Raw genomic sequence first — 57,671 nt, forward strand, 5'->3', positions numbered from 1 at the left:
CGTCCTGCATGCCTGGCGTATGCTCATCGTAAACTGCGTGGTCAGATAGTTGACGAGCTCACGCTTTATCGCTGGTTTTAAAGCTTTTTTTCGATGACGTCTTTCAGCGCACGGCATTCCAGACTCAGGTCGGCAAACATCTGCTTCAGACGGCGATTCTCGTCTTCTAGATCTTTGATTTTTTTGATATCAGCGGCTTCCATCCCGCCATATTTCGCCTTCCAATTGTAATAGCTGGCTTCGGGAATAGCAGCCTCGCGGCACACATCTTTGACGGTCCTACCCGCTTCGACGGACTTCAGTACGGCGATGATCTGGTGCTCGGTAAATCGGATCTTGCGCATAAGGATCTCCTCAGGTGACATCATCAGTATGTCGGAAGATCTCTAAAAATGAATGGGCCGTTTAAGCGGGATACTTACAACCTTGCGAAACGCAGCTCCTGCGTTCTAACGGCCGTGTACATAATAAAATAAGTGGCAGACTTAGTAATAACGCTGCCAGTATAGCCACCCAAATCATAGAGAAAATCGGGTAATTCTGTTGCTTTAAGAAATGGGAAATGGTGTTTTGTTGGTGGAGTTAAAGCCCCTGCGAGGTCTTGAGCTGGATTGTATTCTGTCCGACCTGCAATAATGGCATAGCGATATACTTCACTACAGCGTTGACGGACTTTACGCATTTTTTCCAATGCTCCGCGCCGTTCCATTTTTTTAAGTACATCTAATAACTCTAGAGGTTTAATTTCAGCTATAGGTCGCTTACCGATATAAGGGAATATATCTTTTTCAAACGTACTTAAAATTTCTTCTCGATAGCGCATTGACCATCTATCAGCTCTGGCCTTATGCCATTCACAAGCTATAGCTTCAAAAGTATTTGAGGTGGCAATTTTTAAAGCCTGCTTTTCTGCCTTTTTGGTTTCTCTTGGATCACCACCTTCAGCAATGACTCGTCTAGCCGCATCCCGCTTTTGACGGGCCAAGGCAAGCGATACATCTGGATAAACACCTATGGAGAGCAGCTTTTCACGGCCGAGTACTCGGTACTTCAGCCGCCAATAACGAGACCCATTAGTTTTGACCAATAGATAGATAGAGGCCACCTCCATCAGCTAGCTTATAGGGCTTATCCTGCGCTTTAGCCGTACGCACCTTAACATCCGTTAGGGGCATTATTTCTCCTTCTGGGGGTATCAATTATTTAGGGGGAAAAAGCACCCCCAAAAATACCCCAATATGGGGGTAGATTTCAGTAGACACTGATTGACATCAAGAGAGAATGAAAACAAGGTAACCATTGGTTTATATGATATTTTATTGACATGGGTTGACGTAAAAAGAGGACCTTTGGCGGAAGATCACAGGAGTCGAACCTGCCAGGGACCGCTGGCGGCCCCATCTGGATTTGAAGTCCAGCCGCCCCACCGGGAGCGATGATCTTCCATAGATAATCTTTATGTAAGCTAGCGATTATAACGCGTTTATTCAACAAGGTATTAGAAATCAGTCAGGCATTTTCAACATTGTTAAGTTGAGCAGAAATCTGCGTAACCCTTGGTAAAAGTGAGTTTTTCTCCGTATGGCAACCATACAAAAACCTACTGTTGGCAGCCTTTGCCCGTAAACCATGGCGACAGTCTGCCCAAATATTCCCCAAATATTCCCCAAATTCGCTGCAACCTTATGAACCAGAGATAATCGCACGGCAAATTGCCCCGTGGCAGCTAAAGCTCAATTCTGGATGAGCACCGTAATCATTGATATAAGTGATAACCGGCGAGGGGTAATTTTCTGCAACCAGTTCGCTGCTGGACATAGGTGCGACCATGATTGCAGGAAAATCCTCTTTTGCCGCCGCTCCGCTTCTGGCCGCCAAGCCGATTACCGTCAGATAATAGGGCGTCGGATTCTCGAGCCGATATCCCTGAGCAGTTTTGTGCAATATGACGCGCTGCTGCCAGATTTCATCGGGCTGCGGCACAATACTCAACGGGCGGTAAAACAGCTTTATTTTGGTTTGTAGCGCTACCTGTATCGCATCGGGAATATCGCTACGCGGCGGTATTTCTCGCAACGTGTAATAAAACAGCGATTCGCGATCCTGAGGCAATGTTTTCGCATCCAGTGTGGCATAAATGCGGACGATATTTTTTTCACCCGAATTCACCCTCTGTATTTCCGGTGAAACCGCCAACGGCGCAGAGGTGCTCTGCGGAGCTACATTTTCGATCCACGATTGAGCCAGATAAGGCAGAGTTTTATTCTCATTCCGAATACTCAGGTTAACGAATCCGACATCAGCCGTATAAATAACTCTTGTACGATCCAGTACGATAGCGGCATTCGCCTTGTAACCAACGACCATCAAACAGGTCAATAGCGCCATTAATTGTATTTTTTTCATAGCGAGCCCATCCTTGCTTCAAATCATACATAACAGGACGCTATATCATTCCTCATATCATCAGTAACTAATCCGCCGTTCAGCATACTAATTGCAGCTTATATCAGTTAATGCATGGTTATTGTCATTAGCCTCGAAATAACCTGATATAAATAAGTAGAAAGAGGCGAATAAGTTAACGAAAGCGAATTATTTTTGATGACCGGAACGGGCCTGTGACATGTCTAAAAAACAGAAATTAGGCAGAAAAAAATATTTAAAACAACAAATTACCTACATCAACTCATTCAGATGGCGATTTCATAATGCGGTGACCCCCCCAAACTCTTTAGCCCGCAGTTATCTACGGGCATAGCTTGATCAACTGACTAATCTTCTTTTATCAATACGCTGTAATCCTATAGATAACAACATGCTACCACCCAACGCGAAAGCGAAAACATAGAAAATATCCAGCGCCGGATAGGCGGTAAAATCAAAGTGGTGGGTGCGCACAAAGTGAATAATAAGCGCGTGGAAACCATAAATCGCAAGAGAATGACCCGAAAGCCAGGTTAACCAGGCTCGTGGCTGGGAAAGGCAGTTTTTAAACCAGATTAGCAGAGACACCGCCGCAATAAAGACCAGCGGACTACAGTACATGTAGAAGGTATCTGCAAAATTTCCATTGATAATACTTTGTTTTTTTGTCGAAATGACGATCAATCCTACGCTCACGATAAAAGCGAACGCTGCTGCCCAACTTATCGATTTTCCTTCCGTATTCAGCATACCAATCGCCCGGCCTAGCATTGCGTATAGCAGGTAATAGAAAGTATCTCCGGAGATATACAGGTTTACAGGCAGTAAATGGAAACCATCGAGAGAGAACTTACCGGTATAAGGATTGGCAACCACCGCCAGCAACAGTATGACTACGGCAACGTAACGGCCGGATACAGGCTTGACGTTAATCAGCGGAGAAACCAGATACACCACGATTATGGCGTAGAAAAACCACAGGTGATAAAACACCGGCTTTTGCAAAATATTCTTTAATGAAGCCCAGCCGCCTATCGGCGTCAGTGTGGATATATAAATTAGAGCAATAGCACTATAAAAAGTCAGGCATAGACCGATGCGTATAAAATGCTTCTTACCGGCACTTTTTTCACCCAAAAACAGATAACCCGAAATCATAAAGAACAAAGGGACGCCAACCCGAGACATGGAATTCAGTAAGTTAGATAAATCCCAGCTGAATTCACCGACCGCTGCTCCGCTGGTGAGATAGTAAGTGGTGGCGTGAATCATAACCACCATAATGCAAGCCACTGCCCGCAAATTATCAATCCATCCAATTTTATTGGTCATGCCTATTCTCTGTTGCTCATGCATTTGGGCCAAAAAAGTTAACGATAAGTTATATACTAAGGGCGCTAAAAGTAACTCAAAAAGAAATACTCGCCCAAGGTAATTAAGAATCTACCTGCATGTAAATCGTTGCCATTATTCATTATTGGCGGCAAAATAGCCGTCCTAACTCGTCTCGACAGCTTTTCTCGCTGAGGCAGTTCCACTTTTCTTATTAATTATTAATAACTTAATCTATGCAAACTACGTTAACACCCGCGAAACCTTTAGGCCGCCGGGCGCTGTTGTTTCCCCTGTGTTTAGTCCTATTTGAATTCGCAGCCTATATTGCCAACGATATGATTCAGCCCGGTATGCTGGCAGTCGTCGCTGATTTCAACGCCAGCATAGAATGGGTTCCCACATCCATGACCGCCTATTTAGCCGGCGGTATGTTCCTACAATGGCTGTTGGGGCCGCTTTCCGATCGCCGTGGCCGTCGTCCGGTAATGCTGGCAGGCGTGGCTTTCTTTGTCATTACCTGTCTGGCTATTCTTTTGGTCAATACCATAGAACAATTTATTGCTATGCGCTTCCTGCAAGGCATTGGCCTGTGCTTTATCGGCGCCGTAGGTTACGCCACCATTCAGGAATCATTCGAAGAAGCAGTATGTATTAAGATCACCGCGCTGATGGCAAACGTGGCTCTGATCGCTCCGCTACTTGGCCCTTTAGCCGGTGCAGCCTTGATTCACGTTGCGCCGTGGCAAAGTATGTTTGTGCTTTTTGCGGTTCTGGGGGCAATTTCGTTCATTGGCTTATGGCGAGCAATGCCAGAAACTGCGGTGTTGAAAGGTGAAAAGCTCTCGCTTTCGGCCATGTGGCATGATTATAAGCAAGTGCTGGCTAACCGTCGCTTTCTGTGCGGAGCATTGGCATTAGGCTTTGCTAGCCTGCCATTGTTGGCTTGGATTGCACAATCGCCGGTTATTTTGATCAGTGGCGAGCAGCTATCGACCTTTGACTATGGTTTATTGCAAGTGCCTATTTTCGGCGCATTAATCATTGGTAACCTGACGCTGGCGCGTTTGAGTGGTAAAACCAGCATTCCTAAACTGATTAAACTCGGCGCAGGCCCGATGATCGGTGGGTTGATATTGGCCGCTGTTTCAACGCTTTATTCATCTCACGCCTATTTGTGGATGACGGCGGGTCTCAGTTTGTATGCTTTTGGTATTGGTGTAGCAAATGCCGGTTTGGTGCGTTTGACCCTGTTTGCCAGCGATATCAGTAAAGGTACGGTTTCTGCCGCAATGGGGATGATCAGTATGTTTGTCTTCACTTTGGGCATAGAGTTGGCGAAAGTCGCCTATCTGTGGGGAAACAGCGGTATCTTCAATCTTTTCAATTTAATCAGCGGCCTGCTGTGGCTGTCGCTGGTAGCAATATTTATTCGTAAACAGCCTGAAGCTGTAGCTGCGGAATAATAAACCTGGCACTGATGATGTGAACAGATGGGTTCGGCTAATGCTGAACCCATTTTTAATGGTCATGGAATCTATAAAGCATCGGTAGGAATGTATTCATCACAAAATACATCACTATTGATGTGTAATCTGGTAGTTACATCAGCACCGATGCACTAACAAAACATACCTTGGTCGCGCAGAATATGGTCGTTGCCACGGCGGCGGGTAAAGCCGCTGCGATCGAAAAATTCCAGAATTTGAATCGCTAACTTACGGCCGACGCCAAGGCTGTCGCGGAAATCCGCTGCGCTGGCGCTACCTTTGCTGGCATCCAGAGTACGAATCAAATCGGCAAACTGATAGATTCTGCGATTCAGATAGTAGCGATCCGGCACAATCGCGGTGATATGGCCCAAACGCGCGGCTTTACGCAATAATCCACGCATCGACTCTTCATCCATTTCCAGCGCTACGGCCAGATCCCGCACCCACCAAGGGTCACTTTCAAAATAAACCCGCGCACGCAGCCACTGTTTTTCCTCTTCAGCTGTAAACGCCAAACTGTGTTCAGGTAAATGCAGCCAGCCGCGCGTATTCGCTAATTCGCCGTCGGCAACTAATTGATCGATAACCCGATTAACCAAAGCCTCATCAAGCGTCGGTAAAGCCATGCGGCGCAGGCGGGCGCGGCCCAAGCCCAACTGATCGCTGTGCTGCTGATGGTAACTGGCGAGCACTTGCAGCAGGTTTTGCCGGGCATTTTCAGCCATCGCAGAGGAAAGTACGCTATCGCCAGCCACTAACTGTTGGCTGTCTGCCAATAGTTTATCGAGTTGTCCATCGGATAATTGACGTGCCCAGGCAAACTGTTGAATCGATACCGGCCTTTTATCCAATTGAAGGTTAAGGACTTCCGCATCTGTCGTGGCCTGAGCTAGCGCAGTCAGCCACGCCAAAAACGCCGGCTGCCGCTTACCTCTTTTCGGGGAAGACAGAGCGATGACTCGAGCGCCACCCAGGGTGTGCTTTGCCGCAATGTCACGCAGGATAAAGCGATCGTTTTCTGCCAGATACAGCGGTGTATCCAGCAATAATTCGGCCAACATCGGGGTTTCTGCGCCATTCAGCATGGAAACTCGACCGGTAATATGGCTAGCACCTTGATGTAAATGCAGAGATTGCCAATGATGCATCGGTGTATCCGTTGTGACTTCCACCAGCACCCGATCCTGCGCTTCCGGCGGCTGTCGCTCCAATAGCCAATCGCCGCGAGAAATTTGCTGTTTGCTGGTATCGCCAGTGATATTCAGCGCAATCCTTTGGCCAGCCTGTGCATGAGTGGCTGGCTCATTCTGCGAATGAATACTTCGTACCCGAACCGGACAATCGCTGCCGGTTAACCACAGAGTATCGCCAACGGCTACTTGCCCCGCTAGCAGCGTTCCCGTCACTACTAATCCCGAACCTTTCAGGCTAAAAGCCCGATCGATTGCCAGACGGAACCGCCGTTGAATACGTTGAGCATCACTAGCCTGCTGGCTAAGCTGCGCCAGATGAGCGCGCAGTTCGTCAATACCGACTCCGCTGTTAGCAGCGGTGATAAACAGGGAAATCTGATCGGCAGCCCAGCCTTGCTGTGCCAGTTCGGTCAAAACCTGCTGGCGAACCTGCTCAATCTGTTGCTCATCGGCACGATCGGCTTTGGTTAACGCCACTGTCAGTTTTGGATGGCCACTGAGGCGTAAAATGGCCAAATGTTCATGTGTTTGCGCCATTACGCCATCGTCACAGGCCACTACCAGCAGAGCGTGATCGATACCGCCCATTCCTGCCAGCATATTGGACAGAAACTTCTCATGACCGGGAACATCAATAAAACCGAGACTACTGCCGTCGGGCTGTGGCCAATAGGCGTAGCCCAGATCGATAGTCATACCACGCTGTTTTTCTTCCGGCAAACGATCGGCATTTACGCCGGTTATAGCCTGTAATAGCGTGGTTTTACCGTGGTCAACGTGACCGGCGGTGGCAATAATCATCAAACAAGCTCCCTGAGCAAAGCATCTTCATCATTTAAACAACGTAAATCTAGCCACATGCGCCCATCCCGAAGATGACCGATCACCGGCTGATTCAGACGGCGCCAGCGGTTAGCCAGCGACAGCAGCGTACTACCCCGCCCGTCTTTAGGTGTGAAAGTTATCGCCCAACTGGGCAAACGATCGACCGGCAAGGAACCACTGCCAATCTGCGACCAGCATTCTTCGCTGGCAAGGTCAAAATCCGGATAATGCGCGCTAAGCTGCACTAATAGGCGCTCGGCGCTGTCACGCATCTCTTGCTGCGGACGAGTGAGTATGCGCAGCGATGGCAGTAAATCTGCCAACCGATCCGGTTGTTGATAAAGACGTAGTGTAGCTTCTAATGCTGATAGGGTCATTTTATCGACCCGCAGAGCGCGTTTGAGCGGGTGCTGCTGAAGTTTGGCGATCCAGTGCTTTTTGCCCAGAATAATCCCCGCCTGCGGCCCTCCCAACAATTTATCTCCGGAAAAAGTGATCAAATCGACGCCAGCGGCAATCAGTTGCTGCGGCATTGGCTCGGCAGGTAATCCGTATTGGGTCATATCGATTAGCGAACCGCTGCCCAAATCCGTTGCCGTCGGCACAGAAAATTCCTGCCCCAAGGCTGTTAGCTGAGATTCCGTTACCGCGGCGGTAAAGCCTTGAATACTATAATTACTGGTATGAACTTTCATCAGCAGACCGGTATTTTCGCCGATTGCCTGCCGATAATCCTTCAAATGAGTGCGGTTGGTTGCGCCAACCTCAACCAATTGGCAACCCGCCTGACGCATGACGTCAGGAATACGGAAAGCGCCGCCGATTTCCACCAGCTCACCACGTGAAACCACGACTTCTTTGCCCGCCGAGACCGCCGCCAGCATCAGCAGTACCGCCGCCGCATTATTGTTAACAATACAGGCGTCTTCTGCGCCGGTCAGTTCACAGAGCAAATCCGCTACCGCCCGATCCCGATGCCCGCGTCCAGCGTCACCGAGGTCATATTCCAGCGTCACCGCGCCGCGCATCGCCGCCGTCACTGCGTTAATAGCAGATTCAGCCAAAGGCGCGCGGCCAAGATTGGTATGCAATACCGTACCGGTCAGGTTGAATACGGGTTTCAGGGCGGGTTGGCGTTGGTTAATCCGTTGACGTAGTTCGGTAATCCAGCAGCTATGCCAGTGCGGCAGCGTCTGAGTCTGGCGGATAATCTCGCGGGCCTGCGTTTGCATTTTCCGCAGGATATCAGTGAGTAGCGTCGCGCCATATTCATCCAGCAAAGGAGCCATTTCTGGCTCCCGCAACAGACGGTCTATGGCAGGTAATTGGCTATAAAGTTGCTGAGGTTCTGCGCTCATAGTCACTCAAATCAGGGAGATAACGGAAAGTTATTCGCCGGGGAACAGGAACGGATTAACGCTACTGCGGGCGAAACCTTCTCCTTCCATTTTGGCATCCAGAATCAGCGAGGCCAAATCATCAGCCACCGCTTCAACCTGCGGATCTTTTTCCTGATACAGAATTTTTAGATAAGTGCCGCAATCACCACAACTTTCTGCTTTTACCGCTGCCAGTTCGCTATCCAGTGACCAATAATTCAGATCGCGGCTTTGCTCGCAGTTACTGCATTTTATCCGCACGACGTGCCATTCGCTTTCACACAGATTGCAGTGCAGGTAACGCAGGCCGTTCACCGTACCGATATGCACCACGCTGGAAACCGGAATACTGCCGCAGACCGGGCAGAACTGACGGTGTTCACCATATTCCGCATGAGCTTTACCGGGAATCTGGCTGGCCATTTGCGCCCAATACAGCGATAGCGCCGCCCAGATAAACGGGGATTTCTCACTGCCGATCTTGCCGAATTCGCGATTCAACAATGCGTCAGCGTAGAGCTCCAGCTCATGTACCGATGATTTTTCCAGATTATCCAGCACGACCTGAATATGCTCAGGCGCATCTGGACGCAGTTCGGCAATCAGCGCCGACAGCAACAAACGCCAGTGCTCAGTACGAGGAAATACGCTCGCATCCAACGGCGGCTTGCCGCTAGCGGCCGAGTGCTCCAGCTCCGCCCGCATATCCAACGTCAGCGGGTGATCGTGCAGCGCTTTTTGCTGCGCTTCGGTAATTCTGGCGGCAAAATCCAGATAATCAGACAACGGATTATCTAGCGCCAGTTGCCGTAAACGTTCGGTTCGGCGGGTATACAGGCTTTTTAAATTCGCGAAAAGTAACGGCGGGATTGTCCCCGCCGTTGATGCTCTTTCGCTTTGTTGACTAAGTTGGTCCTTAGGGACAATGCGAATACTCATTTCAGGGTTTCTCTTCCTGTTTTTTCTGACGGATTTCCCGATACCAGCGCGGATGGTGCTTTTTCGCCCATGCCGCAGGTACCCAGCCTTCCACCATCGCCGTTATCGTGCCTTTCACCCAAATGGCCGCATAAATGTGAACCATGATGACGATGATCAGCCCCACCGCTGCCAATGAGTGCACCAGTAACGCCAGGCGAATCAATGGAATCGGGAAATACTCGGCGAAGTAAGGCCGCCAGATAACCACACCACTGGCCACTAACAGCACCAGACTTATAATTGCTGCCCAGAATACGCATTTCTGACCAAAATTATAGCGTCCCGTGTCGCCCACTTCCTCATTCATGGCAATTTTGTGGATATTTTTCGCCCAGACCAGGTCTTCGCGGTTGATCAGGTTGTGTTTCCAGTAACGGAAAAACATGATCATAAACGCAGCGAACATAATCACCCCGGCAAAGGGATGAAGAATTCGCGCCAGCTGCGGCGTACCGAAGATGTTCATCAGCCAGTTAAAGGAAGGGAAGAAGAATCCCAGCCCACTAATGGCCGCCAGCATAAAGCAGAAGGCCACTATCCAATGGTTGATTCGCTCCGGTGCGCTGTAGCGCTGGATCGGCTTTTCTTTTTTCATTTCCGCGTCTCCCCGTCTTGCTGTTCGGAAGATGGCTGAGTAGATGACGATGAATCTGACGATGCAGGGACGGATTTATCCTCTTCATCCTCATCTTCTTCCACCCGGTTCGGGCCAACGCCAACATAGTGGAAAATACTGGCGGCAAAGGTGGCAGCAAAGCCCACCGCAGCCAATGGTTTCCAAATGCCTTTCCAGAAGGTAACCGTCGGGCTAATGGTCGGATTTTCAGGTAAACCGTGGTAAAGCTGCGGTTTATCCGCATGGTGCAACACGTACATAACGTGAGTACCGCCAACGCCAGCCGGATCGTATAAACCTGCGTTATCAAACCCACGGGTTTTCAATTCTGCCACGCGCCCAGCCGCCACTTCCTTCATCGACTCTTTAGTACCAAAGTGAATAGCGCCTGTCGGACAGGTTTTCACACAGGCCGGTTCCTGACCCACATTAACGCGGTCAACGCATAGGGTACATTTGTACACCCGATTGTCGTCCTTGTTCATGCGCGGTACATCGAAAGGACAGCCGGCAATGCAGTAACCACAACCAATACAATGCTCCGATTGGAAATCCACGATGCCATTGGCGTACTGAATAATAGCCCCTTCCGACGGACATGCCTTCAGGCAGCCCGGATCGGCACAGTGCATACAGCCATCCTTACGGATCAGCCATTCCAGCTTGCCGTTTTCCTCCACTTCGGAGAAACGCATTACCGTCCATGATTTAGCGGTTAAATCGGCGGGGTTATCGTACACCCCGACGTTATGACCGACTTCATCACGGATATCATTCCATTCCGAGCAGGCGACCTGACAGGCTTTACAACCGATACAGGTGGTGACGTCGATAAGCTTCGCCACTTCAGCCTGATAGTTACGATCCTGCGGCGGTGGCGTCAGGGAATGAGTACCGGAGCGCCGAATAATGTCTTGAGATTGCAGTGACATAGTTGTTCTCCGTTACACCTTTTCCACGTTAACCAGGAACGCCTTGAACTCTGGCGTTTGCGTATTGGCATCGCCAACGAACGGCGTCAGGGTATTAGCAATAAAGCCTTTTTTCGCTACCCCTTCATAACCCCAGTGAATAGGAATACCAATGGTATCCACTTCCTGTCCGTGAACCCTCAGCGTGCGAATACGTTTGGTCACTACCGCCTTAGCTTTGATATAGCCTCGGTTAGAGCTGACTTTCACCGTATCCCCGTGCTTAATGCCTTTCTTCTCGGCCAGTTTTTCACCGATTTCCACAAATTGCTCCGGCTGGGCAATAGCGTTCAATAACGCATGCTTAGTCCAGTAGTGGAAATGCTCGGTCAGACGATAAGTGGTGCCCACATAAGGGAATTGCTCATGGGAGCCCATACTTTCCAAATCGTCTTTAAATACGCGAGCGGCCGGATTGGAAATCACGTTCGGATGCAGCGGGTTGGTACCCAGTGGCGTTTCAAACGGCTCGTAGTGTTCCGGGAACGGCCCTTCCGCCATTTTGTCGATGGCGAACAGACGCCCCATCCCTTCCGGCTGCATGATAAACGGCCCGACATCACTGCCTGGCGCGGCGGCGCTGTAGTCAGCAACATCGACTCCAGTCCATTTCGCTCCGTCCCATTCCAGCAGCTGGCGTTTCGGATCCCAAGGTTTACCCTGTGGGTCAGCCGAGGCGCGGTTGTACAAAATACGGCGGTTCAACGGCCATGCCCATGCCCAACCCAGCGTATTACCGAGGCCAGACGGATCGGCGTTATCACGGCGTGCCATTTGGTTACCCGCTGGCGTCCAGCTACCGGCAAAGATCCAACAACCGCTGGCGGTAGTACCGTCATCGCGCAGATGAGCAAAGGTACTCAATTGCTCGCCTTTTTTCACCAGCACTTTGCCGTCGGCATCGGTAATATCTGCCAATGCGCGACCGTTGCTTTCCATCGCCACTTCTTCCGGCTCTGGATTGTCTGGCGTCAGGTAGTCCCAGGTCATATTGAGCACCTGTTCCGGCACCGCACCGCCTTCACGCTGATACATCTCGCGCAAGCGCATCAGAATACCCGCCAGAATACCACCGTCGTTCATGGCTTCGCCGGGGGCGTCTGCGCCTTTCCAGTGCCATTGCAACCAGCGGCCGGAGTTCACGATAGAGCCGTTTTCTTCAGCAAAACAGGTAGATGGCAGACGGAACACTTCGGTCTGAATTTTTGACGGATCGACGTCGTTAAACTCGCCGTGGTTCTGCCAGAAATTCGAGGTTTCCGTATTCAGTGGATCGATAGTGACCAGGAACTTCAGTTTGGACAGTGAAGCTATTACTTTGTTTTTATTCGGGAACGAAGCAACCGGGTTAAAACCTTGGCACAGATAGCCGTTGACCTTACCCTGCGACATCATCTCGAAGTACTGTAGTACGTCGTAGCCTTTATCCCATTTAGGTAGCCAATCGTAGCCCCAGCTATTTTCCTTCTGCGCTTTATCCCCGTAGAAACTTTTCATCATGCTGACGAAGAATTTCGGATAGTTACTCCAGTAGTTCACCTGACCCGGCAACAGGGTTTTCGGCGTATTGGCAGCAAGATAGGTTTCCAGATCCGGCTGTTTTTCGGACGGCAGGTTCATGTAACCCGGCAGGCTTTGCGACAACAGGCCAAGGTCAGTCAGACCTTGAATATTGGAGTGACCGCGCAAGGCGTTAACCCCGCCACCGGCCATGCCCATATTGCCGAGCAGCAGTTGGATCATTGCCATGGTACGGATGTTTTGCGCGCCGACGGAATGCTGAGTCCAGCCCAGTGCATACAGGAAGGACGCGGTTTTATCCGCAGCACTGGTTTCGGCAATGTATTCACAAACTTTGATAAAATCTTCCTGCGGCGTACCGCAGATATTGCTAACCACTTCCGGCGTGTAGCGGCTGATATGTTCTTTCAGCAGGTTCCAAACGCAGCGCGGATCTTGCAGGGTGACGTCCCGTTTGGCGTAGCCGTTTTCATCCAACTGATAGTTCCAGCTGGTTTTATCATATTTACGGTTATCGGCGTCGTAGCCGCTGAACAGGCCGTCTTCAAAGGCAAAGTCTTCCCGCACCAGCAGGCTGGCGTTGGTGTAAGCCTCGACGTATTCGCGGTTAATTTTTTCGTTGGTGATCAGATACAACAGTACGCCGGATAGGAACGCAATATCGGTACCGGAACGGATTGGCGTATAGAAATCAGCCACCGATGCAGTACGGGTAAAGCGCGGATCTATCACGATCAGCTTGGCATTGTTGTGGATCTTGGCTTCCATCGCCCAGCGGAATCCCACTGGATGCGCTTCAGCCGCGTTACCGCCCATGACGATAACTAAATTCGCGTTCTTAATGTCAACCCAGTGGTTGGTCATCGCACCGCGACCAAATGTTGGAGCAAGACTTGCTACCGTTGGTCCGTGTCAGACACGTGCTTGGTTGTCTACGGCAAGCATGCCGAGAGCGCGACTGAATTTTTGAGTCAGATAACCCGTTTCGTTACTGGATGCAGAGGCACACAGCATACCGGTGCTGAGCCAACGGTTAACGGTCACGCCCGCTTCGTTGGTCTTAATGAAATTCGCATCTCGGTCTTCTTTCATCAGTTTGGCGATACGAGTAAAAGCATCATCCCAACTGATTCGCTGCCATTTATCGGAGCCTGGCGCGCGGTATTCTGGATATTTAAGACGACTTTCGCTGTGGATAAAGTCAATCAGGCCAGCACCTTTCGGGCAAAGTGCACCACGGTTGACCGGGTGATCCGGATCGCCTTCAATGTGGAAAATACTCTCTTTGGCGTTTTTTGCACCGTCGCCGAGGCTATACATCAATAGCCCGCAACCAACGGAGCAATATGTGCAGGTATTACGGGTTTCGCGGGCTCGCAGCAATTTATACTGTCGCGTTTCCGCCAACGCCACCGCCGGCGCAAAGCCGAGTGCCGCCGCCGTGGTTCCTGCCATACCGCCAGCGCAGATCTTAAAGAACTGCCTTCTGCTGACCTGCATGGGTCTCTCCTCAATTCACGATTGTCACAGTGTTTTTAACAGGCGCTTTCCCCGATAAAGGCGTCAGCGCTAAAATCGTTATCTCACTACCGCTTTGCCGCGATAGAGAATAAGGTTCACAGCCTTATCCTTACCGTGGAATACTACCACACTGTCATTATGGGATATAACACTCAGGATCGCATCAGTGAGCCAGATCAAACCAGCACAAACAGCCAATTCGACCGATGTTTGCGGTGCCAGACAACTCAAGCTGTGGCAGCGGCAGGACTTAACCACCACTCAGCCCGACTGGCTGGCGGAAGAAGTGCCTATTGCTCTGGTATATAACGGGATTTCTCATGTCGTCATGATGGGAACGCCGAAAGATCTGGAGGCTTTTGCCCTCGGTTTTTCCTTATCAGAAGGGATTATCAGTAGCCCGCAGGATATTTACGCTATCGACGTTAATCCCACCTGCAACGGCATCGAGGTCGCAATTGAGCTATCCAGCCGCCGGTTTGCCGGTTTGAAAGAACGACGCCGAGCCATGGCGGGCCGCACTGGCTGCGGCGTGTGTGGCATCGAGCAACTGGCCGATATTTTCCGCCCAATAACGCCTTTGCCCTTCAGCCAACGTTTTGATTTAAACCATTTGGATAGAGCATTGGGGCAGCTTAAACAGGTACAAACCGTGGGCCAGCTCACCGGTTGCACCCATGCGGCGGCCTGGATTAACCCAGAAGGCGAATTATTAGGTGGCTGCGAAGATGTCGGTCGCCACGTCGCCTTGGATAAACTTTTAGGACTACGAGCCAAACAGCCGTGGCAGCAAGGCGCGGTATTGGTTTCCAGCCGCGCCAGCTATGAAATGGTGCAGAAATCCGCCATGTGCGGCATCGAGATTCTATTTGCCGTGTCTGCCGCCACCACGCTAGCCGTTGAGGTCGCCGAGCGTTGCAATCTCACGCTGGTCGGTTTTAGCAAACCCGGCAGAGCCACGGTATACACTCATCCGCAGCGGTTAATCTAAAGGCGGTGGCTTTTATTGGCTCAATACTGAGTTAAAGCTGCACATAGAGGATCGAACCACGCGGTGACCTTATTTCGCTTTAGTGCGGGGAAGAGGGGCAGCAGAGAAAGCCATCATTCTTGAGTGTGAAGCACAAAAAAAAAGTGCCCGTCGTATCGAAGAGTGATTGAATTAAAAAGAATATTAAAAGTTTCGTCACACATTCATTTTATCGAGAACACGCAGTAACCACACAAAAACTACGGCATTGATAATCATTTTCAATATCATTTATTTAACTATAATGATCCGAATGCTTACGTGGCGCTCACTTTTTTTGCGCCGCTCTACACTACGGAGACGATGAATATGAGTTACTCACTGCCATCACTGCCTTATGCTTACGACGCACTAGAACCACATTTCGATAAGCAGACGATGGAAATCCATCACACCAAACATCATCAGACTTATGTTAACAACGCGAACACCGTGCTAGAAGCTTACCCGGAGCTGGCTAGCCTGAGCGTGGAAGAAGTTATCAAAGACCTGAGCAAAGTTCCTGCTGACAAGCGCACCTTCATGCGTAACAACGCCGGTGGCCACGCTAACCACAGCCTGTTCTGGAAAGGTCTGGCGCTGAACACCACGCTGGAAGGCGACCTGAAAGCCGCTATTGAGCGCGATTTCGGTAGCGTAGACAAATTCAAAGAAGAATTCGAAAAAGCTGCGGCAACGCGTTTCGGTTCTGGCTGGGCGTGGCTGGTGTTGAAAGACGACGGCAAACTGGCCGTAGTGTCTACCGCTAACCAGGATAGCCCGCTGATGGGCGAAGCGGTTTCTGGCGCATCTGGCTTCCCGATTCTGGGTCTGGATGTGTGGGAACATGCTTACTACCTGAAATTCCAAAACCGTCGCCCAGACTACATCAAAGCATTCTGGAACGTGGTTAACTGGAACGAAGCGGCTAAACGTTTCGCTGAAGCGAAAAAATAAGCCCGATTAGCCAGAGTCAGCGCGGGTTTCCGCCCTTTCTCGCTAATGACCATGCCGGCAGCTGATTGCCGGCATTTTTTTGCCTATAGAATTCCCGCTGATGGCGCAGATACATCCTAAGCACATCGCTATTTCCACGAGTATCTCCCCCATCTCACCGCAGGGAATAGCACCAGAACGGCTATTAACAGCGCTTTTTATTGCTAAAGTTTAACCATGAGTTGCCGATAGATTGTACAAGAAGAACTATTGCCCACATCGCTATTGAGAAACAAAGCCTGAGTTAAACAGGCTAGTTACTGCTCAATAGTTAAACCAGCAATAATCATTCCCCAAATAACTAGACCCTTCCCTGAATTCACCAGCGCTGATTGATCTGTCTTAGGAATACCGCATAACGGAGAATAGTATGGCTGCAATGAGCAATTTATTTGGAAGCTTTGAGAACGTAAAAGTAGGGAAAAAACTGGGATTAAGTTTTTTCATTATGCTGCTGCTGGTTAGCATCATCGCAGGTACCGGGGCTTACCACTTTTCCGAGATCGAAGCGCGCGCCTATAAGGTTGACCTGAGCTATCAAATTAACGATGAAGTGAACCAGGCAAAGTACAATCGGGCGCTGTACGAACGATCTTACGATCCCGCGTTTATGACGGTTAACGCCAAACATATCAATAATATCCTTACACTGTTGGCGCAAAAAGAGAACATGAACTGGAGCGCTGAAAACCGCAAAAACATCGATCGAATTATCGAAGTGATTAAAGCCTATCAGCTGGAACAGAGAGAGTTTCTGGCTACGGTTGAACGAAAAGATAACGTCCGCAAAAGCTGGAACATTTCTGAAACCCAGAAATACCTGAATCAGCTTGAACAGAACTTCCTGAATGAAGGGGCAGATACCAACACCCGCATCCTACTGGCAGAAATGAACCAGAAACTGATGGCGGTACGCTATAACGCCCGTGGGCTGCTGCTGGATCGTAATCAAGAGGCAGAAGACTCGATGATTACCGCGATTGATGTGGCGCAAAACGCCGCCAACGCATTCCTGCCGGTACTGTCTACCGAACAACAGAAAATGATGGCACCGGTTATCGACAGTTTGAAAGCCTATAAAGCGAATATTCTGGCTTACTTACCGGCTTACGAACAGGAAATTGCCGCAGGAAAACAGTTAGAAACTAAAGCTATCGAGCTGAATTCTCTGGTTAAAAATCTGTTTGTTCAGGAGTTACAAGGCACTCACGATGAAATCGACAATGCGCAGACGCAGATGACCGTTGTCGCAATGGTGGCGCTTTTAGTTGGTTTGTTAATCGCCTGGCGTATTACCCGCCAGATTACCGTGCCGTTGCGTACCACGCTGGCGATGGCAGAACGTATTGCCACCGGCGATCTGACCGCGGCCACCACCTCATCTCGTTCCGATGAACTGGGTCTGTTAATGAACGCCGTGGCGCGCATGAATGAAAATCTGCGCAGCATGATTGATGATATTCGCATTGGCGTCAGTCAGGTTTCTCATGCCTCTGGCGAGATTGCTGCTGGTAATACCGATCTATCATCGCGTACCGAACAACAGGCCGCCGCGGTAGAAGAAACTGCCGCCAGTATGGAGCAGCTAAACGCCACCGTGAAACAGAACGCCGATAACGCACATCATGCCAATCAGTTAGCCACCGAAGCTTCTGATACCGCGCAGAAAGGCGGAAAACTGGTAAATGACGTAGTGCGAACCATGAGCGATATTTCCAGCAGCTCTAAGCGCATCTCTGAAATTACCTCGGTAATCAATAGCATCGCTTTCCAAACCAACATACTGGCACTGAATGCGGCGGTGGAAGCAGCGCGAGCAGGCGAACAAGGGCGCGGTTTTGCCGTGGTCGCTAGCGAAGTACGCAATCTGGCGCAGCGCAGCGCACAGGCGGCAAAAGAAATCGAAGGGCTGATCGCCGAGTCGGTTTCACAGGTCAATAACGGCACTTCTTTGGTGCAAAATGCCGGTCAAACCATGGAGAATATCGTTCGTTCGGTGACACATGTGCGCGATATTATGGCGGAAATTGCCTCTGCTTCCGATGAACAAAGCCGTGGAATTACGCAGGTCAGCCAGGCGATATCTGAAATGGATAGCACCACGCAGCAAAACGCCGCACTAGTAGAAGAATCCGCTGCCGCTGCCGATTCGCTGGCCGAGCAGGCGATTCTATTGGCGCAGGCCGTCGCCGTATTCCGTTTATCGGAAAACACGGAAGCCGACGATTCGGCTCAGGTTGCGACTAACACATCGCCAGCCGCATCTCGTCCGGCATCAGATAATGTAAAAACAAATCAGCAGGATAACTGGGAAACCTTCTAATCCTCGCACTACGGGAGCCGCTTCGCGTGGCTCCCATCCATTCACTCATACCGATTAACCCTAAGTTATCCATACAATTTTGCCATTGGTAGCCAGACTGATTGCAAGGTATTCTGAATCTTACCCCGCGTAAGCAGACAAGGAGAGCTTAATGGTTTATCCGCAGGTCTATATCGGTAATATCGAGCCTTACCCCGGCAGCAGCCCCAGCGCCATTGGTAAGCGCCAAACGGACGGCAGCCTGATGCTGAAGCCGTTAGGATTAGAAGGTGATGAGCAGGCTGAAACACGCTTTCACGGCGGCCCGGATCGCGCTCTGTGCCACTATCCCCGCGAACATTACGCTCATTGGCGCCAGCAATTTCCAGAACAGGCGGATAACTTCAATGCACCCGCTTTTGGCGAGAATATCTCTACGGAAGGCTTAACCGAACAGAATGTTTATATCGGTGATATTTTCCGGTGGGGAGAAGCGCTGATTCAGGTTACGCAACCGCGATCGCCTTGCTACAAACTCAATTTTCACTTCGCTATTGAGGATCTTTCGGTATTGATGCAGCAAACCGGTCTGTGCGGCTGGCTTTACCGCGTGATATCACCGGGAAAGGTGAGTGACGAACAGCCGATGGCGCTAGTTACCCGTTGCAGCGATATTTCGGTCGCAGAGGCGATTGCCATTGCTTTCCATATGCCGTTTGATGAAGAAGAATATCGCCGTTTACTTGGTGCCGCCGGGCTGTCTGCTAGCTGGAGCAAAACCATGGTGACGCGATTGATTCATGGCGAAATAGAGAATTTCAATCACCGCCTGTTGGGCCGGGCGAGAGCCTAAAGATTTGATCTGCGTGTTTCACAAAAAACATCTAGATATCTGACTAATACATTAGAAAAAACCGGGTTGATAGCATGGCCATCAACTCGGTTTCTATTACACCGCTGATAAAAATCAGAACGCTTTTTTCGCGTAACCGGTCACTTCTTTCAGCCCCATTTCACGGCCTAGCGCCGTCATTGGGTGCACCACGATCAAACCACGAGCCACTTTTTTCAGTGAACCCATATCGGCCTGTTCTTTTTTGGTGATGGCTCGGCTGAATGGCATTTTGGTCAATTCCTGCGCCTGAACGCTCAGGTTTTTTACCCGAACCTCTTTCAAACGCTGAATTTCAGCAGCCAGTTTTTCTTTTTCTTTCATATGCTGGGCGATCAAATCAACGTTACCCTGTTGAATGACTGCGGTATCTTTGTGGTTCAATGCATCCAGCATGTCGCTCAGACGTTTGATTTCTGCTTGTTCTTTCATAAAGTTGGCCCGTACATGCCACTGATGGGCACGAAAATTCGCTAAAGTTGGAAATAGGATATCACCTATAGTGTATCAGGATGCGCTTCTTTCGACAGCCCGCACCTGAGCAGATCACCAGCCAACGCCTGCGGGTAATCCACTGATCTCACAGGCTGCCGCTCCTACCACCGCCAAAGCCTGGGTATAACTATCGTTAAACGGATAGCAGCATGACAGGCGGAAAGCGTGACGATAGCGCCCGCTGGGTGAATATAGCGTGCCCGGAGTCAGGCAAATATGCTGTTGCAGCATTTGATGATACAACGCAACGGTGTCCACCGAGGGAGGCAATTCTACCCAAAAAACGAAGCCGCCGGCAGGTCGGGTCGCTTTCGTTCCCAGGGGAAAGTGTCGATTAATCAAGATACGCGCCTGCTCCACCTGAGTAGCGTAGCGGCGGCGCAATCCGCGTAAGTGATGATCATAACCGCCGGACTCCAAAAACAGCGCTAGCGTTTCCGATAACAACGCCGGTTCTGCCATCGAAGAAACGGCTTTTAGCTTGTGTAACGCTTCGGAAAAACGACCACCGTCAATCCAGCCGATACGAAAATCAGGTGCCAGCGTTTTTGTAAAACTAGAGCAAAATAGTATCCAACCATCCCGATCGAAAGCTTTCACCGCTGGCGACAAACTGCTGCCAAACTGAATTTCAGCGTATAAACCATCTTCAATAAGCGGCACCTGATGATCGTTCATCAGGCGGGCCAACCGTTTTTTGGCCGCCAAAGGCATTGTGTAACCAAGCGGATTTTGCACCGTCGGCATTGCAATAACCGCATTCAGCCGCCCTTCCTGAAGCAGCAATTCCAACACATCCAACGATAACCCTTGCAGCGGATCGGTCGGAATTTCAATGGTTCGCAAACCTAAACTGGCTAACAATGGCATCAGATAGAAATAGGTCGGCGATTCCAGTCCAACGCAGTCTCCCGGTTTAGTGGTGACACGCAACGCCAGCTGTAGTGCCTCCATACAACCGTGAGTAATGGTTATCTCTGCAGGATTTGTCACCATCCCCAAAGTTAGCCCTCGACGAGCAATTTGCTGGCGCAAACGCTGACTGCCAGGTGGTAATGCGTATTTGCTGATTAAATCCGGCTGGCGGCGTAGCAAAGAAGCCATCACACGCCCTAGCTTGGCGCTGGGATAAAAATCAGATGTTTGTGGGCAAGCCAATGAAATATTAGTAAAAGCCGGGTTGGACTGAGCGGCAAACACCGTTTCTATCAAATCCAGCACCTCGTCCACCGGTTTACTAGCCGAAACCGTTGGCACCAGCGCACTGGAAGGAGTGCAAACATAAAAACCGGACTGCGGACGTGCCTCGATCAGGCCACGATCTTCCAACGTACGATAGGCGGCCACCACGGTATTAATGCTGACCTGATGGCTCTGGGCGCAGCTTCGCACCGACGGCAAGCGGCTTCCCGCAGATAAACTGCCATTATCTATCGCTTTGGTTAACCCATCTGCAAGTTGTAAATAGCGGATTTTATTAGTAATAGTAGACATAGTGACAATTCTCCACTGTTTCGATGGGTACAGTTTAAAGTTTGCTTTACTGTACCCATCAGAATAGAGAACTTCTGGTTCTGCCGCCACCGTCCATTGCTGGTTATGCTAATTCCTTTGTTTTATTTCACTGAGGAATCCCCATGCTGGATAGCGCATTTATCAGTTATGTCACCGTTATGTCCATCACGCCCGGTCCGAATAATCTGCTGCTGGCTGCATCCGGCGTCAATTTCGGCCTGCGAAAAACCGTACCTATGATGTTAGGCGTGACCTTCGGCAGCGCCTTTCAATGCGCGCTGACCACAACGCTATTGGCATTGGTACTAAGCTGGGCCACGGTGATTCGCCTGCCTTTGGTGACAATCGGTTGTGCCTATTTACTTTGGCTATCGTGGAAGATTTATATGTCTGGCGCACCGGGAAGCCGGGAAAAACAGCAGCCAATGAGTTTTATTCAGGCCTCACTATTTCAGGCCATCAATCCCAAAGCCTGGCTGATGAGCATCAATGTCGCGATTCTATTTACCCCTAGTCCCGGAGAAATGCTCAGCCACACGCTGCTACTGGTGAGCGGGTTTGCCTTACTCAATTTGCCGTGCGTGGGCGTCTGGGCAGTCATGGGGGATAGGTTGCGTCATGCCCTCACGGTGAACTGGAAATTGCGGTTATTTAACGGGTTAATGGCAGGAATGATGGCAACTACCGCCCTGTGGCTATTAGTCGATGAATGGATGGCGGTCTACCAATAAAAACTCAGGAAGGCAGAATCGGCGACAGTTTAGACACTTTCTTTAAGCTGATACGGGAAATGAACTCGGTAATCGACAAGACCATCGTTGAACGCAAAACCTGCTGATAGCGTTGGTGTTGCATAGCAATAAGAGAAGGCTCGGCTTCTTCTGGTGTGAGAAATGTGGGAACGGGCGGTAACGCGGTTACACAGTGCAACTCCCCAAAGGGGCCGAGAATCTCATCGTCGGTGAAACGATATTCCGCGCCGTCGTGGTTCATTTCTTCACGCAGCGCCATTAAAAGTTCGGCATCTTCATATTCATGACGTGAAATCACGCCCAAGGCATAAACCAGCTTCAAACGCACAGATAATTCGCCCAAGGGACCGTCAACAATTAATAGCGGTTCCACGGCATACTTCACCGCATAGTCGTCCTTTCGGAAAACCTGCACCACTAAAATGTTTAAGGCTTCGGCCAGTAGATCAACGGCGGCGATAAGGAAACTTCGGACGGTTTTACCGGCGTTAAGCTGTTCCAGAACCCTATTTTCAAATGCCTGTGCTTTTTCAATCATCTGTTATCTACTACAGTGGTTGGTTAATGGCCATCCTGCGGACTTTCCCCCACGCATTTCACACGGTCGCAGCCCCGCGACAATGCAAAATCTACTGGGTTATACCCCACTCACTGAGATAAATACCCTGTTGTTAAGCCGATATTTAGAGCAGAAAGACGCGTCCCTCTGCTCTTATCATCATTAACAAGCATCCGTGGTTACTGACGCGGTATTTATCTCCCGACTCAGGCCGGGAGGGCAAATCCGTTGGCATATCCCGTCGTGAGCCGCTTTTGCCAGCTTAACGCGCCAGGTTTTCCTGCATGGCGTTATACACATTCACCGCCTGTTCGACAACCTCGCTATTCGCAGGCAGGCCAGAAACTTGCGCCAGTGCAGCTTTTGCGCCTATTTTATCCAGTAATTCGCTCCATTCCTGCGCCTGCGGGTCCTGCTCACTGCGATAGCTCATTGCGGCGGCAATACCTTTCACCAGATTATCGTGAGGCAGATGATATTCCAGCGTGCCCACTAACGGTTTAATCAGACGATCGCCCGCGCCCAGCTTACGTAACGGCTGACGGCCCACTCGTTCAACGTCATCATGCAGGTAAGGGTTTTCAAAGCGTGATAGGATTTTATTGATATAGGCGGCGTGTTTTTCAGGGTCGAAGCCATAGCGCTTGATCAGCACTGCGCCGCTCTCTTCCATTGCCCCTTTCACAACCTGACGAATTTCGGCGTCAAGAATGGCATCGCGAATGGTCTGTATGCCAGAAAGTTGCCCCAGATAAGCGGTAATGGCGTGGCCGGTATTCAAAGTGAACAGTTTGCGCTCCACAAACGCCATCAGGTTATCAGTCAGTTCCATACCGGCGATTTGCGGTGGTTGGCCTTTAAACTGGGTTTGATCGACAATCCACTCGCTGAAAGTTTCTACCGTCACCGCCAACGGATCGGTGCTGCCTTCTGCGGAAGGAGGCACGATTCGGTCTACGGCTGAATCGACAAAACCGACATGTTCTTCCACCCAGTTCTTTTCATCTTCCGGCAACGCGGCCCAAACATGCTGCTTGAACTGGCTGGTGCCGCGCACCATATTTTCACAAGCGATAATATTCAGCGGCTGATTATTACCGGCCTGATGGCGGGCAACCAACCCCTGCGCCACGATACCGGCAATTTTTGCCAAAACCTGCGGCCCAACGGCTGTGGTGACAATATCGGCCTCGGCAATCAGCCCCACAACTTCCGGGCTACCGCTATGTACCGCGCTGACGTTTTTCACGTCTTCAATGCGCGCCTGCTCACCGACAACCGTGACCTGATAGGATTTACGACGATTCAGTTCATCCAGCAAAGGCTGGTTCACGTCAGCAAAGGTCACCTGAGCTCCGGCATCGGCCAACAATTTGCCAATAAAACCGCGGCCAATGTTACCTGCGCCAAAATGTAATGCTTTCATAGTTTTTTACCTTGAATTTGCCGTTGGAAAACGGGGGCCATTGGAGAATTCCGGCCCCGATTCGGGCTGCGCAATTTGCTGCGCAGCCGGACAACACTCACCGCCCTCAGGCAGATTTCTTACCGGAGAGCAGGTCTAAAACTTCCTGCACACTTTCTGTTTTGCTCAGGCGCGCGATGACGGAATCATCATCCAGCGCATTGGTCAGGCTGGTGATAACCTGAATATGCTCGTTATTACGTGCGGCAATACCGATGACCAGACGCGCAATTTCATCTTCTTCATCGCCAAAACGTACGCCATTCGGGTATTGGCAGAACACTACGCCGGTACGTAATACGCGGTCTTTGGCTTCGATGGTGCCGTGCGGTACCGCGATAGATTCCCCTAAATAAGTGGAAGTCAGTTTTTCGCGTTCCAGCATGGCGTCAACGTATTCCGGCTCAACATAACCCCCCTTAACCAACTGCTCACCCGCGAAGCGAATGGCCTCTTCTTTGGTCGCCGCATGCAGATTCAGGAAGATGTTTGCTTTACCCAGCTTGAATAGTTGCTCTTCAGAAGCTTCAAAACTGTCATCCAGGGTTTCGATCACTTTCTGCACTAGCGGTGCGCTTTCCGCCTCTTTACTGGCTTCCAGCAGGCGAGTCGTCAGATTGGTATATAGCTGGCTATCGAGGAAGTTGGTCAACGAAATGTGCTGTGCCTGCGGGGCGTGACGCATTGCCCGCTCAGTCAGATCTCGGTGGGTAATAACCAGATCGACATCTTCCGGCAAGTTATTGATTGCACAGTTAGTCACGGAGATATGCTTCAATCCGGCATCCTGTACTTTTTTACGCAGAACCCCGGCACCCATCGCGCTCGAACCCATACCGGCGTCACAAGCCACAATAATTTTACGCACGGTAGTCAGATCGCCCGCGGCGGCAGCAGCGTTAGCCGCCTGAACGCCTTTGGACTGTTGCTTCATGTCCTGCATGCGGCGAGTCGCTTCTTCCAAATTGTCTTCATCATCTTTAACTTTGGTGTTTTTCAGCAAGATGGCTGAGACCACGAAAGAGACAGCGAAAGCAGCGGCAACCGCAGCAATGTTAGCGAAGTAAGCTCCTTTAGGCGTCATCGCCAATACGGCCAGAATAGAGCCTGGAGAAGCAGGAGAAACCAGACCGCCGTTCAGCAAAGTCAAAGTGAACACGCCGGTCATACCGCCCAAAATCACCGCCAACAACAGGCGCGGATTCATCAGTACATACGGGAAATAAATTTCGTGAATACCGCCGAAGAAATGGATGATGGCTGCGCCGCCAGCAGATTGCTTGGCATTGCCTTTACCAAAGAACATATAGGCCATCAGCACACCCAAACCTGGGCCTGGGTTGGCTTCAATCAGGAAGAAGATTGATTTGCCGGTTTCCGTCGCCTGCTGGATACCCAGCGGAGAGAAGATACCGTGGTTGATAGCGTTGTTTAGGAACAGGATTTTCGCCGGTTCGACGAAGATAGAAGCCAACGGCAGCAGGTTATTTTTAACCATAACATGCACGCCAGCAGCCAACATTTTGGACAGGATTTCGACCAGTGGGCCGATCGCCATAAAGGCCAGAATAGCCAGTAGCATCCCGATAATACCGGCAGAGAAGTTGTTAACCAACATCTCAAAGCCGCTTTTGATTTTACCGTCAACCCAACGGTCAAAGCGCTTAATAGCCCAACCGCCCAACGGACCCACGATCATCGAGCCGAGGAACATCGGCATATCCGCACCGACGATGACGCCCATGGTGGTTATAGCACCGACGACGCCACCGCGTTCGCCACCAACTAAGCGACCACCGGTATAACCGATTAATAACGGCAATAAATAGGTAATCATTGGGCCAACAAGCTTGGCTAAAGTTTCATTTGGCAGCCAGCCAGTCGGAATAAATAAAGCGGTAATAATACCCCAAGCGATAAATGCGCCAATATTTGGCATGACCATATTACTTAGGAATCGGCCAAAGTTTTGCACTTTAACCTTAATGTCTGGTGAAAGCATAAAAACACCCCTATTGGTACGCGCTAACAATAAGAGCGCGAGATAATTATTAAGGCGGCACTGCGAAATCCGCCGAATTGCTGTATGCAATTTAAACTCTAGCATGGGCTGTAATGAGGGCGTAATCCGCAAAATATTTGTGACGCAGATCACCACAAACACCCCAAAATAGCGTGCTAATTAGTGATATCAGTCACATTTATGCCAATCAGTTAAGTGAAATTAGTGCAACAATTAATCACCACATGGAATAAATGTGATTAAGATCACCTTTAGTCCTGTCTATTTTGTTTTGGAAATGTGATGTTTATCACAATAAATTTTTCATCAAAAAAGGAATTAGAGGCGATGTTCGAGGGGAGCCAGACTTATTAAGCCGCTTTACCAGGGAGGACGTATTTAAACGTGAATTAGTCAAATAGCCAGTTGAGTTAAATAATATTAATTAATCAATTGAAATTTATAAATAAAAATATAATTAAAGAATTTCTTAATTCAGCAATCTCGAGCCAACGGATCTAAAATTGATAATTAATGAGTAAGGCTGTCACTTTTACATTTGGTGAGCTTGAAATTTACCCAAGGCTAACCTAGGGTTTAATCATAAAGAACAACCGATTAAGCAGTAAGATTTCATTTTTATAAAAATAGATCTGGCCAGCTAATTTAAGGGTAAATGATGAAAAAATATTATCTTATCTGTGGCATCGGTATACCTATGATTCTTCTCAATTCTGCTCTGGCGGCGACCACAACGGGCAGCATTAATGCCACATTAACGTTGACTAACGGCTGTTTGGTTAACAACAGTGCAGCAACCAGCGGCCTGACATTAGGTGTCTTAAGCTTTGGTTCATTCACCACCACCGGATTTACCGGTGGCTCGGCAACTCTTTCGGGAGCTTCAGGTACGGGAAGCAGCGCCATCAGCGTGAAATGTTCCCCTGGTATCACCCCTGTGCTAACCATTACCGGCAGTAATGCAGCTCCGGCCAACATACACGGCACTGTGCCGTCTACCGGCCCGCGCTATCTAGTCGGTACAACCAACACGACTCAGGCGATTGCCTATGGTCTTTATACTTCGAATTCTTTTACCACACCGATTGTCAACGCCACTACAGTGACGCCAACCACCACCGGCGATGCCACCTACGGCAACCTGTATACCTTCTTCGGTAACATAACCGGCGTAACCGGCGGCACTGACATTTACCCGGATATTTACACCGATACTATCGGCGTACAGGTAACTTATTAACGTCTGGGAGAATGGAGAGGCTATGTGCCATAGAAAATGGGGTTTTGCATTTTTTATCTATCATAGCCCAGCAATATTAGTATTTTTGGTCTTTCCGGTATTGGCATTGCCGACACAATCTTTTCAGGTCGGGGCAATTATTTCCAATGGCTGCCTGATCAGCGGCACTAATACCGGCGTATTTGGGCAGATTAATTTCGGAACTTACCCCGGCACGTCCACCGCTCAGGTCAACGGTACTTATACGCAAAGCTCGACTATTACTCTCGCCTGCACGCCTGGTACCCTTCTCAATATGAGTATTAACGGTGGAGCTAATTACACTTCGACCCGTAATCTTAAAATCAGCGGACAATCCTATTTAGTGCCCTATTCACTTTATAACAGTACAACCAATGCGGCTATTCCGGTCAATAGCAACGTCGCCGTCACCTTTAGCAATGCGAATAATATTACTTTGCCAATTTATGGGCTGTTAACTCTGAATGGAAATAACTATTCAGGGCTTTATACGGACACCTTAACAGTGACTTTAACCTGGTAATAAATACAATGAAAAAAATAAACACTCTCGCTAACAAATGTTATAAGCCATTTATTTTATTAATTTTAACCGGGTTTTCCTTCAATATTTTCGCAACCAATAATGTGTTGATTTGGCCTATTGACCCGGTCATTCCCGCCGATCAAAAGTCCTCTAGCCTATGGGTTGAAAATAAAGGCGATCAGGCCACTATGATGCAGGTTCGTATTCTGGGCTGGCAGCAAACGGCGGGCAAAGAAGGTTATCTCAATCAACAAAACGTTATTGCCAGCCCGCCAATTATTCGTATTGAAGCCGGTAAAAAACAGTTAATTCGTTTAATTAAACAGGTGAATCCTACTGCAGGGCAAGAGCAGGCCTACCGCATTTTGATTGATGAAATTCCGACTCCAACGCTTTCTGCCAAAGCGCAGGAAGGTGCAGGCGTTAATTTTCAGATGCGTTACTCCATTCCACTCTTCGTCTACGGTGATGGATTGGATTACGGCAATGTGGCCGCAGACAAGAATACCCATCAACCACAGCTAAGCTGGCAATTGGTGGAGCTACAGGGAAAAAAAATGCTGGAAGTCACCAATAGCGGTGCAATTCACGCGCGTCTGAGCGATGTGAAACTTCAGCAAGGCGGCCAAAATCATCAGGTGGCAGAAGGACTATTAGGCTATGTTCTGGCGAATTCCAGCCAACGCTGGCCTGTCAGCGTGAGTTCCGCCAGCTCGCTGACCATGCAAGTCAATAATCAAAAAAACGTCAAACTCAGCATGAAGTAATTTAATAGGGACGATCAGACCGCATACTGATGAAAAACTACCGTAATTCTCCTTTTTGGGGGCTGGTTATCATTACGACAGGTTTTTCTGGTTTTTATACTGAAGCGCGGGCAGATGAGGTGATGTCCGAGCTGCCTCCACCGCCGAGCGCGCTATCGGCCGATGGGGCGATTCAGTACCAGCTGGAACTTGTTATTAATCAATATGCAACGGGGCAGGTCGTACCGGTTGAGTTTCAGCGTGGGCATTATTTGGTACAGGGAAAAGATCTAGAACAGGCAGGCATTATCGCCGAGCACCTGACGTTCCCAACGACTGATATCAGTACCAATCCGAATATTAAACTAAAATATGACAGCGAAAACCAACGCCTGCTGCTCGATGTCCCTACCCATTGGCTGCCTAATCAGGCGCTATCGAATAACATGGGAAACCCAAAATATCAGGCTGTTAGCAGCACCGGAGCGTTATTCAATTACGATATTTATGCCTCCCGCTACCAAGGTAATAGCCAGTTGGCGGCATGGAGTGAACAACGCCTGTTCGGTACTCAAGGCTACCTGTCTAATTCTGGGGTGATAAAGCAGACGCTGGCCGGTGAATCTATCGATAATAACGGCGGCTACCTCCGCTATGACACCCGGTTTTCCCACTTCGACGAAACCAATGCCGTTCGCTGGCAGGCAGGGGATTTGATCACAGATTCACTGGCCTGGAGCAACAGCATCCGCGTAGGTGGGCTCAGCGTTTCCCGCGATTTTTCTATTCGTCCCGATATCATTACCTTCCCATTGCCGCAGTTTTCCGGTCAGGCGGTCGTCCCCACATCCGTTGATTTATTTATCAACGGCAATATGACCAGCAGCAATAACGTTCGCCCCGGCCCTTTTACTCTGACCAACGTGCCTTTTATCAACGGTGCGGGAGAAGCGACGGTCATCACCAATGACGCGTTGGGGCGGCAGATTTCGGTCTCTTTGCCATTTTATGTCGCCAGTACCTTGCTCAAACCGGGTTTGTCCGATTACGCATTTTCTACCGGAGCCATACGTCGTGGTTATGGAGTGGATAGTTTTAATTATGGCTCTGCCGCCGTGAGTGGCTCTTATCGCTATGGCGTAACCAATTATCTTACTCTGGAGAGCCACGCCGAAGGTGCGGAATCACTCGCTTTGGGTGGCGTAGGCAGCGTGTTTAAACTTGGGAATCTCGGCGTAGTTAACGCGTCTTACAGCCAGAGCCAAATGCGTGGCCAGAATGGCGATCAGATAAGTTGGGGCTATCAATATAATACCGGCCTTTTCAATTTAGGAACTCAGCAGACATACCGCAGCGATACTTTCGGTAATTTGGCAATTTACGATAATCAGGACGCCAACAGTACCAACAGCGGCAGCAATAATAACGGTGCGATTTATTCCCTTAGCCGCCGCAGCGCACAATACTCCGCCAGTATTATGCTGAATGAATTCGGCAATCTGGGTGCCGCCTACATTGACGTCAGCGGAAGAAATGACGAGCGGACGCGATTGTTGAATCTCTCATGGAGCCGCACGCTTTTCTCCGGTAGCAATCTATATATTTCAGCCACGCGAGATATTGGTGCTAACGGTTGGTCCGGCGCAGTTTCGTTGGTCATTCCATTTGGCGCATTATCCAATACCAGTATTTCCAGCCAACGTAGTATTGACGGACAGGCTCGTCAGCAGGTGAGCTACAGCCGCGGAATGCCTAGCGATGGCGGCCTGAGCTGGGATCTGGCCTACGCTCATCAATCCGATCAGAAAAATTATCAGCAGGCCAGCTTGAACTGGCGCAACGCCAGCTTTGAATCCAGCATCGGCGCCTATGGAAATACCGGAGACTACACTCAATGGGCAGATTTGAGCGGCTCGTTAGTATTAATGGATAAATCGCTGTTTGCGACCAACCGTATCAGCGACGCTTTTGTATTGGTCAACACCAACAATTATCCCAATGTGAGAGTGCGATATGAAAACCAACTGATTGGCGTGACCGATAGCGGCGGCCATCTTTTGGTACCCAGAGTCACGTCTTATTATCCGGCTAAATACGAGATTGATACCACCGACCTCCCGGCGGGTATCCAAATTTCCAATACAGAAAAACGGTTTTCGGTGCAGCGAAACAGCGGCTATATGATTAATTTCGACATTAAAAAGTCAAACTCGCTCAGTTTCGTCGCCATTGACCAACAGGGGAAAAATCTGCCCGTTTCCAGTCGCGTGTTGAAAAATAATCAAACGCGCACTTATGTCGGCTGGGATGGCATTGTGTATCTGGAAGATCTCGAAGCTAGCAATAGTTTGAAAATCATCACCCCAGACGGTCGTCAGTGCCAAATCACTGTGCCTTTTGACGCTTCGGCGCCTCAGCCGGTCATACTCAAAAGCCCGATAGTCTGTCCACTTAATCCGGCTCAGGTGAATTAAATGAAAAAAATCATTGGTCTCGCGGTTCTTACTATCGGCTCACTGGTGGGCGGAATCCAAAGCGCTCAGGCGGCCTGTAGCACTGCGTCAACCAACGGTTCCTTCGGTAGCGCCACCTCTTTTGCCGTCAATACCACGGCTAGCAATACCTCGGGTTCCGTTACAGTAACCTGCGCGGCTCTGAGCATAGGCTTGCTCACTCAAGACTCCATCACCTTATCGCTGGTTAGCTCCACCGCCGTCAACGGCACCTATGCTGCCATGACCGCCGGTGGAACCGATACGATCCCGGTAACGGTCTGCGCGGCCGTTCCTACAGCGACAACCTGCGCTTCTCCGCTGCCGTTAAATGGCGCTAGCGTCACTTTTGCCGGTGCCAGCCTGATCAATCTCTCTTTGACTCAAAAACAATTCACTCTACCAATTTATATACAAACGGTGATCGGCTCAAACGTAGCGGCGGGAACTTATACAACCACGTTGGGAATCAAAACCAGCTACTCAATCTGCACCGCACTAGTCTGTCTGGGTACCGCAGGAAATACCAACGGGCAACCAATAGTACCGGTCACTGTGACCATCATCGTCACTAACGACTGCACGACGATCACCGCGCCGCCCGTCAGTTTTGGCACTCAACCCTTGCTCAGCAGCTTTGCCTCCGTCAGTAACCAGGCTATCAACGTAATCTGTACCAAGGGCAGCATTTATACTGTCAGTCTGGATAATGGGCAGCACGCGGTGAGCAATGTGCGCTATATGTCGAACGGAACCTCTTCTATCGCTTACGACATTTATCAGGGTGCAACCAGCAACCGTTGGGGCAGTCTGGCGGCTGGTCAAAGTTGGTCCAGCAGCACCTCCACCAGTATTAGCACCGATTTACTGACGCGCACTTTTGCCTATACGGCAACGATCTTACCAGGCCAAACCACACCGCCAGCCGGTACGTATACCGATACCATTATGGTTTCATTGTCTTTTTAGCTGCATATAAGGGAAGTCGAGAACTGGTGCAAAGAGTCGAGGAACGAGAAGAAGGGAAAGCGAAAAAGAACAAAGGGAAAGGCGTTATACCAAACGGAGTAAATTCTGTCAGGCCACCATCATTATGGCCTGACATTCACTAAACTGATTATTCTAGAGCAGCCTGAACGCTTTTCTTCGCGGCAGCCATCGCCGGATACTTAGCCACCAGATTGGTCATCATGGTGTTGTACTGCACGGCCTGAGCCTGAGTCGGGAACTGCACGCCACCGTTATTAAAGGTCACCTGTGCGCCCTGCTGTTGCAGGAAATCACCCACTTGCACCAAATCCTGCACGAAGGCAGCAACGGTCGGAATAGCGGGAATCAGTGTGGCAGATGGCTGAGTCACCAACTTGTCGTAAACCTGATTGTAAACCGCCTTCAGATCATCCGGCTGTTTCAACGCCGCATGGGCGCTATCGGCCTGATGCTTGGCAGTTTGAATTTGTTGAGTCAATAAATTGAGCGTGCCTGCCGCTTGCTGTAGCGCCGCACGTTTATTCACGTAATCCTGCGCCACGCGAATTTCATCAATCTGAGTGACGGCTGGAGTAAAGCCCGCTTCGATTGATTTATTTAACTGCTGCGTAAAGGTCACTAAAATCGCGTAATCACCAGCATAGTTACCGAATTTCTGCTTTTGATCTTCGCTCAGCGTTGGCAGTTTCATCCCGCTGCGCATGACGGTATTTTGCAGATAGTCGATGAAAGCCTTGCGTTGCTCAGGCTCTTTATCGCCACATGCAGTGAGCTGGAACACCATAAACAGCGCCAAAATTGACGTTAACCAACGAGAATACCTTGTCGTATTCAGTGCAAAAGCCATGTGGAATTACTCCTGTAATAAGCGTTTATTTTCACTAGTGTCCGTTCTTATTACCCATCCCTGAATCAATAAGAATAGCGCAAAGGGAGAGGTTTTCTCCCCCTTTGCTTTGACCGCAGGACCGTTACTGTAGCAGCGAGATATCCGCTACCTGCAAGAACAGCTCACGCAATTTACTTAACAATGTCAGACGGTTGATACGTACGGCATCGTCTTCGGCCATGACCATCACGTTATCGAAGAAGGCATCGACGTTTTCACGTAACGCAGCCAGTTCAACCAATGCTTCCTGATAACGCCCTTCGGCAAACAGCGGCTCCAGCTGATCGCGCAGCACCACCAGATGCGTTGCCAGCTGCAACTCTGCGGTTTCTTTCAGTACCGCAGCGTTCACGCGATCGTTCAGCGTATCGCTAGATTTCGCCAGAATATTCGATACGCGTTTATTGGCCGCAGCCAGCGCCGCTGCCGCTTCCAGAGTACGGAAATGGCTAACCGCTTTCACACGCGCATCAAAATCTGCCGGTTTGGTCGGACGACGAGCCAACACCGCCTGAATGGTATCAACGCTGTGGCCTTCTTCCTGATACCAGGCGCGGAAACGACCCAGCATGAATTCAACCACTTCATCCACAACCTTGCCGTTAGTCAGCTTGCTGCCATACAGGCGCACCGCTTCTTCGGTCAGGGTTTGCAGATCCAACGGCAAGTTCTTCTCAACGATAATACGCAGTACGCCCAGTGAAGCACGACGCAGCGCAAACGGATCTTTATCGCCTTTTGGATGCTGACCAATACCAAAGATACCTGCCAGCGTGTCCATCTTGTCGGCTATCGCCAGTGCACAAGCGACCGGGTTAGACGGCAGATCGTCACCGGCAAAGCGCGGTTGATACTGTTCGTTTAACGCAACGGCAACGTCTTCAGCTTCGCCATCGTGGCGGGCATAGTGCATTCCCATCACGCCTTGGGTATCAGTGAATTCGAATACCATGTTGGTCATCAAATCACACTTGGAAAGCAAGCCAGCGCGCGTAGCATGGTTAACATCCGCACCAATTTGTTCTGCTACCCAACCGGCCAGAGCCTGAATACGGTCGGTTTTATCACGCAGCGTCCCCAACTGCTGTTGGAACAGCACGGTTTCCAGACGCGGCAGATTATCTTCCAGACGCTGTTTACGGTCAGTCTTGAAGAAGAATTCGGCGTCAGCCAAACGCGGGCGAACCACCTTCTCATTACCGGAAATGATTTGCTGCGGATCTTTAGATTCGATATTGGCAACGAAGATGAAGTTAGGCAGCAATTTGCCCGCGGTGTCATACACCGGGAAATATTTCTGATCCCCTTTCATGGTGTAAACCAGCGCTTCCGCAGGAACAGCGAGGAATTTCTCTTCAAACTTCGCCGTCAGCACTACCGGCCATTCAACCAGCGAAGCCACTTCTTCCAGCAGGCTTTCACTCAGATCGGCAACGCCGCCAATCTTCTGCGCAGCCAGCTCGGCATCACGTTTGATAATGGATTTACGCAATTCATAGTCAGCGATAACTTTGCCGCGTTCCAGCAGGATCTGCGGATACTGATCGGCATTATCGATGGTGAATTCGGCTTCACCCATAAAGCGGTGGCCGCGAATCACGCGATCAGAATCAATGCCTAACACGGTGCCAGCAATCAGCTCATTCCCCAGCAACAGCGTCACGGTATGCACGGGACGAACGAATTGGGTTTCTTTATCACCCCAGCGCATCAATTTAGGAATCGGCAGTTTGCTCAGCGCGGTATTGACCATACCGGCCAGTAACAGCTGCGCCGACTGGCCTTTAACGTGGGCACGATACAGCAGCCATTCACCTTTATCCGTAGCCAGACGCTCGGCCTGATCCACGGTAATACCGCAACCGCGCGCCCAACCTTCGGCAGCCTTGGTTGGCTTGCCTTCGGCATCGAACGCCTGAGAAATGGCAGGGCCACGTTTTTCAACTTCACGATCGGCCTGAGCCGCGCTCAGATTGGCTACTTTAACCGCTAAACGGCGAGGAGCGGCAAACCAGCTGACGTCACCGTGAGATAAATTGGCGTTATCCAGCTCGGCGGTCAGGTTGGCAGCAAAAGATTCCGCCAGGGAACGAAGAGCCTTCGGCGGCAATTCTTCCGTGCCGATTTCCACCAGGAAAGTCTGTTGAGTCATGACAGCCTCTTAGTTCTGATTCTTTTTGCACATAGGGAAGCCAAGGGCTTCGCGGGAAGCGTAGTACGCCTCGGCGACAGCTTTGGTCAGCGTACGGATGCGCAGAATATAGCGTTGACGCTCGGTCACGGAGATCGCTTTACGTGCGTCCAGCAGGTTAAAAGTGTGGCCTGCTTTCAAAATGCGCTCGTAGGCCGGCAACGGCAGCGGATTTTCCAGCGCCAGCAATGACTGGGCTTCTTTCTCATACTGCTCGAAGCAGGAGAACAAGAAATCCACATCGGCGTATTCGAAGTTATAGGTTGATTGCTCAACTTCATTCTGATGATAAATATCGCCGTAGGTGGTTTTACCCAATGGGCCATCGCACCAGACCAGATCGTATACGCTGTCCACGCCCTGGATATACATCGCCAGACGTTCCAGACCGTAAGTGATTTCACCCGTAACTGGCTTGCACTCCAGCCCGCCCACTTGCTGGAAGTAGGTAAACTGGGTGACTTCCATACCATTCAGCCACACTTCCCAACCCAGCCCCCAGGCACCCAGCGTTGGGTTTTCCCAGTTATCTTCGACGAAGCGAATATCGTGAATGGTCGGATCCAGACCCAACTCTTTCAAAGAACCCAAATACAGTTCCTGAATGTTGTCTGGTGAAGGCTTAATGATCACCTGGAACTGGTAATAATGTTGCAGGCGGTTAGGGTTCTCACCGTAGCGACCATCGGTCGGACGGCGGGAAGGCTGTACATAAGCAGCAGCGATTGGCTCTGGGCCAAGCGCCCGCAGGCAGGTCATTGGGTGGGAGGTACCCGCGCCGACTTCCATGTCCAATGGTTGAACAATGGTGCAGCCTTGGCGCGCCCAATATTCCTGTAACGTCAGGATCAGGCCCTGAAAGGTCTTGGTATCAAACTTTTGCATGTTGGATTCGCACGCGATACAAGTGGATAAAATGGAATGAATCAGTATACCCGCTGACCGTAAGATATACAGCCAGAATCCGGCGAGATGTGTAAATCAGAGGGGGTTTGTTGATTAAATATCCAGTTAAAGGACGTGAAATAACGTAGTAAAGCGGAAATAACCGGCGAGAACCTTAGGTAAAATAATAGAATTCCGATGAACTAATGGAATCAATCTATGACTCGCCTGCGGAAATAGCACGGTCAGAACCGTATCCACTGATATAAACCGAGCGACAAGAAGTACCGGTAAGATACGGTCTGAAACTGTTAATCACGACAAGCTCTTTCACCGCCAGCCCCTTATTTTAATAACCAATCCAGCAGTGCCATGCCAACGGTGACCACGCGACTGAATCGGTATTCTGGTCACGGCGGCGCCCTATCGGAGCAGCAGGGATCGGTTCCCTAGAGCCATACTCGATAAAACAATGATCTGATTTTTGGTCATCGCACAGAGATGGGTAGGTATCACATGAAAATGCCCCTCCGCCTAAGGGATAAGCGGCAAGAGTATGAGAGCAACCGAGGAGCAACCCCAGCCCAAAGGTACACACTGACGACATCCTTAGAATATTTCGCTTAGATGACATAATATACACTCCTATATAATTACACATTGCAACAATAATGGTGTTTAATGCTGCAATTGATCAATTATTAACCAATGGTTATCTGCGTCAAGTTTCTGCCCAAATATAAAATGAGTAGGTTGCTTATCAGGCACCGAACGGCGATTATCCTCCTGCCGAGCATCTCATAGAGGAAACAGTAAGATGGCTTTAGAACGCTGTGGTTGGGTCACTGCCGATCCGTTATATCTTGCCTATCACGACAAGGAATGGGGAATTCCTCAGCGAAACAGTCAGGCGCTGTTTGAGATGATCTGTCTGGAAGGACAACAAGCCGGCTTATCTTGGATTACCGTCTTAAAAAAGCGTGAAAATTACCGAAAAGCTTTCCATAATTTCGATCCTCATTTGGTAGCCAAAATGGGGCCGAATCAGGTGGAAGCATTAGTGCAAGACAGTGGCATTATTCGCCATCGCGGAAAGATTCAGGCCATTATTACCAATGCTCAGGCATATCTGGCTATGGAGGCTAACGGCGAAGATTTCTCCGAATTTATTTGGAGTTTTGTCGATAATACGCCGAAAGTTAATCACTGGTGGAGCCTGGCAGAAGCCCCTGCAACCACACCCGTTTCAGATGCAATGTCCAAGGCGCTGAAAAAGAAAGGCTTTAAATTTATTGGCTCAACTATCTGTTATGCCTTTATGCAAGCCACAGGCTTGGTGAACGATCATATGTGCAACTGTTTCTGTCATCCGGATAACGCCAATAAATGATCCGTAAGGCGAATGCTGAAGATCATAATGCGTTGATCGAGTTATGGTTACCAAGCACCATCGCTGCTCACCCTTTCGTGCCAGAGAGCTACTGGCGCGAAAGCCTTGATTTGGTAAGCAATACCTATATTCCTCAGGCTAGCAATTGGCTATATGAAACACCGAATGGCACCGTTGGATTTATCAGTGTACTGAACGAACAATTGATCGGGGCGCTGTTTGTTGAGCAAAACTACGTCGGTCAAGGCGTTGGCCATGCTCTTATGCAACATGTGCAAACTCGTTATCCTGCGTTAATCCTTGAGGTTTACCAAAAAAATCAGCGAGCCTACCGCTTTTACCGTAAGCATGGGTTTAACGTTTCAGAGCGATCTTATAATGAAGAAACGGGAAATTATGTTTTAACCATGCATTGGGTAAATCATCAAAGATAAAAATAAATATTATTGGCTATTTTCCTACTAAGACTATTAAATTTTAATTACTGACTACAATTGGCCTCGCCGCAAATAAAAAAATAAATGTTATTGGATAGGTTAATATTCAAACCTCCACCTTATAAAAAGGCACAATATAATAAATCATTTTTATATAGGCCTACACTTTCCGCGTCGATGAAAAACCCAAGATGATAATGGAATATTATTTATATAAACATTCATATTTCATTCAGAACAGCAACTTAATGGTGCTATGACTATGGTCGATAAAACTAAGCCCCCGTTATTTTTGTTCTTGCTTTCATCCACTCCATCCTTAGCCGAAGACGGGTTCTATTTCGAATAGTATATATCAAAATGGATGCGTGTATGAAACCCCAAATAGGCAAAATGAATAAAACATGCTTTTATTCAAACGATTACTTCAGTTGGAAACTATGATGTTTACTCCCTAATAGCAAACTGGATCAGAAATCTCCCGCCGCTGATCTGGGCATAAAGTCTATACTGGGACCAGGTTACGCTTTACAACGTTGTCATTCATGGGCGTTATAATCAGGTCGAACCGCCTGGCGCGGTATAAAAAATTTTTCCCGGTAAAGATATACTTTGCTCAATAAACGGGGAAATTGTTAGCCTGAGTATGACTGACTATAACTGTGATAATAACGAAATTGCAGATAGAAACAGCATTGAACTCGCCCTATCATTAACGAACCCACTTTTTTATTGGATCTACCCGCGAAGGTACTATAAGAAGAAGTGAAACGAACGGCGCAAGTTCATTCTCTAACCACATGAAATATAAAACAAAGAGATGGAAAGGAAAGGAAAGGAAAGGAAAAACTATTTTCTCTGGTAGTTTCAAGCCATCAGAAAAAGTGAGAATTGGATTCAAATGTGATGAACGACAATATTAATAAAGCAACTCTACCAGCCTAATATCTCTATCACCTGCATCTTTATTTTTTGATAAAGACACCTTTAGTGATTCCCTGTTAATAACTACTCATCATGTATTTAAAATCATATTTAACTTATCACCCTATCAGGATGACAAGTTAAATTGTTTACCTAGTAATAATAAAGCCATTTTCCACACCATAAATAACAAAACAATTAAAAGGGATTAATATGTATAAGAATATACTGATTATCATCCTGTCTTCATTTTTATTAACAGGAGCGCCAAGCATAGTTTTATCTCAGGACTTACCGTACACAAATAGGATAAATGATATTGGGCCAATTTATGATTATGATGAACCAGGAATTGAAAGTGGCTATACGTTAATTCAACCGGAAGAGATAATTTATCTGGACATCAATGATATTTTTTCACAACACTGGCAATCAAGAAAAGAAACCTCCGTCAGTAATCCCTATCTGGATTGCGATACAGACTGCACAATATTACAGAAAAAAATTATCCCACTAAACGAAATTTTTACTCAAGCCGCTATTGATCCGAACCATTCCAGCCAGCAAGTTTTATTAAGTTTTGCCCTAACCGAAACCAATGAGTTCAATTTTAGCATTGGACAATATCTGGATATCATCGTTAATAAAAATAGTGTCCGTCTGCTTGGCGGAGCTGTGCCAAAAGGCATTGAAACCCCTCTTAATCATCACTCCAATCAGCTCACTTTTCTTTTCCACGTTCAAGACCAGCAACTCTCTATGAGTTATATGGAGAGCGACAGCACGCAACAGCGCTACCTTTCACCAACAATAAATCTGGAAATAAAAAAATCAAAAGAAATAAATTATTGGCCGGATATCGAGATATTCAACCCCAATCCTGGCAACCCTATACTAGTAAAGAAAATACTATTAACTAGCCAGAGCACTCATAGCCGCTTTAAACGCGGCATCGCCGGGAAAATAGGCTGTTATCTGTCTGGCCCGCTGGCACTCTACAATCTGGTGGTGCAAGGGCATTGCACTCAGGTTGAATCTGCATGGTCGAGCATAAAGTCCTTCTTTGCCGGAAAGGACAGCACCAAAATGATAGTGATTGCAGGGAATCCCATTCCGCTAAAACCGACGGTTACCCCACCCTCTGAGCAGACTGATAACCTGAATGCATTCGAACTCAGCGTTTTGAATACCCACCTGCATCACCAAGCGCTAACGTTGCCTGCCGCAGCCGATTTCTGCCATACATCGATAGATGAAATCAAAGGTGCTCGCTATCCGCGACAAATCAGACACACTTGCGCCAACTGGCTATCCGTCGTGTTACAGGATTTCACCCTGCTATTCGGCAATAGCCTGCGTACCTGGTCCGCAGAGTATCTCACCCAAACGCTAAATGGTATTTTGGATCGCCAGGCAATTGATAATGATAACGACGCCCAAGATGCTTTTATTCGCCAACCTGCCGCTGGCGTGCGACTCATCCAAACCATTGCAGATATTGCTGATAGAGAAGGCCGAGCCGAAGTTATTGAGCAAGTTAGCGGGGCATTTACTCATGCGGTACAGAATTATGCCAACTATGTGATGACTCAACCTTCCTCCGGCCCCTGTACTCCTTCCTGTAGCGATTCAAGTTCAAGTCATAGCAGCTGTAGTTGTTCCGATTGCGATATAGATTCGCCATTAGCGGCTCAGGAATTGCCGCTCGGTACTTATCAGTTAACTCTCTCCGCCTATATTCCTCAACATACGCAACCGCTGATTTTACAAAATGGATTATGGGTAGAGCCAGCGCAAGGTTTTGATATCGAAATAATCCGAGGTACTTTTGCTGAGACTCGCCAACAACGATATGAATTGATGGAAACAATCCAGCTATGGCGAAATGCTTATATCGAAAAAAGAGTGTATTGCAATAAATACGGGAATTTCCCCACGCAAATAGATACGGCACGCTTCGCCGGGCAGTCCACCAGCACTCTGCTGCGCAGTACCTTGCGGTACTTTGACGAAAATAACCTGATTGCAGTAGTCCGATTTAATAACCAAATTATTAATGTGAGCGCGGTATCTCGTTTTTCTGATCCCGATGAAGACGCAAGCATCATACAAGCGAATATTATTGCTACGTTGACTCACCCGGCCTACGTTTTAACCCCCAATAATGAAGGTACCGTTCGCCGCGCTGGCACGGCTGCTCTGCATCAACTTATTCAGCAACTGATTGCCGATGGCGTTCAAACGCTTAGTTCACATGTCATTTCAACGCCTTCCGCTATTGTGAAAAAGCGCCTTGGCTTCAGTTTTATCCCTGACAAACCCCATAGCATCACGCCAACACCTAATAGCGATCTTTAGCCACCGGCTCTCCGCCCTGATAATTTCTTATTCTGGGCGGACAACCATTTCAATATTTGATCAACAGACTTTTCGTGCGCTCTTTGACGATAAACCGGCCAAAAAACCACATTGCGCGGCACTATCAGAGTTTTCTCAATAGTATTCTGCGACGTTTTACCGGATAACGATGCCCATCATTTTCAGCTTCCGAACCCTTAGCGGGAGCTTGCTTCAGGTTTTAGCGACGGTGGATAATTTCTTTACGAAATCCACGTTGATAAACACATTTAAGGACATCACATGCAAAAACGCACACTTGCCATTGTTGCTGCACTCTGCGCAACTTTGACTCTTTCGGCCTGTACCACTAACCCTTATACCGGCGAGTCTCAAGCTGGAAAGTCTGGCTACGGTGCCGGTATCGGAGCCTTAGTGGGCGCTGGCGTGGGGGTTTTATCTTCCTCCAAAAAAGATCGCGGCAAAGGCGCACTGATTGGCGCAGCGGCAGGCGCAGCACTGGGTGGTGGTGCCGGTTACTACATGGATGTTCAGGAAGCCAAACTGCGTGACAAAATGCGTGGAACCGGCGTAAGTGTCACTCGTCAGGGTGACAATATCGTACTGAATATGCCAAATAACGTTACCTTCGACACTGATAGCAGTAATTTGAAACCAGCAGGTGCCAATACCCTGACTGGCGTGGCTATGGTATTGAAGGAGTACGAAAAAACGGCGGTCAATGTTATCGGTTATACCGATAGTACCGGCGCTCGCGCTCACAATATGAAGTTGTCCCAGCAACGTGCCGACAGCGTAGGCAGCGCATTGATCACTCAGGGCGTAGCGGCTAACCGTATTCGTACCATTGGCGCAGGCCCGGATAACCCAGTGGCAACCAATAGCACTGCGGCGGGTAAAGCACAAAACCGTCGAGTCGAGATCACACTTAGCCCGCTGTAAATGACAAAAAGGGTGACGGCTCATCACTTTCTGGCCGTCCCCCCTTCACCCCCAAATCTTTCTCGCCCCAGAACATCCCCGATAAACACCGCCACCGCGCAAAGATAATCTATATCACTACCCTATGGATTTCACTTTGTGGCAAGGCGGCAACCGAAAGAGTCGCCAAGAGCTTAGTCCACCAAGTGACTCGGGCGAGTGAGGGAAGCCAACACCGCCACGGCGTGAAAGATGACGGGTATTTGTGATAATCTGCCGCCAGTTACCCTTCCAGGACTAAACCGTGAGCAGTACGAAAGGACCGCGCCCATCTGGGCGAGCAACCATCAATGATGTCGCTAAGAGTGCTAAAACTGGCAAGACTAGCGTCTCTCGCTATTTGAATGGCGAACATAACCTGCTGTCCGATCGATTAAAACTGCGTATTGAAGAAGCTATCGCCAAACTAAATTATCGACCTAGTCAGGTTGCCCGCAGCCTGAAAAGGGGGCGAACCCGATTGATCGGCCTGATTTTGGCGGATATCACCAACCCTTATTCTATTGACGTTATGCGTGGTATTGAAGCCGCTTGCCGTGCTCATGGCTTTACCCTGCTGATGTGCAATACCAACAATCAGGTCGAACAAGAGCAGCATTATCTGCAACTGTTGGGCAGTTATCAGGTGGAAGGGATTGTGGTTAATGCCGTTGGAATGCGGGAAGAGGCGCTGTCGATGCTGCAACAGTCGCGCCTGCCGATGGTGTTGATCGATAGGAAGATCGCCGGTTTCTCCTGCGACATGATTGGCTTGAATAATGCCGAAGCGGCAATCATGGCTACCAATCATTTAGTCGAGCAAAACTATCAGTCTATTTTATTTCTTAGCGAGCCTTTGGGGCTGGTCAATACCCGCCGAGATCGTCTGATGGCGTTCAAAGCAGCGATGGCGGTGCATCCTGAGCGAGCGTCGGAACACGCTGAAGTCACGCTGGAAGATAGTCAGCGAATCAATAACATTGTCGACCAGTTCAACCAGAAACATGGGGATAAACGCCGTGCCATTTTAGTGGCCAACGGCAGCCTAACGCTGCAACTGGCACGCACCTTACGCCACAATAATATTCAGTGGGGCATCGATATTGGCCTGCTCGGATTTGATGAGTTACCTTGGGCGGAACTGGCTGGCGTAGGGATTACCACACTTAAGCAGCCTACTTATCAAATAGGTTACGCCGCACTCGAACAATTAGTGAAACGCATGCAGGGGAGTGATGAACCTCCGGCTGATATCATGTTTTCTGGCGAACTGGTGATACGCGGCTCGACACAGCTTTAGTCCGTCACTTTTGGCTCGTCACAATTCGATAAACACAGCGGCGGGAGCCAGATAAAATATGCTCAGTACGCTCAACCGGTACTTGTAAAGCCTGCTGGAAAACCTCTAACTCCGCGCGACAAAAGCCCTGACAACTGGTCGCAGCGGCGCAAATCGGGCAATGGTTTTCAATCAGTAAGATAGAGCCATCTTCCTGCATTTCCCATTCGGCCATATAGCCTTCGCGCGTACGAATAGCCACCAGCCGCTCCACCCGTTCACCAATATTACTGGCTCCTTTCATAGCCTGAAAGTATTGATCGCGGGTTTCCTGTTCGCGGGTATCAATCAGCAAATTAAGGGCATCTTCACCTAACTTAGTGCGAACCATACGCAGTAATTGCACGGTTAATTCGCCGTGAGCATCGGGAAATCGCGCGTGGCCAGCATCGGTTAATTGCCATAGTTGAATCGGCCGTCCGACGCCTTTAGCCTGTGCGACCGCAATCACCAGACCTTCTTTGGCCAGCTTGACGAACTGCTGACGCGCCGCTTCCCCGGTGGTTCCAAGGATCTTGCCCGCATCCGTTGCCTGTAGTGGGCCGCGGGTTTTCAGCAGCATCAGCAAGCGCTCGGCGACGGATTGCGTGCTTATTACCCCATGGTCGGTGGTATTCATATTACTCCCGATATTAAAAACACATTGGCATTTACCAAGCATATACTTGACTTATTAACCCTGCACGGCCACAGTTATTCCAAGTTAACGCTTGTTTAACTCAGTCTATCATCAAATCTTACTCAACAACCAGTCGTACTGGTTAGGATAACCACTGTGCTAATGAATGATGCGAGCCGCTGGAGCGATCTATTCTCCGGGGAAAATGCGGTTTTTGCCTTTGCGCTGTCGGCGGGTGTCGCGTTACACGCCATTAATATTTATATCGTGACAACCATTCTACCTTCAGTGGTGCTGGATATTGGCGGGCTTAATCTCTATGCCTGGAATACCACGCTCTTTGTTACTACGTCGATTCTTGGCTCGGCGCTCTCCGCTCGCCTGTTAAGTCGCTATGGCCCACGCGCGGCCTATAGCTTAGCCGCTTCGGCCTTTATGCTCGGCAGCCTGCTGTGCGCTATTGCGCCAACTATGCCGATGATGCTGGTAGGCCGCGCAGTTCAAGGACTTGGCGGCGGTTTTCTGTTCGCTCTCTCCTACGCCATGATCAATCTGGTCTTCCCGCAATCTCTATGGCCACGGGCGATGGCGCTAATTTCCGGAATGTGGGGCGTAGCTACGTTGATTGGCCCGGCAATAGGCGGCGTGTTTGCGGAAATGGGGGCCTGGCGTTTAGCGTTTTGGCTATTGCTGCCGGCTACACTGCTGTTTGCAATATTCACCTGGAGAATTCTACCGGCGGGAACAAAACGTACCGAACCGTCCTCATCCCTACCGATAATCCAACTGATACTGTTGACGACTATTGTACTAACCGTTTCCGCCAGCAGTATTGCCACCGATTTGCGCTATAGCGCTGCAGGCATTACCGTCGCTGCCCTGCTACTCACATTGATGATCCGCATCGAGCGCCGCTCCACCATTCGTTTATTACCGCAGGGCGCACTGCGTCTAGGTTCGCCGTTAGCGGCTTTGTACATCACTATGTCGTTACTGGCGCTTACCATAACCAGTGAGATTTTTGTGCCCTACTTCTTACAGACTCTTCATGGCCAATCGCCGCTGGTTTCCGGCTATCTGGCCGCCACAATGGCCGCAGGCTGGACAGTGGCGGAAGTACTGAGCTCTGGCTGGAAGAAAAACGGGATAAGCTTGGCAATTATTAGCGGGCCAATTATCGTTTTACTGGGGTTGATCGCTCTGGCGATTTTGCTCCCACACAGATCTGTCGGCGATTGGCTAACCCTCGCCCCTATCGCTCTCGCTCTGACGTTGGTCGGTTTTGGCACCGGCTTTGGCTGGCCGCATTTGCTTACGCGCATTCTACAGGTCGCAGCGGATGAAGATAAAGACATAGCCGGTGCCTCTATTACTATGGTGCAGATGTTTGCTACCGCTCTGGGCGCCGCGCTGGCAGGTTTGGTAGCTAATATTTCTGGTTTAAACGATCCCGGTGGCGTTGCCGGTGCAGCCAATACCGCATATTGGCTATTCGCTCTATTTGCCATCGCGCCGCTACTGGCGATTTTCACCGCAATCCGCTGTGCGGCCATTCGTCAGCCGACCGCGACTCTTGCCACATCCGAACTGCACTAACTCATAGCCCGTAGACGCTGGTCATACCCAGACAGCCATTACTCCTTGATCTCTAGGGGGCAATGGCTGTTATGCTGGCTGAGCTTGAAACTTACTTATTCTTAGTTAGCCGGAGTGTGTAATGAAGCCTTCTGTCGTGTTGTATAAGCCCCTCCCTGCCGAACTGCGCCAACGTTTAGAGCAACATTTTACCCTACACTGCTTTGACGGCCTGACATCGGAAAACTCGCAACCATTCCTTTCAGCATTGGCAAACGCCGAAGGCATTATTGGTTCTGGTGGCAAAATCGACCCGGATTTTCTCGATAAAGCCCCACGCCTACGCGCCGCCTCCACGATTTCTGTTGGCTATGACAATTTCGACGTCGAGGCACTCAATCAGCGGGGCATCGTCTTGACGCACACTCCAACCGTGCTAACCGAAACCGTTGCCGATACCATCATGGCGCTGGTTCTGGCTACCGCTCGACGGGTAGTGGAAGTTGCTGAACGGGTTAAAGCCGGCGAATGGCAGGATAATATTGATTCCAGCTGGTTTGGCGTCGATGTACACCATAAAACCATAGGTATCTTGGGCATGGGTCGTATTGGTCTGGCAGTTGCTCAGCGCGCTCATTTCGGTTTTAGTATGCCTGTGCTCTATACCAGCCGTCGGTCCCATGCAGAAGCCGAATCACGCTTTAACGCCCATCGTTGCGATCTGGATACTTTACTCGCTGAATCAGATTTCTTGTGCATCACCCTGCCTTTAACAGAACAGACGTTCCATATGATTGGGCCGGAACAATTGGCAAAAATGAAGTCAAGCGCCATTCTGATTAACGCGGGGCGCGGTTCGGTAGTCGATGAACAAGCACTGATAGACGCTCTGCAAAACGGTACTATTCACGCCGCAGGGCTGGACGTTTTTGAGCAAGAACCGCTGTCACAAAACTCGCCGCTGCTGAAGCTCAATAACGTTGTTGCCCTACCGCATATTGGCTCCGCTACTCACGAAACTCGCTACGCCATGGCCGCCTGCGCCGTAGATAATTTGATCGCCGCGTTAACCGGCACGGTGACTGAAAACTGCGTTAACCCACTGGTTATTGAAAAATAGCCAAGAGAGATAGCCGCTACCCAAATAACGTCAATCAACCGAAATGGCCTATAATTGCTTATAGGTCAGTCGGTTATTTTGACGACTGATGATAAGAAAGCCCCCTCATCCAGCCTTCTCCTCCCTGAAAAAACAATATGAGGATGAGGCTATTTTTCCACCGGCTGACACACTTAACTCGCCTCAAACCCTACAAAATCAAACGATCAGGAAGGCGCGTCATGAAACGTCTCACACTGCCCTTATTGTTAGTATTTTCTCCCGCAGCCCTAGCCACCTGGACGTTGCAGGGCTTCCCTGCATTTTCCGAGCAAAGCAACGGTATTTTCAGCAGCGCGGCCTCGCTAACTAAAGGCCAATATCCGCTTAAATTTTATCAGGATAAGCAATGCTGGCAGCCAACTGATACCGTCAAACTCAATCAAACCTTTTCTCTACAGGCTTGTGATAATCAGCCTGAAATCATGTGGCGACTATTTCGAGATGGTCAGTATCAGGCACGTATAGATACCCGCAGCGGTACGCCAACGCTGACGCTGAGCTTAAAACAGCCCGTTGTTGATGAATCCCAAGCCGTTACCCATATTTGCCAGCGCTGGAACGGTCAACCCGTAACCGTAGACGTCAGCCAGACCTTTGCCGAAGGGGAAAAACTGCGTGATTTCTATTCGGGCCAAACCGTTATCGTCGCAAACGGCAAAATCACGCTGCAACCGGCAGAGCAAAGCGGCGGCCTGTTGTTGCTAGAACTCGCGCAAACTCAAGGGCCTGCTCCATTTAGCTGGCAAAACGCCACGGTTTACTTTGCATTGACCGATCGTTTTAACAACGGCAATCCTGCCAATGACCATAGTTATGGCCGCAGAAACGATGGCATGCAGGAGATCGGCACTTTCCACGGCGGCGATTTGGCCGGATTAACTCAGAAGCTGGATTATTTACAGCAGCTTGGCGTAAACGCGCTGTGGATTAGCTCACCGCTGGAGCAAATTCACGGCTGGGTTGGCGGCGGCACCAAGGGAGATTTCCCGCACTACGCCTACCACGGCTATTACGCGCTCGATTGGACCCGGCTCGATGCCAATATGGGTGATGAACAGGACTTACGCCAACTGGTGGATCAAGCTCATCAGCGCGGCATCCGCATAATATTTGATGTAGTGATGAATCATGTGGGTTACGCCACTCTGGCAGATATGCAGAGCGGCCAATTTGGCTCACTGTATTTATCCGCAGAACAGGCGGAGAAAACGCTGGGCAAGCACTGGACCGACTGGAAGCCAGGCAGTGGCCAAAATTGGCATAGTTTCAACGATTTTATTAATTTCAGTGATAAATCCAGTTGGGATAACTGGTGGGGTAAAAACTGGGTTCGCACCGATATCGGCGATTATGACTCACCCGGTTTTACCGATCTGACGATGTCACTGGCTTTCCTCCCGGACATCAAAACCGAATCCACACAGGCCAGCGGTTTGCCGCTGTTTTATCGCCATAAATCCGATACGGCAGCCAGAGAAATTCCCGCAGCTACGCCTCGGGATTACCTTACTCATTGGTTAAGCACATGGGTTCGAGATTATGGCATTGATGGATTTCGAGTCGACACGGCCAAACACGTAGAAAAAGCGGCTTGGCTGCAGCTCAAACAACAGGCTACGTCAGCATTAGCAGAATGGAAAACTGCTCATCCCGATCGGGCGCTGGATGATGCTCCATTTTGGATGACCGGCGAGGCTTGGGGGCATGGCGTAATGAAAAGCGATTATTATCAGAATGGTTTTGATGCCATGATTAATTTTGATTTTCAGGATCAGGCTAAACAGGCGCTGGACTGTTTCTCAACCATTGACAGCACATATAGCCAAATGGCTGAAAAATTGCAGAATTTTAACGTACTGAGCTACCTTTCCTCTCACGATACTCGCCTTTTCTTTCGCGATGATGCGGCTCAATCATTAGCAAAACAGCGGCGCGCCGGAGATTTGCTGCTGCTGGCTCCGGGAGCGATTCAGATCTTCTATGGTGATGAAAGTGGCCGAGAATTTGGCCCAACCGGCTCCGACCCGCTGCAAGGCACTCGCTCGGATATGAACTGGAATGAACTGAACGGCTCGAAAGGAGCGCTGCTGGCTCACTGGCAAAAAATCAGCCAGTTCCGCGCGCGTCATCCCGCGATTGGTTCCGGGATATAACAGTCACAACAAACTGCTGATTATTATGCGTTTAGCCGTCAGCATTTAGACGATAAAGTCCTTATTGTCTGGACGGGGGATAAAAAACAGTAAACCAGACTATTATCCTGACATATCGAGTTTTATTGATATATCTGCGCACAAGGTAGAATTATGGGTACGTTGCACCCGCAATTATCTGGCTGTATGGTGCTCCTTTACCTCCGATAACAATTAGTCAGCATTTATGAAGTTTTCACTTTTTGGCGATAAGTTTACCCGCTACGCGGGCATTACACGGTTGATGGATGACCTGAATGAAGGATTACGCACGCCGGGCGCTATCATGCTTGGCGGTGGCAATCCGGCTCAAATTCCTGAGATGGATGCCTACTTCCGGCGGCTATGTCAGGAGATGCTGGATAAAGGACAGCTCACAGAGGCGCTATGTAACTACGATGGCCCGCAGGGTAAGAATCTGCTGCTAAACGCGCTGGCAAAAATGCTGAGTGATGAGTTAGGTTGGCAGGTCGAACCACAGAATATTGCACTAACAAACGGTAGCCAAAGCGCGTTTTTCTACTTATTCAATTTATTCGCTGGCCGCCACGCCGACGGATCGCTGCGTCGGGTATTATTCCCGCTGGCACCTGAATATTTAGGCTACGCCGATGCCGGTTTGGATGAAGGGCTGTTTGTTTCGACTAAACCGAATATTGAGCTACTGCCGGAAGGCCAGTTCAAATATCACGTCGACTTCGATCACCTAAAGATTACCGATGATATCGGGCTGATTTGTGTCTCTCGACCGACTAATCCGACCGGAAACGTCATTACAGATGAAGAATTAATTCGTTTGGATGCTCTGGCACAGCAGCATGATGTGCCGCTACTGATCGATAACGCCTACGGCGTGCCTTTCCCCGGTATTATTTTTAGCGACGCAACCCCCCTGTGGAACCCGAATATTATTCTGTGCATGAGTCTGTCAAAGCTTGGCCTGCCGGGTTCTCGCTGTGGCATCGTTGTCGCCGATGAAAAAGTGATTTCCGCCATTACGAATATGAATGGCATTATCAGCCTGTCTCCGGGCAGCATGGGGCCAGCGATAGCGGCAGAAATGATTCAACGCGGCGATCTGCTAGACTTATCCAACAATGTAATTCGTCCGTTCTATTCTCAACGCGTGCAGCATACTCTTGAAATTATTCGGCGTTATCTTCCCGCCGAACGCTGTCTGATTCATAAGCCGGAAGGCGCGATTTTCCTATGGTTATGGTTTAAAGACCTGCCGATTACCACGGAAATACTCTATCAACGCCTGAAGAAACGCGGCGTATTGATGGTACCCGGCCACTACTTCTTCCCCGGTTTGGAACATGATTGGCCTCATACTCATCAGTGTATGCGGATGAACTACGTGCCAGACCCAGAACAGATCGAAAAAGGTGTCGCGATTCTGGCAGAAGAAGTGGAATTGGCTTATCAGGAAGCGCGCTAACAACGATGAAGCGCGGAGAGAAATAAGGCGATGTTCGCTATCGGTATAGTGAGCAGCAATCAATATAGTAAACACTGGCATAGCAAAACTGCGCTAGGTGGCTGAATAACTTAACTTCTCTCTCAAACCCCAAAGAACAACCTCGGTTGTCCTTTGGGGTATTTAGCGACCTAAAAGCGCTACAACGTCCAGAACAGCACGGCCAGTATCTGCGGAGACATAATCCTTAGGAACATTGCTAGCGGATACACGGTGGCATAAGACAGCGCCGCAGCACCACTGGTTGGGTGTAAGCCATTGGCGAAAGCCAGCGCCGGAGGATCGGTCATAGAACCCGCCAACATGCCGCATAGCGTCAGGTAATTCATTTTAGTGAGAATTCGCGCCAGAATCCCGACGGTTAGCAGGGGAATCGCGGTAATCATCGCGCCATAGCCAATCCACGCCAGCCCATCGCCATAAAGCAGCGTATTAATAAAATCACCGCCTGATTTCAGCCCAACCACCGACAGGAAAAGGACTATACCTAGCTCACGCAGCGCCAGATTAGCGCTAGGCGGCATAAACCAGTACAGTTTACCGATGCTACCGATACGCCCTAAAATCAATGCGATAACCAGTGGGCCACCTGCCAATCCCAAGCGTAAAGCCGCAGGAAAACCGGGAACAAACAGCGGTATTGACCCCAGTAACACCCCTAATCCTACGCCGATAAATACCGGCAACATTTGTACTTGTTGCAGTTTTTGTTGAGCGTTACCTATAACCGCAGCGACCGCCTCAATGGATTCCGGTCGCCCTACCAGATTTAAAATATCACCGAATTGCAGGCTGGCGTTGTTGCTGGCGACTAGCTCGATACCGGCTCGGTTTAACCGAGTAATAGCGACGTCGTATTTCTGTTTCAGGTTTAAATCGCGAATTTTTTTGCCTAAAACAGCCTCGTTGGTCACCACCATCCGTGCCGATTGCAGCGCGCTGCCGGCGGTGGAAAGCGCCACATCCACCTCTTCACCAAGCACTAAACGCACTTTTTCCAGATATTCGCGCTGTCCAACTAAATGCAGGTAATCGCCTAACTCAATTAAGGTAGCAGGCAGCGGTACCATCAATAAATCACCGCGTTTCAGGCGAGAGCACACCACATCATCGCTATTTAACAGCGGAATATCCTGCATCGCCAAGCCATCCAAATTAGGATTGCGTACCGCGACGTTCATGGTTTGCAGCAGTTCACGGTTTTGTCCGCTCCTGCTATCAAAATCTTTAGCTTCACGATCGACATTTATCTTAAATCCTAGCCGGATCAGCCACATAACCAACAGAATCCCGCAGATACCAAAAGGATAGGCCATGGCATATCCCATCCCCATTTGCCCAACCAACTGAGGAGAAGATCCTAAATCCGTCAATACCTGCTGAGCCGCGCCCAGCGCCGGAGTGTTGGTAACTGCACCGGAAAAAATACCGAGAATGATCGGTAGAGGCACGTTGAAAAGTTTGTGGATAACCGCCGTTACCAGACAACCCATCACTACCATTAATATGGCGAAAGCATTCAGGCGCAGTCCGGAAACTCGTAGAGAAGAGAAAAACCCCGGCCCAACCTGAATACCAATGGTATAAACGAACAGAATCAGGCCAAACTCCTGAATAAAGTGAAGCATGTCACCGTTGAGACTGACCTGATAAGTTTGGGCGAAATGACCAACAATAATTCCGCCAAATAATACTCCACCAATCCCTAACCCAACGCCATATATCTTCCAATTACCGATCCATAACCCCAATACGGCGACCAGTGCCAACATACTGACGGTAAGGGCGATATCAGTCATAAATCACTTCCTTGCCTAAGTTTAAAATCCGGTCAACCGACCTCGGTCTTAAATTCTTACAATTAGTAGGGATTCTGGCAGAAGGGCAACGAAGGGACTGTGGGATGCACCACAAAATGCGCCGGATAACAGGAATGTTTCCGGCGCCAAAAGCTAGGGAGGAGGGTTTTACTTTTTTTATTATCTGCACCGGCTCCCGGAAGGGAGACCGGTGCGAGTTGGGTCACTGCAAATTACTGCTGAACGGTTTCTGCGTTATCCAATGCCGGGCGATCTTCTACCGGACGACCGATAGTAATACGCTGTGGCTGGAGTGCTTCAGGAACCTGACGCAGCAAGTCGATATGCAGCAGGCCGTTTTCAAACTGCGCGTTATCGACGTTCAGGTGCTCTGCCAGAGTGAAGGTCAGATTAAACTCTTTACGAATCAGACCCTGATGCAGATATTCCACCTGTTTCTCCACGGGTGCTGGCTTACCACGAACCGTCAAGCGAGGGCCTTCAACTTCGATCTCCAGTTCACTTTGCTTGAACCCAGCCAGCGCCAGAGAGATACGGTAGTGGTTATCATCACTTTTTTCGATGTTATATGGAGGGAACCCCTGTGCCTCGGTAGAACCCTGCATAGTGCTCGCCAATTTATCAAAACCAATCCACTGACGAAGCAGAGGTGACAAATCATAATTACGCATAGTGTTAACTCCTTCTTTGAAGCGAGGTAATAGGCTGCCACGGCCGCGTTAATAACTTTTTTTTCAAATCAAAGTCTGCTGTTAAATAACAAACAGGTGTTATTAACCCGTGACAGGTTGGCCCCCGATTACGGCAGACCAAACTCTTGATTAATAATGTGCCTAATGCACATTATTTAAATTTTATTTAATCTCAATCCGACGAGGTTTCATACTTTCAGGAACAATTCGTTCCAGATCGATATACAGCAGGCCATTCTCTAAATTGGCGCCTTTAATTTTAATGTGTTCAGCCAATTGGAATTTGCGTTCAAAGTTTCGTTCCGCGATCCCTTGATATAAATAAGTGCGCTGTGCTGGAGCTTCTACGTGAGAACCACGGACAATCAACAGGTTGTCCTGAGTGACTATCTCCAGTTCCTGCTCGGCAAAACCGGCAACGGCGATAGCAATACGGTAGTTATTTTCATCTACCAGCTCGACATTATACGGAGGATAGCCGCCGTTATTCTGGCTCTGACCAGTTTCTAATAAGTTAAACAGACGATCAAAACCAATAGCAGAGCGGTATAATGGAGCAAGATCTGAATTACGCATAACAACTGCCTCCTAAATTCATTAGCAAGGTTAAATAGGTCTTCCTTAATGGACAGACTCTTGGCCAGAATACCCTGACGGCATATTCTCTCTCGGCCTGATAATAAGATGGGATCGAATTTTTTCATTTCAACTGTCAAAATGAAAAAATTTTTTTTAACTAAAGATTTTTGCTCTAAAAACAGAGTTATCGCATACACTGAATTGGGAGCGCCGCCACATCTGCGTGTAATTATTATATTAAAGCGACAGCAAAATGTTATAACTCTGAGAGATCGCTTTTATGTTGGCTGACAACCTGAACACTGCCAAATGAGATGTAACGATATGATAAGAGCTACCGTTCTTCCTATGGTCACTGGCTGTACCCTGCTGTTTACCAGCGGCTGTTCCAGCATTATGACTCACACCAGTAGCAGTCAGGGCTACTATTCCGGCACCCAGGCTAACGTCGCCATGCTCAAGGATGACAACACCGGCTGGGCGTTGCGCCCGCTGCTAGCCGTTGATTTACCCTTTTCTGCCGTAATGGACACGCTATTTCTGCCTTACGATTATCTGCGTTCAGATAACGACCCTGCGCCCGGCTCGCCCCGAGAACGTATCCGTCAGGAAGAAGCGCAAAATATGGCCGCCAGCGCTCACCCCATTCAGTGAATTTATTATTTATCGATTAATATAGGACTTACCGGTTAATGATCAATTAGCCGGCTTCAACCACAAAAATCTGCGACCAACCGTCGACCTCCCGCATATAGGCAACTTTCGTCCCATCAGGGGAAAAGACCACCGCGTCTCCCAATGGGGGGACCGCGGTTCGCTGAGTTAGCCGCTGAACCTGGCCGCTGCCAATTTCGCAACACACCACACTGTTATCTCTGACAAAAGCAATTCTGTCGCCCTTAGGACTCCAACTGAAAGCCGATTGCACGCCGTGCCCGCCATGAGTCAATTGCCGTGATTCGCCGCCCAGCGGAGAAACCAGATAAAGCTGTACGATTCCCGCATCATCCCTCATCAAACAGGCAATGGCGCTACCGTCCGGGGAGGAGCGTAACCAGTGGCGTGGCGTGATCGCCAGCCCTGGATATCTGCGTTTTTCCGTATAAGTCAACCGCCGTTGATTTACCCCCAACGGAGGCGCTGGAAGACGGTATTCATCTCCCTCCAAGGGGCTCGAACCTGCTCGGGCGAATTCTCGGTTTTTTTCCGGTAAATCAACAATAAAGACTTCAGGCAGTTTAGAACCATCCGCCGCGACCGTATCGCCAATAAACGCCAGCGCCCAGCGTTGTCGGCTGCCGTCGGCTTTCAAGTAGCCCTGTTTGCCAATCCAGCCTTCTTCATAAGCGCGGTTGATTTCATCACTCCCTGGCCGGGGCATTGACGTGGTACGGCTGACCAGAACGCAGAAATGGCTGCCATCATATTCACGAGGATGATGCTTTGGCGGATTAACCCCATGCAACGGCACGGCAACGCCGACGTTACGTAAATCCAGCGCGGGATCGCGTTCATGCAGCACATGGTCGTTATAGGTAAAACTCAGACGCGAGCCGTCGGGGCTAAAAACGTGGACATGAGTCCCGCCACGCAAAGCGCCGGGAGTATAAGGCGCAGTGATATCCATAGCGTCCAACGTAATGGCCAACTCCCGATCCGGCTCGCTGACAATCACGCCGCGCCGATGATGAAAATCATAATGCCATTGGCTATCCGGATGTTCCGGGCCGTGGATAAATACGTAGCGAGAGGGATTATCAGGGCTGACGGTCACTACACCAACGTGAGCGCCGTGCTGAGCACGATAAATAACCTCAATCACTCCCGTATTACAATTGATTCTTTCAATAGTTAAACCGGTGAAAGAAGCCCCGTTTGGCCGGACGTCATATACCAGCCACTGGCTGTCCGCCGTCCAGACATTGATATTGGTGAGCTGATGACCTCGAGGATCGAAAGTTAACTGTTTTTCCTGATGGCTCATATCGCTTCTCGCTGATAACCCGTATAGCGCTCATCCTGCCCCATTCGCCGCACTCCGTCATCCGCGATATACCATCCGCGCGACCCAACGGGCGATTTATTCACCTTCGTCGCTTCCAATTTAGAATTTAATGTCTAATATAGAATTTAAAGTACAAATAGATTGAGTATAAATAGAGATACCTATGCTGAGCCGCTATCACACCATTGCCGATGCTATCGCGATCCTTTTTGCCCCCTATGCCGAAGTCGCTATTCACGATATGGCCAGTCAGACTCTGGTTTATATCGCCAATAACTATTCACATCGTCAATTGGGAGAGGATTCCAATTTAAGCGAGCTGGCGTTCGACCAAAGTGCAAAGCTGCTGGGACCTTATCAAAAACGCAATTGGGATGGTCGTCAGCTTCGTTCAATTAGCTCGGTGCTGCGGGACGATGACGGGAAAATTATCGGGTTACTGTGTATCAATCTGGATATTACCGTGTTTGAAAACGCCAAAATGGCGTTGGATATATTCCTCAATAACAGCGGGTTACAGCCTCAACCTGCAGTTTTATTTCAGGATGACTGGCAGGAACGTATCAATACTTTTATTCACCAGTGGTTGCAGCAACAGCAGCTTTCTCTCTCAACGCTGAATAATCCTAGCCGCCGCGCCTTAGTTGAAGCGCTTTATCAGCACGGCGGATTTAAAGGCAAAAATGCCGCGGGCTATGTAGCGAAAATCCTCGGAATTGGCAGAGCAACGGTTTACAACTACCTAAAAAATAATAAGGAATCCCTATGAGTTCGCTATTTGATGCCATTCAGGAAGCCCATCAGATTCTGCGTCCGCAGGTACGCATTACGCCACTGGATTACAGTCCGTTGCTCTCGCAGCACACTGGTTGTGAGGTTTATCTCAAATGCGATCATCTTCAGCACACCGGTTCCTTTAAATTTCGTGGTGCCAGTAACAAACTGCGCCTACTGAGCGAAGAACAACGCCAGCGCGGCGTGATCGCCGCCTCTACCGGCAATCACGGTCAGGGCGTGGCGCTAGCCGCAAAACTGCTGGGCGTCGAAGCCACTATTTATGCCCCAGAACAGGCTGCAGCCATCAAATTAGACGCCATTCGCGCGCTGGGCGGAAAAATCGAGCTGGTAGCCGGTGATGCCTTAAATGCAGAACTGGCCGGAGCCAAGGCGGCTCAGGAACAGGGGAAAGTCTATATTTCCCCCTACAACGACGAGCAAGTTATCGCCGGACAAGGCACCTGCGGCATGGAAATCGTCGAACAGCAGCCGAATCTGGACGCGGTTTTTGTTTCCGTTGGCGGTGGCGGCTATATCGCCGGAATCGCAACCGTATTGAAGAAGTTGTCGCCAAATACGCGGATTATCGCCTGTTGGCCAGCGAATGCCACCAGCATGTATAGCAATCTGCTAGCCGGCGAAATCTATGAAGTGGAAGAGCAGGAAACGTTGTCTGACGGCACCGCTGGCGGCGTAGAAACTGGCGCGATAACTTTCCCGCTATGTCAAAAACTGATCGACGATAAAGTACTGGTTACCGAAGAAGAGATCAGACAAGCCATGCAGTTAATTGCCCGCAGCGACCGCTGGATGATTGAAGGGGCGGCGGGCGTGGCGCTGGCGGCAGCATTGCAACAGGCACCACAATGGCAAGGCAAAAAAGTGGCGGTTGTACTGTGTGGTAAAAATATCGTACTGGAAAAGTACCTTAAGGCCGTTTCCTGATGCTTATCCTCAATAAACAGCAAATACTCGACAGTTTCGCCGCCGATCGTACCACTTTACTGCTAAAACAAGGATTTATCGCGTTCAGCCAGCAGCAGGTTCAGATGCCGGCGGTACAGCATTTGTTATTCACACAGGCTAATGGCGATTGCTGTATCAAAAGTGGCTAT

44 protein-coding genes, 1 tRNA gene and 3 pseudogenes (1 of these 48 running past the window's edge) are annotated in these 57,671 nt (G+C 49.4%); 24 read left to right on the forward strand and 24 right to left on the reverse strand.

Annotation, left to right across the window (positions count from 1 at the left end):
* The 5 genes and pseudogenes from DBA33_RS11420 to DBA33_RS11440 form a co-directional block, all read right to left on the reverse strand.
* Positions 1 to 344 (reverse strand): annotated as a pseudogene (locus DBA33_RS11420) (transposase); the annotation flags it as partial.
* Between the two features lie 80 nt (positions 345 to 424).
* Positions 425 to 1,175: pseudogene (locus DBA33_RS11425) on the reverse strand (integrase arm-type DNA-binding domain-containing protein); the annotation flags it as partial.
* Between the two features lie 175 nt (positions 1,176 to 1,350).
* Positions 1,351 to 1,445, reverse strand: a tRNA-Sec gene (locus DBA33_RS11430).
* Positions 1,446 to 1,683: 238 nt separating this feature from the next.
* Positions 1,684 to 2,406 (reverse strand): fimbria/pilus periplasmic chaperone, encoded by a 723-nt coding sequence (locus DBA33_RS11435; RefSeq protein ID WP_120806506.1) that lies wholly within the window; start codon positions 2,404 to 2,406, stop codon positions 1,684 to 1,686.
* 360 nt (positions 2,407 to 2,766) lie between these two features.
* Positions 2,767 to 3,759, reverse strand: a complete 993-nt coding sequence (locus tag DBA33_RS11440; protein ID WP_064515857.1) for an acyltransferase — start codon at positions 3,757 to 3,759, stop codon at positions 2,767 to 2,769.
* 236 nt (positions 3,760 to 3,995) lie between these two features.
* On the opposite strand from DBA33_RS11440, the gene DBA33_RS11445 reads away from it, so the two are divergent.
* Positions 3,996 to 5,225: an MFS transporter gene (locus tag DBA33_RS11445; RefSeq protein ID WP_064515859.1), complete on the forward strand. Its 1,230-nt coding sequence runs from the start codon at positions 3,996 to 3,998 to the stop codon at positions 5,223 to 5,225.
* 155 nt (positions 5,226 to 5,380) lie between these two features.
* Here DBA33_RS11445 and selB read toward each other — a convergent pair whose 3' ends face one another.
* Genes selB through fdnG form a run of 6 tightly spaced genes read right to left on the reverse strand, consistent with a single transcriptional unit; the run spans position 5,381 to position 14,238 of the window.
* Positions 5,381 to 7,246, reverse strand: a complete 1,866-nt coding sequence (gene selB / locus DBA33_RS11450; RefSeq protein WP_120806508.1) for a selenocysteine-specific translation elongation factor — start codon at positions 7,244 to 7,246, stop codon at positions 5,381 to 5,383.
* Positions 7,246 to 8,628, reverse strand: coding sequence for an L-seryl-tRNA(Sec) selenium transferase (gene selA / locus DBA33_RS11455; protein WP_064515862.1), 1,383 nt, complete (start codon positions 8,626 to 8,628; stop codon positions 7,246 to 7,248). The genes selB and selA overlap by 1 nt, the downstream gene beginning before the upstream one ends.
* A 30-nt stretch (positions 8,629 to 8,658) precedes the next feature.
* The gene (gene fdhE, locus DBA33_RS11460; RefSeq protein WP_120806510.1) at positions 8,659 to 9,588 is read right to left on the reverse strand and encodes a formate dehydrogenase accessory protein FdhE; all 930 of its coding nucleotides are present in this window, start codon (positions 9,586 to 9,588) and stop codon (positions 8,659 to 8,661) included.
* A gap of 1 nt (position 9,589) precedes the next feature.
* On the reverse strand, positions 9,590 to 10,225 hold the full coding sequence (gene fdoI, locus DBA33_RS11465; RefSeq protein WP_064515866.1) for a formate dehydrogenase cytochrome b556 subunit: 636 nt from the start codon (positions 10,223 to 10,225) through the stop codon (positions 9,590 to 9,592).
* Positions 10,222 to 11,178 carry a formate dehydrogenase subunit beta gene (gene fdxH, locus DBA33_RS11470; protein WP_064515870.1) on the reverse strand — a complete coding sequence of 319 codons (957 nt, stop codon included), beginning with the start codon at positions 11,176 to 11,178 and terminating at the stop codon, positions 10,222 to 10,224. Before fdxH ends, fdoI begins: the two co-directional genes overlap by 4 nt.
* A 12-nt stretch (positions 11,179 to 11,190) precedes the next feature.
* Entirely contained in the window at positions 11,191 to 14,238 is a 3,048-nt protein-coding gene (gene fdnG, locus DBA33_RS11475; RefSeq protein WP_120806512.1) for a formate dehydrogenase-N subunit alpha, read from the reverse strand.
* Positions 14,239 to 14,425: 187 nt separating this feature from the next.
* On the opposite strand from fdnG, the gene fdhD reads away from it, so the two are divergent.
* From fdhD to yiiM, 4 genes are all read left to right on the forward strand, one after another.
* Positions 14,426 to 15,250: a formate dehydrogenase accessory sulfurtransferase FdhD gene (fdhD, locus tag DBA33_RS11480; RefSeq protein ID WP_120806514.1), complete on the forward strand. Its 825-nt coding sequence runs from the start codon at positions 14,426 to 14,428 to the stop codon at positions 15,248 to 15,250.
* 348 nt (positions 15,251 to 15,598) lie between these two features.
* The gene (sodA, locus tag DBA33_RS11485; RefSeq protein WP_064515876.1) at positions 15,599 to 16,225 is read left to right on the forward strand and encodes a superoxide dismutase [Mn]; all 627 of its coding nucleotides are present in this window, start codon (positions 15,599 to 15,601) and stop codon (positions 16,223 to 16,225) included.
* Between the two features lie 409 nt (positions 16,226 to 16,634).
* A complete protein-coding gene (locus DBA33_RS11490; protein ID WP_064515878.1) occupies positions 16,635 to 18,587 on the forward strand; it encodes a methyl-accepting chemotaxis protein in 1,953 nt (650 codons plus the stop codon).
* Between the two features lie 151 nt (positions 18,588 to 18,738).
* Complete coding sequence (gene yiiM, locus DBA33_RS11495) at positions 18,739 to 19,419, forward strand: 6-hydroxyaminopurine reductase (protein ID WP_120806516.1); 681 nt, start codon at positions 18,739 to 18,741, stop codon at positions 19,417 to 19,419.
* A 114-nt stretch (positions 19,420 to 19,533) separates the two neighbouring features.
* Here yiiM and DBA33_RS11500 read toward each other — a convergent pair whose 3' ends face one another.
* Both DBA33_RS11500 and DBA33_RS11505 read right to left on the reverse strand, forming a co-directional pair.
* Positions 19,534 to 19,890 (reverse strand): YibL family ribosome-associated protein, encoded by a 357-nt coding sequence (locus DBA33_RS11500; RefSeq protein WP_064515882.1) that lies wholly within the window; start codon positions 19,888 to 19,890, stop codon positions 19,534 to 19,536.
* 114 nt (positions 19,891 to 20,004) lie between these two features.
* Positions 20,005 to 21,447 (reverse strand): PLP-dependent aminotransferase family protein, encoded by a 1,443-nt coding sequence (locus DBA33_RS11505; protein WP_064515884.1) that lies wholly within the window; start codon positions 21,445 to 21,447, stop codon positions 20,005 to 20,007.
* A gap of 143 nt (positions 21,448 to 21,590) precedes the next feature.
* Here DBA33_RS11505 and DBA33_RS11510 point away from each other — a divergent pair, with 143 nt between their 5' ends.
* Complete coding sequence (locus tag DBA33_RS11510; RefSeq protein ID WP_064515886.1) at positions 21,591 to 22,199, forward strand: LysE family translocator; 609 nt, start codon at positions 21,591 to 21,593, stop codon at positions 22,197 to 22,199.
* A 4-nt stretch (positions 22,200 to 22,203) separates the two neighbouring features.
* Here the strand turns inward: DBA33_RS11510 and DBA33_RS11515 are convergent, their stop codons facing one another.
* The 3 genes from DBA33_RS11515 to DBA33_RS11525 all read right to left on the reverse strand — a co-directional run bounded on the left by DBA33_RS11515 (position 22,204) and on the right by DBA33_RS11525 (position 26,246).
* Positions 22,204 to 22,758: an MltR family transcriptional regulator gene (locus DBA33_RS11515; protein ID WP_049597379.1), complete on the reverse strand. Its 555-nt coding sequence runs from the start codon at positions 22,756 to 22,758 to the stop codon at positions 22,204 to 22,206.
* Positions 22,759 to 23,041: 283 nt separating this feature from the next.
* Positions 23,042 to 24,205, reverse strand: coding sequence for a mannitol-1-phosphate 5-dehydrogenase (locus DBA33_RS11520; protein WP_120806518.1), 1,164 nt, complete (start codon positions 24,203 to 24,205; stop codon positions 23,042 to 23,044).
* A gap of 106 nt (positions 24,206 to 24,311) precedes the next feature.
* Positions 24,312 to 26,246, reverse strand: a complete 1,935-nt coding sequence (locus tag DBA33_RS11525) for a PTS mannitol transporter subunit IICBA (RefSeq protein ID WP_064515890.1) — start codon at positions 26,244 to 26,246, stop codon at positions 24,312 to 24,314.
* A gap of 718 nt (positions 26,247 to 26,964) precedes the next feature.
* Between DBA33_RS11525 and DBA33_RS11530 the strand changes: the two genes are divergently transcribed.
* The 5 genes from DBA33_RS11530 to DBA33_RS11550 are packed head-to-tail and all read left to right on the forward strand — an operon-like array spanning position 26,965 to position 32,261.
* Entirely contained in the window at positions 26,965 to 27,507 is a 543-nt protein-coding gene (locus DBA33_RS11530) for a spore coat protein U domain-containing protein (RefSeq protein WP_158513764.1), read from the forward strand.
* 22 nt (positions 27,508 to 27,529) lie between these two features.
* Positions 27,530 to 28,051: a spore coat U domain-containing protein gene (locus DBA33_RS11535; protein ID WP_064515893.1), complete on the forward strand. Its 522-nt coding sequence runs from the start codon at positions 27,530 to 27,532 to the stop codon at positions 28,049 to 28,051.
* 8 nt (positions 28,052 to 28,059) lie between these two features.
* Positions 28,060 to 28,821: a molecular chaperone gene (locus tag DBA33_RS11540; protein ID WP_120806520.1), complete on the forward strand. Its 762-nt coding sequence runs from the start codon at positions 28,060 to 28,062 to the stop codon at positions 28,819 to 28,821.
* Between the two features lie 29 nt (positions 28,822 to 28,850).
* The gene (locus DBA33_RS11545) at positions 28,851 to 31,274 is read left to right on the forward strand and encodes a fimbria/pilus outer membrane usher protein (RefSeq protein ID WP_120806522.1); all 2,424 of its coding nucleotides are present in this window, start codon (positions 28,851 to 28,853) and stop codon (positions 31,272 to 31,274) included.
* Complete coding sequence (locus DBA33_RS11550; protein ID WP_064515901.1) at positions 31,275 to 32,261, forward strand: spore coat protein U domain-containing protein; 987 nt, start codon at positions 31,275 to 31,277, stop codon at positions 32,259 to 32,261.
* Positions 32,262 to 32,409: 148 nt separating this feature from the next.
* On the opposite strand, the gene DBA33_RS11555 is transcribed toward DBA33_RS11550, so the two are convergent.
* From DBA33_RS11555 to glyQ, 3 genes are all read right to left on the reverse strand, one after another.
* Entirely contained in the window at positions 32,410 to 33,129 is a 720-nt protein-coding gene (locus tag DBA33_RS11555; protein ID WP_064515902.1) for a DUF3053 domain-containing protein, read from the reverse strand.
* Between the two features lie 124 nt (positions 33,130 to 33,253).
* Positions 33,254 to 35,323: a glycine--tRNA ligase subunit beta gene (gene glyS, locus DBA33_RS11560; RefSeq protein ID WP_120806524.1), complete on the reverse strand. Its 2,070-nt coding sequence runs from the start codon at positions 35,321 to 35,323 to the stop codon at positions 33,254 to 33,256.
* 9 nt (positions 35,324 to 35,332) lie between these two features.
* A complete protein-coding gene (gene glyQ / locus DBA33_RS11565; protein WP_049597387.1) occupies positions 35,333 to 36,247 on the reverse strand; it encodes a glycine--tRNA ligase subunit alpha in 915 nt (304 codons plus the stop codon).
* Between the two features lie 817 nt (positions 36,248 to 37,064).
* Between glyQ and DBA33_RS11570 the strand changes: the two genes are divergently transcribed.
* The 5 genes from DBA33_RS11570 to DBA33_RS11590 all read left to right on the forward strand — a co-directional run bounded on the left by DBA33_RS11570 (position 37,065) and on the right by DBA33_RS11590 (position 43,616).
* On the forward strand, positions 37,065 to 37,637 hold the full coding sequence (locus DBA33_RS11570) for a DNA-3-methyladenine glycosylase I (RefSeq protein ID WP_064515907.1): 573 nt from the start codon (positions 37,065 to 37,067) through the stop codon (positions 37,635 to 37,637).
* Positions 37,634 to 38,071 carry an N-acetyltransferase gene (locus tag DBA33_RS11575; RefSeq protein WP_064515909.1) on the forward strand — a complete coding sequence of 146 codons (438 nt, stop codon included), beginning with the start codon at positions 37,634 to 37,636 and terminating at the stop codon, positions 38,069 to 38,071. Before DBA33_RS11570 ends, DBA33_RS11575 begins: the two co-directional genes overlap by 4 nt.
* A 1,140-nt stretch (positions 38,072 to 39,211) precedes the next feature.
* A complete protein-coding gene (locus tag DBA33_RS11580; RefSeq protein ID WP_120806525.1) occupies positions 39,212 to 41,356 on the forward strand; it encodes a hypothetical protein in 2,145 nt (714 codons plus the stop codon).
* A 282-nt stretch (positions 41,357 to 41,638) separates the two neighbouring features.
* Entirely contained in the window at positions 41,639 to 42,298 is a 660-nt protein-coding gene (locus DBA33_RS11585; RefSeq protein ID WP_064515912.1) for an OmpA family lipoprotein, read from the forward strand.
* Positions 42,299 to 42,581: 283 nt separating this feature from the next.
* Complete coding sequence (locus tag DBA33_RS11590) at positions 42,582 to 43,616, forward strand: LacI family DNA-binding transcriptional regulator (RefSeq protein ID WP_064515915.1); 1,035 nt, start codon at positions 42,582 to 42,584, stop codon at positions 43,614 to 43,616.
* 4 nt (positions 43,617 to 43,620) lie between these two features.
* Here the strand turns inward: DBA33_RS11590 and DBA33_RS11595 are convergent, their stop codons facing one another.
* Complete coding sequence (locus tag DBA33_RS11595) at positions 43,621 to 44,274, reverse strand: metalloregulator ArsR/SmtB family transcription factor (RefSeq protein WP_120806527.1); 654 nt, start codon at positions 44,272 to 44,274, stop codon at positions 43,621 to 43,623.
* A 162-nt stretch (positions 44,275 to 44,436) separates the two neighbouring features.
* Between DBA33_RS11595 and DBA33_RS11600 the strand changes: the two genes are divergently transcribed.
* The 4 genes and pseudogenes from DBA33_RS11600 to DBA33_RS11615 all read left to right on the forward strand — a co-directional run bounded on the left by DBA33_RS11600 (position 44,437) and on the right by DBA33_RS11615 (position 50,644).
* A complete protein-coding gene (locus DBA33_RS11600; RefSeq protein ID WP_064515919.1) occupies positions 44,437 to 45,870 on the forward strand; it encodes an MFS transporter in 1,434 nt (477 codons plus the stop codon).
* Positions 45,871 to 45,991: 121 nt separating this feature from the next.
* Positions 45,992 to 46,969, forward strand: coding sequence for a glyoxylate/hydroxypyruvate reductase GhrB (gene ghrB, locus DBA33_RS11605; RefSeq protein WP_064515921.1), 978 nt, complete (start codon positions 45,992 to 45,994; stop codon positions 46,967 to 46,969).
* 221 nt (positions 46,970 to 47,190) lie between these two features.
* Positions 47,191 to 49,257, forward strand: a pseudogene (locus DBA33_RS11610) (alpha-amylase).
* 133 nt (positions 49,258 to 49,390) lie between these two features.
* The gene (locus DBA33_RS11615) at positions 49,391 to 50,644 is read left to right on the forward strand and encodes a valine--pyruvate transaminase (RefSeq protein WP_064515926.1); all 1,254 of its coding nucleotides are present in this window, start codon (positions 49,391 to 49,393) and stop codon (positions 50,642 to 50,644) included.
* Between the two features lie 179 nt (positions 50,645 to 50,823).
* Here DBA33_RS11615 and DBA33_RS11620 read toward each other — a convergent pair whose 3' ends face one another.
* The 3 genes from DBA33_RS11620 to ibpA form a co-directional block, all read right to left on the reverse strand.
* Positions 50,824 to 52,482 carry a putative transporter gene (locus tag DBA33_RS11620; protein ID WP_064515927.1) on the reverse strand — a complete coding sequence of 553 codons (1,659 nt, stop codon included), beginning with the start codon at positions 52,480 to 52,482 and terminating at the stop codon, positions 50,824 to 50,826.
* Between the two features lie 233 nt (positions 52,483 to 52,715).
* Positions 52,716 to 53,174: a small heat shock chaperone IbpB gene (gene ibpB, locus DBA33_RS11625; RefSeq protein ID WP_064515929.1), complete on the reverse strand. Its 459-nt coding sequence runs from the start codon at positions 53,172 to 53,174 to the stop codon at positions 52,716 to 52,718.
* 183 nt (positions 53,175 to 53,357) lie between these two features.
* On the reverse strand, positions 53,358 to 53,771 hold the full coding sequence (gene ibpA / locus DBA33_RS11630; RefSeq protein ID WP_064515931.1) for a small heat shock chaperone IbpA: 414 nt from the start codon (positions 53,769 to 53,771) through the stop codon (positions 53,358 to 53,360).
* Between the two features lie 330 nt (positions 53,772 to 54,101).
* Here ibpA and DBA33_RS11635 point away from each other — a divergent pair, with 330 nt between their 5' ends.
* Positions 54,102 to 54,428 (forward strand): YceK/YidQ family lipoprotein, encoded by a 327-nt coding sequence (locus DBA33_RS11635; RefSeq protein WP_064518413.1) that lies wholly within the window; start codon positions 54,102 to 54,104, stop codon positions 54,426 to 54,428.
* A 46-nt stretch (positions 54,429 to 54,474) separates the two neighbouring features.
* Here DBA33_RS11635 and DBA33_RS11640 read toward each other — a convergent pair whose 3' ends face one another.
* A complete protein-coding gene (locus DBA33_RS11640; protein WP_120806529.1) occupies positions 54,475 to 55,758 on the reverse strand; it encodes a DUF3748 domain-containing protein in 1,284 nt (427 codons plus the stop codon).
* A gap of 184 nt (positions 55,759 to 55,942) precedes the next feature.
* On the opposite strand from DBA33_RS11640, the gene DBA33_RS11645 reads away from it, so the two are divergent.
* The 3 genes in view from DBA33_RS11645 to DBA33_RS11655 are tightly spaced (each overlapping or abutting the next) and all read left to right on the forward strand, a layout consistent with a single transcriptional unit that may run on beyond the window.
* Complete coding sequence (locus tag DBA33_RS11645) at positions 55,943 to 56,548, forward strand: PAS domain-containing protein (RefSeq protein WP_064515934.1); 606 nt, start codon at positions 55,943 to 55,945, stop codon at positions 56,546 to 56,548.
* Positions 56,545 to 57,501 (forward strand): threonine/serine dehydratase, encoded by a 957-nt coding sequence (locus DBA33_RS11650; protein ID WP_120806530.1) that lies wholly within the window; start codon positions 56,545 to 56,547, stop codon positions 57,499 to 57,501. Before DBA33_RS11645 ends, DBA33_RS11650 begins: the two co-directional genes overlap by 4 nt.
* A protein-coding gene (locus tag DBA33_RS11655) for an ornithine cyclodeaminase family protein (protein WP_064515937.1) crosses the window boundary here: on the forward strand, positions 57,501 to 57,671 show its start. It continues 774 nt past the right edge of the window; the window shows 171 of its 945 coding nt (coding positions 1–171); its start codon is at positions 57,501 to 57,503; its stop codon lies beyond the right edge, outside the window. Before DBA33_RS11650 ends, DBA33_RS11655 begins: the two co-directional genes overlap by 1 nt.

Origin of the sequence: Yersinia sp. IP36721, assembly GCF_003634395.1 — a bacterium.
In the GTDB taxonomy this organism is placed as follows: Bacteria; Pseudomonadota; Gammaproteobacteria; order Enterobacterales; family Enterobacteriaceae; genus Yersinia; species Yersinia entomophaga.

What these genes read in the sequence shown, in the direction of transcription:
- DBA33_RS11435 (WP_120806506.1), bottom strand. Translation starts at nt 2,406, where the DNA reads ATGAAAAAAATACAATTAATGGCGCTATTGACCTGTTTGATGGTCGTT.
- DBA33_RS11440 (WP_064515857.1), bottom strand. Translation starts at nt 3,759, where the DNA reads ATGACCAATAAAATTGGATGGATTGATAATTTGCGGGCAGTGGCTTGC.
- DBA33_RS11445 (WP_064515859.1), top strand. Translation starts at nt 3,996, where the DNA reads ATGCAAACTACGTTAACACCCGCGAAACCTTTAGGCCGCCGGGCGCTG.
- selB (WP_120806508.1), bottom strand. Translation starts at nt 7,246, where the DNA reads ATGATTATTGCCACCGCCGGTCACGTTGACCACGGTAAAACCACGCTA.
- selA (WP_064515862.1), bottom strand. Translation starts at nt 8,628, where the DNA reads ATGAGCGCAGAACCTCAGCAACTTTATAGCCAATTACCTGCCATAGAC.
- fdhE (WP_120806510.1), bottom strand. Translation starts at nt 9,588, where the DNA reads ATGAGTATTCGCATTGTCCCTAAGGACCAACTTAGTCAACAAAGCGAA.
- fdoI (WP_064515866.1), bottom strand. Translation starts at nt 10,225, where the DNA reads ATGAAAAAAGAAAAGCCGATCCAGCGCTACAGCGCACCGGAGCGAATC.
- fdxH (WP_064515870.1), bottom strand. Translation starts at nt 11,178, where the DNA reads ATGTCACTGCAATCTCAAGACATTATTCGGCGCTCCGGTACTCATTCC.
- sodA (WP_064515876.1), top strand. Translation starts at nt 15,599, where the DNA reads ATGAGTTACTCACTGCCATCACTGCCTTATGCTTACGACGCACTAGAA.
- DBA33_RS11490 (WP_064515878.1), top strand. Translation starts at nt 16,635, where the DNA reads ATGGCTGCAATGAGCAATTTATTTGGAAGCTTTGAGAACGTAAAAGTA.
- yiiM (WP_120806516.1), top strand. Translation starts at nt 18,739, where the DNA reads ATGGTTTATCCGCAGGTCTATATCGGTAATATCGAGCCTTACCCCGGC.
- DBA33_RS11500 (WP_064515882.1), bottom strand. Translation starts at nt 19,890, where the DNA reads ATGAAAGAACAAGCAGAAATCAAACGTCTGAGCGACATGCTGGATGCA.
- DBA33_RS11505 (WP_064515884.1), bottom strand. Translation starts at nt 21,447, where the DNA reads ATGTCTACTATTACTAATAAAATCCGCTATTTACAACTTGCAGATGGG.
- DBA33_RS11510 (WP_064515886.1), top strand. Translation starts at nt 21,591, where the DNA reads ATGCTGGATAGCGCATTTATCAGTTATGTCACCGTTATGTCCATCACG.
- DBA33_RS11515 (WP_049597379.1), bottom strand. Translation starts at nt 22,758, where the DNA reads ATGATTGAAAAAGCACAGGCATTTGAAAATAGGGTTCTGGAACAGCTT.
- DBA33_RS11520 (WP_120806518.1), bottom strand. Translation starts at nt 24,205, where the DNA reads ATGAAAGCATTACATTTTGGCGCAGGTAACATTGGCCGCGGTTTTATT.
- DBA33_RS11525 (WP_064515890.1), bottom strand. Translation starts at nt 26,246, where the DNA reads ATGCTTTCACCAGACATTAAGGTTAAAGTGCAAAACTTTGGCCGATTC.
- DBA33_RS11530 (WP_158513764.1), top strand. Translation starts at nt 26,965, where the DNA reads ATGATTCTTCTCAATTCTGCTCTGGCGGCGACCACAACGGGCAGCATT.
- DBA33_RS11535 (WP_064515893.1), top strand. Translation starts at nt 27,530, where the DNA reads ATGTGCCATAGAAAATGGGGTTTTGCATTTTTTATCTATCATAGCCCA.
- DBA33_RS11540 (WP_120806520.1), top strand. Translation starts at nt 28,060, where the DNA reads ATGAAAAAAATAAACACTCTCGCTAACAAATGTTATAAGCCATTTATT.
- DBA33_RS11545 (WP_120806522.1), top strand. Translation starts at nt 28,851, where the DNA reads ATGAAAAACTACCGTAATTCTCCTTTTTGGGGGCTGGTTATCATTACG.
- DBA33_RS11550 (WP_064515901.1), top strand. Translation starts at nt 31,275, where the DNA reads ATGAAAAAAATCATTGGTCTCGCGGTTCTTACTATCGGCTCACTGGTG.
- DBA33_RS11555 (WP_064515902.1), bottom strand. Translation starts at nt 33,129, where the DNA reads ATGGCTTTTGCACTGAATACGACAAGGTATTCTCGTTGGTTAACGTCA.
- glyS (WP_120806524.1), bottom strand. Translation starts at nt 35,323, where the DNA reads ATGACTCAACAGACTTTCCTGGTGGAAATCGGCACGGAAGAATTGCCG.
- glyQ (WP_049597387.1), bottom strand. Translation starts at nt 36,247, where the DNA reads ATGCAAAAGTTTGATACCAAGACCTTTCAGGGCCTGATCCTGACGTTA.
- DBA33_RS11570 (WP_064515907.1), top strand. Translation starts at nt 37,065, where the DNA reads ATGGCTTTAGAACGCTGTGGTTGGGTCACTGCCGATCCGTTATATCTT.
- DBA33_RS11575 (WP_064515909.1), top strand. Translation starts at nt 37,634, where the DNA reads ATGATCCGTAAGGCGAATGCTGAAGATCATAATGCGTTGATCGAGTTA.
- DBA33_RS11580 (WP_120806525.1), top strand. Translation starts at nt 39,212, where the DNA reads ATGTATAAGAATATACTGATTATCATCCTGTCTTCATTTTTATTAACA.
- DBA33_RS11585 (WP_064515912.1), top strand. Translation starts at nt 41,639, where the DNA reads ATGCAAAAACGCACACTTGCCATTGTTGCTGCACTCTGCGCAACTTTG.
- DBA33_RS11595 (WP_120806527.1), bottom strand. Translation starts at nt 44,274, where the DNA reads ATGAATACCACCGACCATGGGGTAATAAGCACGCAATCCGTCGCCGAG.
- DBA33_RS11600 (WP_064515919.1), top strand. Translation starts at nt 44,437, where the DNA reads ATGAATGATGCGAGCCGCTGGAGCGATCTATTCTCCGGGGAAAATGCG.
- ghrB (WP_064515921.1), top strand. Translation starts at nt 45,992, where the DNA reads ATGAAGCCTTCTGTCGTGTTGTATAAGCCCCTCCCTGCCGAACTGCGC.
- DBA33_RS11615 (WP_064515926.1), top strand. Translation starts at nt 49,391, where the DNA reads ATGAAGTTTTCACTTTTTGGCGATAAGTTTACCCGCTACGCGGGCATT.
- DBA33_RS11620 (WP_064515927.1), bottom strand. Translation starts at nt 52,482, where the DNA reads ATGACTGATATCGCCCTTACCGTCAGTATGTTGGCACTGGTCGCCGTA.
- ibpB (WP_064515929.1), bottom strand. Translation starts at nt 53,174, where the DNA reads ATGCGTAATTATGATTTGTCACCTCTGCTTCGTCAGTGGATTGGTTTT.
- ibpA (WP_064515931.1), bottom strand. Translation starts at nt 53,771, where the DNA reads ATGCGTAATTCAGATCTTGCTCCATTATACCGCTCTGCTATTGGTTTT.
- DBA33_RS11640 (WP_120806529.1), bottom strand. Translation starts at nt 55,758, where the DNA reads ATGAGCCATCAGGAAAAACAGTTAACTTTCGATCCTCGAGGTCATCAG.
- DBA33_RS11645 (WP_064515934.1), top strand. Translation starts at nt 55,943, where the DNA reads ATGCTGAGCCGCTATCACACCATTGCCGATGCTATCGCGATCCTTTTT.
- DBA33_RS11650 (WP_120806530.1), top strand. Translation starts at nt 56,545, where the DNA reads ATGAGTTCGCTATTTGATGCCATTCAGGAAGCCCATCAGATTCTGCGT.